The organism is Nostoc sp. (assembly GCF_036916975.1).
GTDB lineage: Bacteria > Cyanobacteriota > Cyanobacteriia > Cyanobacteriales > Nostocaceae > Nostoc.
Genome location: NZ_JBALFF010000080.1, coordinates 1 through 57,671 on the forward strand (window position 1 = coordinate 1; position 57,671 = coordinate 57,671).

A 57,671-nucleotide genomic window follows, 5' to 3' on the forward strand; every position below is an offset into this window, starting at 1 on the left:
CTCCAAACTCCAAACTCCAAACTCCAAACTCCAAACTCCAAACTCCAAACTCCAAACTCCAAACTCCAAACTCCAAACTCCAAACTCCAAACTCTACTTCGTCCCTAACCCCACAGCACCAGCATAAACGGCGCGATCGCCTAGTTCATCTTCAATTCGCAGCAAGCGATTATATTTTGCTACGCGTTCGCTGCGACACAGGGAACCTGTTTTAATTTGACCGGCACGGGTTGCTACGGCTAAATCAGCGATCGTTGTGTCTTCTGTTTCACCAGAACGATGGCTAATTACTGAACGGATACCGTTACGAGTTGCTAAATCAATTGTTTCTAAGGTTTCGGTCAGAGAACCAATTTGGTTGAGTTTAATCAAAATGGCATTAGCGGCTTTTTCCTCAATGCCTCTTTGCAAGCGAGTAGCGTTAGTCACAAACAAATCATCACCTACTAATTGCACCCGCGAACCTAATTTCTGAGTGAGCAATTGCCAACTTTGCCAATCTTCTTCGTGTAAACCATCTTCAATTGATACAATAGGGTATTGGTCAACCAATTGTCCTAAATAATCAATAAACTCAGATGGGGCGTGAGGTTTACCATCGTAAACATACTGACCATTCTTGTAAAATTCGCTAGCTGCCACATCCAACGCCAAAGCTACTTCTTCCCCTGGCTTGTAACCAGCTTTCTTAATGGCAGCAACTAGCAATTCCAAAGCCACCTGATTAGATTCTAGGTTCGGAGCAAAACCGCCTTCATCGCCTACACCAGTCAGCAAACCCTTTTCATCCAATACCTGACTGAGGGTAGCAAAAACCTCTGCACCCCAGCGCAAGGCTTCCCGAAAAGAAGTTGCGCCAATTGGGACAATCATAAACTCTTGAAAATCCACGTTATTTGATGCGTGTGCGCCACCGTTAATCACGTTCATTAACGGCACTGGGAGCAAATTCGCTAAAGGTCCACCCAAATAGCGATACAGAGGAATTGCTAAAGACTCAGCCCCAGCTTTAGCTGCTGCTAGGGAAACTCCCAAAATCGCATTAGCCCCCAAATTGGATTTGTTAGCAGAACCATCTATAGCGATCATTGTCCGGTCTAGCAGTTCTTGGTTGAGGGCATCCAAGCCTAACAATTTTGGTGCAAGTGCTTCTTTGACGTTTTGTACTGCTTTGAGTACGCCTTTGCCCCCATAACGGCTTTTATCGCCATCACGCAGTTCGTGAGCCTCAAAAGTGCCAGTAGAGGCACCACTGGGAACCTGTGCTAGTCCTACCACGCCGTTGGCTAAATGCACTTCGGCTTCAATTGTCGGTCTACCGCGTGAATCAAGAATTTCACGGGCTGCGATCGCTTCAATTGCAGTATCTAGAAATTTACTCATCTGTACTTTATCCTTTGTGTGTTACACATCCAGTCAATCTGCCTAACCCAATCGCTAGCTTATGCTGTTAAGAGACTTTATTGGCTGAGATTAAAGAAGATTTCCATTATAGAGATCGGGATCAATGCCAAAAATCGGTAAAAGAATGTTTATCCTGTCTTTTTCCTTGATGGCATTTCTACCTTCAGATTTTGAGCTAGGTAAAATATTGGCAGAGAATAACACTAAATCAATTACAGAGAAAAGGTCAATATGCAATTACTACACACAATGCTACGGGTGGGGAACCTTGAAGAATCCTTAAAGTTTTACTGTGAAGTTCTAGGAATGAAATTACTGCGCCGAAAAGATTATCCAGGAGGAGAATTTACCCTAGCTTTTGTTGGCTATGGTGAGGAAAGCGACAACTCGGTGATAGAACTAACCTACAATTGGGGGGTAGAAAAATACGAATTGGGTAATGCTTATGGTCACATTGCCCTTGGCGTTGATGATATTTACGCTACGTGTGAGGAAATCCGCAATCAGGGCGGTAAAGTCGTGCGCGAACCAGGACCGATGAAACATGGTTCGACAGTAATTGCTTTTGTAGAAGATCCAGATGGGTATAAAATTGAACTGATTCAACTGGGAACTCAAGGGTCAGCAGTCAAACAGGAATCACAAGAGCAACTTGTGAGTCAGTAATTCTTATAATTAGGAATTGTGGCATTGGCCAACATCCCGCCCAGAGCTTAAGTTCTGGGCTGATAAGTAAGTGGGCGCAAATAATCATCACTGGTTCGTAGTTGCGCTTTAGCGCTAAAGCGCAACTACGAGCCAAATACAGAGATTTTACTTTTCGTTACATAGTTTGGTTTTATCTTGTCTACCTACTTAGCTGAAGTCCACGCTTTGTGGACTGAAATTTTCCCTAACACAAATTTAGCCATTGACATCGCTTAAAATTTTATATTTAGTCCTCTTGAGAGGACTTTAGCTATAAACAAGAGGAATTTATTCCCAGGCGGGTTAACAACGAAGCGGAAGATTTATTTGATGTTAGTTAATGATAAACCTTAAAAAGGAGCGAATTAAGCCACCCAGTAAAACCTTATCAAAGACAATATAGCTGTAGGGAAATTTACACCGATGTCTTGAAAAGTTGAGCTACATAGGGGGAGATTGCTTTTTACTGCACATTGGCATCTCATGCACGTAAACCCAGACGTGCGAGACTTTTCCCTTTTTAGGCGGGTTAAGGACTTCCAAGAAATAAATTACTCAAATAAACGAACCACAGAGGCACAGAGAACACAGAGGAATAAGGAGGAGAGAGCTTTTTGCCAGTTTTTGGGTATTTTTTTATTTGGAAGTCCCTTAGGGAAACTTCTGTGCGTAAATTTTATTAGTATTACCCCCATACTGTCGTTGATGAGCAACACTAATAGCGACGCCAAATAGCCCATCGGAGATATTGCTCCAATATTACCATTTGGTAAAGTCCGTTCATAATAGTGTTTTCGTTTTAAATTAGAAAATAGGTAATGGATTAAACTATCACCAATTACCAATCCAAAATTGCCACTGGAGATACACGCGGATATACACCGATAATGTTTGGATAATTAGGGACTAGGGAAGAGTTTTCCAATATCTAGTTCCCAATCCCCAATCCCTAAACTAAAAATCAAAATTCCAAAATTATAAAGATGCAACCTACAGATCCAAATAAATTTACTGATAAAGCCTGGGAAGGAATTGTTAAATCTCAGGATATAGTCCGTGCTTATCAACAACAGCAACTAGATGTTGAACATTTAATTATTGCCCTGTTAGAAGAACCTACTAGTCTAGCAATACGTATCCTGGCTCGATCTGAGGTCGATCCAATCCGCTTGCAGCAGCAGCTAGAAGCCTTTACCCAACGTCAGCCGAAAGTTGGTAAAAGCGATCAACTTTACCTTAGCCGCAATTTAGATATTTTACTAGACCGAGCCGAGGAAGCTAGAGCCAGGATGAAAGATTCCTACATTTCGGTGGAACACATACTTTTGGCCTTTGCTGAAGACGATCGCATTGGCCGAAAGATACTCAAAGGCTTTGGTGCGGATGCAGCTAAACTAGAAGCTACTATCAAAGCCGTTCGCGGTAGCCAAAAGGTAACAGATCAAACCCCAGAATCGCGCTATGAAGCCTTACAAAAATTTGGCAGAGATTTGACAGAACAGGCAAAAGCTGGAAAACTTGACCCAGTGATTGGGCGGGATGACGAAATTCGGCGGGTAATTCAAGTATTGTCTCGTCGGAGCAAAAATAACCCTGTATTGATTGGTGAACCTGGGGTAGGTAAAACTGCGATCGCTGAAGCTTTAGCACAGCGAATGGTAAACGGTGACGTTCCCGAATCTCTAAAAAACCGCAAGTTGATCTCGTTAGATATCGGCAGTTTAATTGCTGGAGCAAAATTACGAGGTGAATTTGAAGAACGCCTAAAAGCAGTTCTCAAAGAAGTTACTGAATCTAACGGTGACATTGTTCTGTTTATTGACGAACTGCACACCGTAGTCGGCGCAGGCTCTACTCAACAAGGAGCAATGGATGCCGGAAATCTGCTCAAACCAATGCTGGCGCGGGGAGAACTGCGTTGTATTGGCGCTACTACCCTCGACGAATTCCGCAAACACATTGAGAAAGACGCTGCCCTAGAACGCCGCTTTCAGCAAGTATTTGTCGATCAGCCAAGTGTGGAAAATACTATTTCCATTCTGCGGGGGTTAAAAGAACGTTATGAAGTGCATCACAACGTTAAAATTTCTGATTCGGCTTTGGTAGCAGCAGCAACACTATCAGCACGTTATATTAGCGATCGCTTCTTACCAGATAAAGCTATTGATTTGGTGGATGAAGCAGCAGCACAGTTGAAAATGGAAATTACCTCCAAACCAGCCGAATTGGAAACCATCGATCGCCGCCTCATGCAGTTAGAAATGGAAAAGCTGTCATTAGCTGGCGAAGAAAAGGGTATCCCCCAAACTAAAGAACGTTTGCAGCGAATTGAGCAAGAAATTGCCGATTTAACCGAAAAGCAGCAAATATTTAATGAGCAATGGCAAGGTGAAAAGCAGATATTGGAGGCGATAAGCGCCTTAAAGAAAGAAGAAGATGCGCTGCGAGTGCAAATTGAACAGGCGGAACGTGCTTATGACCTAAATAAAGCTGCTCAATTGAAGTATGGCAAATTGGAGGGAGTGCAGCACGAGCGCGAAGCCAAAGAAGCCAGCCTTTTAGAAATTCAAAACCAAGGTTCCACCTTACTGCGAGAACAAGTCACTGAAGCCGATATTGCCGAAATCGTCGCCAAATGGACAGGAATCCCCGTCAATCGCCTATTGGAATCAGAACGGCAAAAATTACTACAACTAGAAAGTCATTTACATCAACGAGTCATTGGGCAAGAAGAGGCTGTAGAAGCAGTAGCAGCCGCAATTCGCCGCGCCCGTGCGGGGATGAAAGATCCCTCTCGTCCCATTGGTTCATTTTTGTTTATGGGTCCTACAGGTGTGGGTAAAACCGAACTCGCCCGTGCTTTAGCTCAGTTTCTCTTTGATTCTGATGATGCATTGGTGCGCTTAGATATGTCTGAGTATATGGAAAAACACTCAGTTTCTCGGTTAGTGGGAGCGCCTCCAGGATACGTAGGCTATGAAGAAGGTGGTCAGCTTTCCGAGGCGGTTCGCCGCCGTCCTTATTCAGTGGTGCTGTTGGATGAAGTGGAAAAGGCGCACCCCGATGTGTTCAATATTTTATTGCAGGTGTTAGATGATGGGAGAGTTACTGACTCTCAGGGGAGGACGGTAGATTTTCGTAACAGCGTTATTGTCATGACCAGTAACATAGGTAGCGAACATATCTTAGATGTATCTGGTGATGATTCTAAGTATGAAACAATGCGGAAACGGGTAATGGAAAACTTGCGATCGCATTTCCGCCCAGAATTTCTCAACCGCGTCGATGACATTATTCTCTTCCATACCCTCAGTCGCACGGAAATGCGGCATATCATCCGTATTCAACTCAAGCGGGTAGAAAATCTCCTGCGCGAGCAAAAAATCTTCTTTGAGATATCCCAATCTGCTTGCGATCATCTTGTCGAATCAGGCTACGATCCAGTTTACGGTGCCCGTCCACTCAAACGGGCAATTCAGCGAGAAGTAGAAAACCCCCTTGCTACCAAGTTATTGGAAAATACTTTTATTTCTGGAGACACGATTATCATTGATAAAAATGAAAACGGTCTGTCTTTTAGCAAAAAAGGGCTGGTGAAAACATCAATCTCGCAAAATACCGTCAAGTTGGTTGAGTCAGCACCAGAATCGTAAAAGTTAATACACCTCAATCAGCCACAAATAAAACTAGATCGCCCTATTTTTTCATTCGTCAGGTGAGAATGGGTGATCTAGTTAAGCTAAAAAACAAATAAGCTTGCATAACCCTTATTAAATATAACTCTTGTGGGGTGGGCAGGAAAGCCCGCCCAGTATAAGTTGCGGATTTAGTAGACATATATAACAAATTGCAACAGTAGTTTATACAGCATTTATGCTTGATAGTAGTGAAATCCGAATAAAATAAAGAGGCATTCCTGACCTCAAAATCATTGAGAATCGCCGAAAATTGATCTTCAGAATTATTTCTGCAACTAAAACAGGCGGATAACCATGCTAGAACAAGGTACTATCAGTATTCATACTGAGAATATTTTCCCGATCATTAAGAAATCGCTTTACTCAGATCACCAAATCTTCTTGCGGGAACTGGTATCCAACGCTGTAGACGCCATCCAAAAGCTGAAAATGGTATCCCGCGCCGGAGACTACGCTGGAGATATCGGTGAACCAGAAATTGAAATTGCCATTGACAAAGATAAGAAAACCCTATCTATCTCCGATAACGGTATCGGGATGACCGCAGATGAAGTTAAGAAATATATCAATCAGGTTGCCTTCTCTAGTGCTGAAGAATTTATTCATAAGTATGAAGGCAAATCAGATCAACCGATAATTGGCCACTTCGGTCTTGGTTTTTACTCTTCCTTCATGGTGGCGCAAAAGGTGGAGATTGATACACTGTCATACCAAGAAGGAGCGCAGGCGGTTCACTGGACTTGCGATGGTTCGCCAGCTTTCACCCTAGAAGAATCGCCCCGGACAACTCGCGGTACTACTATTACTCTCACCCTGCAAGGAGAAGAGGAAGAATTTTTAGAATCAGCACGAATTAAGAATCTTGTCAAGACCTACTGCGACTTCTTACCAGTACCAATTAAACTCGACGGTGAAGTAGTAAATAAGCAAAAAGCACCGTGGCGAGAGTCTCCGAGTAATCTGAGTCAAGAAGATTATTTAGAGTTTTACCGCTACCTGTATCCTTTTCAGGAAGAACCTTTGTTGTGGGTACATTTAAATACAGACTATCCCTTTATCATCAACGGGATTCTGTATTTTCCTAAAATGAGGCCGGATGTAGATGTTACTAAAGGGCAAATCAAGCTATTTTGCAATCAAGTTTTTGTTAGCGACAACTGCGAAGAAATTATCCCGCAATTTCTGACTCCAATGCGGGGTGTGATTGATAGTACCGATATTCCTTTAAACGTATCGCGTAGTGCATTACAAGGCGATCGCACCGTGCGGAGAATTGGTGATTACATTGCCAAAAAAGTAGGCGATCGCCTCAAAGAACTTTTCCGCGACAACCGCGAACAATACATTAGCGCCTGGAAGGATCTTGGTACTTTTGTGAAATTTGGCGTTCTCAACGACGAGAAATTCAAAAAACAAATCGAAGATATCATCGTCTTCCGCACCACCGCCAAGCTGACAGAAAAAGTTGCTGCCCCAACTCCAGTCGTTGAAGTACAATCTTCAGACGGGGATGCTTGGCAAGATGTGACTCCTTCACCCAGTTCTGACTCAGCACCCAGCGCTCCTTACACCACGCTCAAAGAGTATCTAGAACGTAACAAAGAACGCAACGAAAACCGGGTTTTCTACAGCACTGATGAAGCAACCCAAGCTACATACATAGAACTGCACAAAAATCAAGGCTTGGAAGTCCTATTTATGGACTCCTTCATCGACACCCACTTTATCAACTTCTTAGAGCGGGAATATCAGGATGTCAAGTTTACGCGGGTGGATTCTGAATTAGATAATACCCTGCTAGAACAAGACAAAGCTACGGAAATTGTTGATCCTAAGACGAATAAAACTCGCAGTGAGACGATCAAAGAGTTATTTGAGAAATCTCTCAACAAACCCAAACTCAATATCCGCACCGAAGCGTTGAAATCAGACGATCCTCATGGTACACCACCTGCGATCGTGCTTTTACCAGAGATTCTCCGGCGGATGCGGGAAATGAACGCTATGATGCAGCAGCAGTCAGCAGAGTTTCCCGAAGATCACGTTTTGCTAGTGAATACTGCTCACCCGTTGATTCAAAATCTGGCAAATATTAACCAAGGTAGTATTATTCAAGGTGACGGTCAATCGCCTACCGATCAGTTAGTCAACTTGATTTGTCAACACGTCTACGATTTAGCGCTGATGTCTCAAAAAGGATTTGACGCTGAGGGAATGAAATCCTTCGTCGAGCGATCTAATGAGGTACTTACCAAGCTGACGGAACAAGCTAGTAAGTAAGAATAGTCAGGAGTTAGGAGTTAGGAGTTAGGAGTTAGGAGTTAGGAGTTAGGAGTTGGGAGTTGGGAGTTAGGAGTTAGGAGTTAGGAGTTAAGAGTTAGGAGTTAGGAGTTAGGAGTTATTATTCTCTCCTGCCCCCTGCCCCCTGCCCCCTCATCCCCTTTCCCACTTCTGTTGTCTAAGACCTAAAATGGAAAGGCTGTATTAAAATAACAATCTGGAGATACTTGCTATGTCCCGTCGCTGTGAACTAACTGGTAAGAAGGCAAATAACGCCTTTGCTGTTTCCCACTCCCATCGCCGTACTAAACGCCTTCAGCACGTTAATCTGCAAAACAAGCGTGTTTGGTGGGAAGGCGGAAATCGCTGGGTGAAGTTAAAGCTGTCTACCAAAGCAATCAAAACCCTACAAATTAATGGGTTAGAAGCAATGGCAAAAGAAGCTGGTATTAACCTGAATCATTACTAATTGACATTCCCACGGCTCGAAGCCGTGGGATTATTGGTTCACCGAGCCGACTTGTCTTAACCTATTGCCAGATCCAAATATAGGTTGAGGTTAGCCAACTCTGTACCCCAAATTAATTACGAATTACGAATTACGAATTACGAATTACGAATTATTCAGTGATTGCTGTTCTATCTGCTTTTGTACCCAAAGACGAAAAGCCTTGAGCGTTGCATTTCTACCTGCTGTTGGACTTTGCTCCAGATATTGGGGAATGGTTTCAATTAGTTGAAATTTAGGAAAATTTAGGCTTTGCTGAGACTCTACATAATGCCCGTCTTGCAGAACATTCATTTGGAGCTTTCCTTTATCAAAACGCCAAAGCTCAGGTACTTTTAAAGCTTCATAGATATTAGGATGAGTGCGAGAAGTAATATCAATTTCTAGAGCTAAATCTGGAGGGGGATCTACTGTTAAATCTAGCCGCTTTTTGCCGCGAATCTTGGCTTCATTTTTTATATAGAAACACTGATCAGGTTCTATACCTTGAGCCATTACTTGATTTTTGAAAGTGGTAGAACCAAGACATCTAAACTCAATATCTAACTCTTCCAGAAGGGCTTTGACTAAATCACCAATAATTTCTTTATCATATTCATGTTCTGGCAGTGGTGCCATAATCTCTAGTATTCCCCTGTCATAAGCAATTCGTGCAGCACGATGCTCTCCTAAATCTTCTAGAATTGTTTCCAATTCCTGCCAGGTTACATCTTGCAGTAGCACTCTTTGTCCTGGTGGAACATGGATGCGCTTTAATTCCAACAACATCATCTTCACTCCCAGTAGCTCAAACTTAAATTTAGCTTACTCTAGTTAATGCGAGAATTGTTTGTTGCTTCATCACTAAATTGTCGGATGCTTGGATATGCACTAGTTTGTCGTCGAATCTCGCTTGCTTAATAAACCCCTTTATTGAAGTGTATGGGGCGATCGCTCCTAAAAAAGCGCAGTTTTAAAAAAAAAACCTCTGAAAACTCCAGAGGTTTTGGTTCCTGATTTAGTTTCTACTGCTTACTACAATTTGTCCTCAGTCATTTCCCGATAACGAAGGAAATTATTTGATTTGAGTAGTTACTTTGTTTTAATTCTTCGCCTGTGGCTGCGAACCAGGAATCGTTATATCTATTGGTATCACCTTTGCTGCTAACTGCGTCAGTGGCGGTTGAATGGCGGTTTGATTCCCCACGACTAAAGTCACTAGCTTTTCTGGCTTGAGGTATTCTCGTGCGACTCGTTGCACATCAGCAGCTGTGGTGGCGGCGACGGCTTTTTGATAGCGAAAAAGAAAATCAGCAGGATAGCCGTAATATTCGTATCGCATCAATCGTGATAAGGTTTGGCCAGGGTCTTGAAAGTTAAATACAAAGGAGTTGAGTGTAGACTCTTTGGCAAAAGCGAGTTCTTTTGCTGTAACTCTTTGAGTTTGGATGCGTTTGATTTCATCTTGTAAGGCTTTGACAAACTGGACGGTAGCATCCGATCGCGTTTGTCCACCAGCAATAAACATGCCAGGATAGTCGTAACGAGGACTCCACTCGCCATAAACAGAGTAAGCTAAACCTTGACGCGATCGCACTTCATTAAATAAGCGTCCACCAAATCCATTTAACACTCCATTCAATACATCCAGCGCCGGATAATCAGGATTGTCAAACCGTCCACCTAGATGTCCGAGAAGCACACTACTTTGCGTTAGTTGTGGCTGATTGACAAAAAAGACTCCCCCTGTATTGGCTGGCGAAACATTTGGTAATTTGGGTTTAGCAATACCTGGGTTGCGGTTCCAGTCGCCAAAGTTAGCTTGAATGAGCGATCGCATTTTTTTGGTGTCAAAATCCCCGACAATCCCTAAAATCATATTATTGGGGTGGAAATATTGCTGATAAAAGTTGAGCAAATCCTCACGCTCAACTTGATCTACCGTTGCATACTCTATCGTGCGAGAGTATGGACTATCTTTCCCATAGATCAATTTCTTAAATTCTCGACTAGCAATACTATCTGGATTGTCATTGCGACGCGCAATGCCACCCTTAGCCTGTGTCTTCGCCAAGTCTAGCTTTTCTTGAGCGAATAGTGGCGATCGCAACACCTCGGCAAACAGCCCAAACACCGTTTCTAAATCTTCACTCAATGCGTCAAAGCTAGCACCACCAGAAGCTTCACCAATACTGGTTTCCACAGATGCCGCGCGTTGTTCTAATATCTCGTTGAGTTCATCAGCCGAATGCTTCTTAGTTCCTCCAGTTCGCATCACCGCGCCTGTAAAACCAGCTAAACCAACTTTCTGTTGTGGTTCCAAGCGATTTCCTGTCCGTACAAACGCCGTCCCATTCACCAACGGTAACTCGTGATTCTCCATCAAATAGACAACCAAGCCGTTTTGGAGAACAAATCGCTCATACTTGGGTAACTTAATCTCAGGTAGCGCTGGCAACTGCAATTCAGTATAATACTTTGCCTCAGCCGTCGCCGCCAGAGAAAAATTACAAGTTAAAAGTAAACACGCAAATACACCAACCAAAGCATAAATAAGCCCCTTCATATTTCGGATTTTGAATTTTGTTAGCGCAGCGTAAGCCTTCGGCATGGCTTCGCTTAGAGCGAGTCCGCGTCTCTTGCGCGTCTCGTAGAGAGCGTCATTTTGAATTTTGAATTTTTTACCCTTCACCTTGTACCTCTTCATATCTCTACTTTGCGCCCTTTGCGGTTTGTTTCTCTTAAGCTTCTTTCGACAACAACTTCCCAATCGTGCGATTTTTCGGCGTAAACGTCTCTTTTGCCACCCGCACAATATCAGCCGTTGTCACCGCCGAAATATCATCCAACTGCTTAAACAAATTCCGCCAAGAGCCAGTTTTTACCTCATATTCCAACAATTGTTGAGCCATCCCCATATTTGAATCGAGGGTGCGTAACAAACTCGCCCGTGCTTGGGTTTTCACCCGTTCCAAATCAACCGTCGCTACAGGCTCAGTTTTTAATTTGTCAATTTCTTGGCGCAAAGCCACCGCCAACTCATCAACCGTATGACCAGGAGCCGTGAGAGCATAAAATAACATCAGGTTTGGGTACTTCTCTCCAGGAAAACCGCTAAAACCTTGGGCATTAAGCGCCAAACGTTGCTTTTCTACCAAAGATTTATACAACCGCGACGTGCGCCCATCACTTAATAAACTGCCAATGATTTCATAGACTGCATTATCTGGATGGGTAATTGCCGGACGATGATAACCTTCTAAATACCAGGGTTGAGAAGGTAGCTTTAAAGTAACTTCTCGTGTTTGTTGTTGTGACGGTTCCACCGGGATTTGTTCGACAGCTTTGGTTTTTGCCAGATAGCGGCCAAAATAAGTTTGCGCCAGTTTTTTCACCTCAGCCGCGTTAACATCTCCGACAATGGCAATGGTTAAATTACTTGGTACGTAGTGAGTATCAAAAAACTTTTGGACATCTTCTGGTGTCAGATTGCGGATATCTTCGTCATAACCAATCACCGGACGTCTGTAGGGATGGACTTTGTAAGCAGTATCAATAAATTTCTCCAACATCAGTCCAATGGGTGAATTTTCCACCCGCATCCGTCGCTCCTCTAAAATTACATTTTTCTCTTTATAAAACTCACGACGAATTACAGGATCGAGAAATCGTTCCGACTCTAGCGACATCCAAAGTTCTAACTTATTGGCAGGAAAGCTGTACAAATAACGGGTAGCTTCAGTTGAAGTATTGGCATTTAAACCCACACCTCCGGCTTGTTCGACAATTTGCCCCAATTCGTTTTGCTTAACAAGCTTACCTGCTTGCGCTTCCACTTGCTTAAACTCAGCTTCTAACTGAGCAACCTGATCTTTTTTACCATCGGCTTTCGCTGTTTTAATTTGTCCATCCAATCGTTCTAAGGTTTCTAATAGAGGTTTTTCTGCCTTGTAGTCTTTTGTACCAATGCGCGTTGTGCCTTTAAACGCCAAATGTTCCAGAAAGTGAGCTACACCAGTTTTGCCATCTGGCTCATCCACACCACCGACATTGGCATAAGTTAGAAAAGAAACTACAGGCGCTTGATGTCGTTCCAAGACAATGAATTTTAGACCATTGTCGAGGCGAAACTCCGTTAACTGCTTGATAACTCGATTCAGATAAGGTTGGATCGAACTTTCAACTGATGGAGTTTGAGTTTTTGTCGGTTGCAGCACTCTTTCGGGAGGGGGTGCCGTCTGAGTTTGAGCCAGAGCAATTTCTGGTAGCAATCCCCACCAGAAAACGATCAAAGCCAACAAAGCGATAAACAACCGCCGCAATATGACAGATACTTTATCTGACCAATCCAAAATCCCCAATCTAAAATTTAAAATTGACCGAATGATCTGGTTCATAAGCGCAAATTAAGATAAAGTTACACTACCTAAAAAACTAAGTACTTAGCAGAAAGACATTAATCTTGTATTAAGCTTGTTAGGCTTTTTTACTTGACGTTAGACAATAATGCTACAAATACTATTCCGCAAATCTCACCATAACTATTATGCGAGTTTTTAATTCTTCCCCACCCTCAGAGGCTCAGACGCGCACCCGGATTTTACAGGCGGCACAACGGTTGTTCGCTGCTCAGGGATTTGACGGCACAACCACCCGCGATTTAGCACAGGCGGCAAGTGTAGCAGAAGGGACTCTATTTCGTCATTTTCCTAATAAAAAGGCAATTTTGGTGGAAGTAGCGACGAGTGGATGGGTGGAGATTCTCACAGATTTGCTGACAGAATTAAGTGAAATGGGCAGTTATAAAGCCGTAGCTCAGGTGATGCGTCGCCGGATGTGGAACTTCCAAAAAAATGCCGATTTAATGCGCGTTTGTTTTATGGAAGTGCAGTTTCACCCCGACTTGCGCGATCGCATTCAATTAGAAGTGATTAGCAAAATGTCAGATGTGGGCGAAGCATTCTTTCAAACAGCGATGGATAAAGGCATTTATCGCCAAATGGACCCCAAACTGGTAGCCAAAGTTTTCTTAGGAATGTTTGCGATCGCAGGTTTTTCCAACAACACCATCATAGAACCTGACGCTTCCCCCCAACAAATGCAAGAAATGGCAGAAGGACTCGCTGATATCTTCCTTAATGGTGTTTTAGCCAAGGAGTTATAAGTTAGGAGTTAGGAGTTAGGAGTGAGGAGTGAGGAGTGAGGAGTTATAAGTGAGGAGTTATAAGTTAGGAGGGAGGAGTTAGGAGTTATGAATTATGAATTATGAGTTTTAACTCCAAACTCCAAACTCCCAACTCCTAACTCCTAACTCCCAACTCCTAACTCCCAACTCCTAACTCCCAACTCCAAACTCCAAACTCCCAACTCCTAACTCCTAACTCCCAACTCCCAACTCCCAACTCCCAACTCCCAACTCCAAACTCCAAACTCCAAACTCCAAACTCCCAACTCCCAACTCCCAACTCCTAACTCCTAACTCCTAACTCCTAACTCCTAACTCCTAACTCCTAACTCCTAACTCCTAACTTTTAACTAATGATTGCTTTCGCTTGCTGACTCCACTGTTGAACTAATTCAATCGCTGGACACAAATCTCGTCGCTGCATTGTTGCTACCTGCAAGCGCATGATTTGTTGGTGCAATCTGTGAGTGGGAGTCTGAGCTAATTGTGCTACAGAAGCAATACCTGCATGGAGCAATAAACCACAATATTGTATACCTACGCTAGGAATACGCGCCAAGTCAGCTAAAGCCATCCATTTATTTACATACTGAAGATGAATCTGTAATTTATTTGCTAAGGCTACTCTTTTCTCTAGAGTTTTCCCTTGTTTTATTAGCGCTACTGTGCTAGGAATTCCACAATTGTGCAGTTGAGATTGTTCCTCGTGGCTTAGTCCAGGTAATTGCTCAATTGGCCAGTCACGAGATGCGATCAGATTTCGACTATTTGTATTTTTAGCAGACATTTTTGAAATTAAAATATAGGCTTATTTAGATATTGTGACAGTAACAAGACGCGATCATATAGATACATTTCTAGGGGAGTGTCCTTATTCCATTGGCCAAATTCTTGATGCTGAGTTTTTACCGAATGCGATTGATTTGTAATATAGCGGTTTATGTGGTAATTAACTCGCCTCGCATCACAGTTACCGCTTGTCCGCCCAGAAAGACGCGATCGCCTCCGTCATAATATACCTTCACCACCCCACCGCGACTGGATGCCTGATAAGCTAAAAATTGATTTTTATGCAAGCGATCGCGCCAAAATGCAGCAAGACAACAATGGGCTGAACCAGTCACCGGATCTTCATTAATACCTACCTCTGGTGCAAAGAAGCGAGAGACAAAATCATAATCTGAATCAGAATTAGTCAAACTAGTAACTATAACTTTACCAATTGGTAAGGTTTTTAGTAATTGAAAATTAGGCTGCATTTGCCGCACTAAATCTTCCGATTCTAATTCCACTAAATAACCTAGTGAATTCTCCAAGACAAATCTATATGGTACACCCAAAGCAATCTTGAGTTCTGGAGGCTTGATGATTACTCGTGAGTGATTCACAGGAAAATCTAACTCAATCCAATCACCTTGCAACTTAGCAATTAGCACTCCACTTTGGGTATAAAAACGTGCAACTTCATCGGGTGATAAATGTCCCTCTGACCAAAGTACATGGGCGCTAGCTAAAGTTGCGTGACCACAAAGCGGTACTTCTACCGTGGGCGTAAACCAACGCAGGTTGAAGCCATCATCCTGTCTAACTAAAAAAGCCGTCTCAGATAAATTCATCTCCTGCGCTACATTCTGCATCCATCGTTCGTCTTGGGGAATAGGCAAAACACAGACAGCAGCAGGATTACCTGCAAAAAGTGTATTGGTAAAAGCATCAACTTGAGTAATGGTTTGTCCCATTAAAGTCACCTTGAAAATTAGACAGGATTATATTTATCAGGAGTATATAGGAATCGTAAGGGAGTTTGAAATTCTGGCTCCCCGAATCCAAAATTTGGGATTCGGGGTTGGGGGATGAGGGCAAATCCTTTTTATCATGGAAGAACTATAGGTTTCAAGATAGACGTGGTTTATATAAGATATTTATGCCATATACAGTACCTGATAAATTAGGAATACAATCTCTAAAACTGGGGTCAATGTCAAAGCAAAACGGAAACATGACCAGAAAAATTTTCAGAAGCATCTTTGCTGCTGTCAACTTGGCGCTAATTTCTGGAGGATTAATTAGTTGTGGTGTTAAAGTACCGCAGCCATCTGCTCCAGATGAGCAACAAAAACCACTCCTACAGCCTAAGCAACAGCCTAAGCAGGTAAAGCAGAATGACAAAGATAGCGATCGCAAGGATAATAAACACGATGACGATAACGACTAAATAAAGGCAAAGCTATAATCTTTACCCTTCTTTTTGAGTTTCTATTTATGCTGATCCAACAAACTTCTACTTCCCTAATCGATACTTTACGCCACCGTCGGCAACAACTAGCCAACCTGATTGATTTTCCCGTAATTCTGTGGTCAGGTAGCAACAGTCCGCGCAACTTTGCTGCAAATCCCTTTCCGTTTCGCGCTAGCAGTCATTTCCTCTATTTTGCCGGACTGCCATTATCAAATGCAGCAATTCGCCTAAAAGCGGGTAAGCTAGAACTATTCTTCGACGATCCATCACCCAGCAGCGCCCTTTGGCATGGAGAAATGCCAACGCGCGAGGAAATAGCCGAGAATATTGGGGCGGATGTGGCAAGGCCAATGGCAGAATTAGGGTCTTGGGTAGAAGATGCCGCCACACTTGCTGTACAAAATGCAGCTACTTGGACGCAACAATCGCAGCTATTAAATAGATGGATTTTACCACAAAGTCCTCCCGAAGGAATTGATTTGAAGTTAGCTAAAGCGATCGCTTCTCTCCGCCTCACTCACGATCAAGCTGCATTAACCGAGTTGCGAAAAGCTGCTGCTGTTACTGTTGAGGCGCACAAAGCTGGTATGGCAACAACACCAAAAGCCAAGCTAGAAGCAGAAGTTCGGGCAGCGATGGAAGGGGTAATTATTGCCCACAATATGACTACCTCCTATAACAGTATTGTCACCGTTCACGGTGAAGTTTTGCATAACGAACACTATCACCATCCCCTACAACCAGGTGATTTATTACTTGCCGATGTTGGCGCTGAAACTGAGATGGGTTGGGCTGGTGATGTCACTCGAACGTGGCCAGTTTCCGGTAAATTTTCATCTACCCAAAGAGATATTTATAATGTTGTGCTGGCAGCCCATGATGCTTGCATTGCCAAAATACAGCCTGGTGTAGAGTATGGGGAGATTCATCTACTAGCTGCCACAGCGATCGCTGAAGGTTTAGTAGAGTTAGGCATTTTACAAGGAAACCCTGAAGATTTAGTAGAAATGGATGCCCACGCGGTGTTTTTCCCTCATGGTATCGGTCATCTACTGGGTTTAGATGTTCATGATATGGAAGATTTGGGTGATTTAGCAGGGTATGAAGAGGGACGTTCTAGGAGCGATCGCTTTGGCTTAGGCTACCTTCGTTTAAATCGTCCTTTGCGTCTAGGAATGTTAGTCACAATTGAACCTGGTTTTTATCAAGTACCAGCAATTTTAAATGATGCGAATGTTCACTCAAAATATCAGAATGTGGTGAATTGGCAGCGTTTATCTGAATTTGCTGATGTGCGCGGAATCCGCATCGAAGATGATGTTTTAGTTACCGCAGAAGGTAGCGAAGTTTTAACAGCCGGATTACCGAATGATGCCGAGACGATAGAAAATTTAGTAGGTTGTTAAATAATTCGTAATTCGTAATTCGTAATTCGTAATTCGTAATTCGTAATTAATCTGTGCAACAGCTTACCTTATGAGAAACAAAACCATAGGATTACTACTGGGCGGAGTTATTGTCAGCTTCGGACTATTACCATTATTAGCTCAAGCACAGCAGGCGGTTTCTGATACCCAAGTTGCGGCGATGGTAGAAGCATTGCGACAAGCTGCACCGCAGACAAAAAACCCCAACGATGGATATTACAGCGAATGGCAAGTTAAACCAGAAACCCTCAAAGCAGGGCTATTTCATTCTAAAATGTGACGTTTTCAAAGTTCCTCTCCCAGACTTGGGAGAGGGATTTAGGGTGAGGGCAAAAACTACGGTTCTCAACTTAAATCGCGTTTAAATTCTTATTTTTCTGAAAAAGATTCCTAAAAACTGCCGTAAAAATAGAATGAAATAGCCCTGCCCTCAAAGGCTGGACAAAAACTTGTCTCAAACGAGAACTGACACCGACGCAGTTTGAAAATAGCCCTGCGATCGCTCGCCAAGTTGTATCATGTATCACGCGCCGTGAGTTAACCAATCAGTTTCGCGCCACCAACAATAATGAAATTGCATCTGTGCGTGGTGCAGCTTGTTGGTGGATGACTGGTAGCTATACAGGTTGTGACAAAGGCTTCACTGCTGAGTATGTACAAAAAGTTGTCCGCTTTTATCAACAACAACGTTCAAAACCAACAGCAACTCAATCATAAAAATTTTGATATTAAATTTGGCTTTTCACCCATTGGCGAAATTCTTTAACTAATTCCAAATAATCTTTTTCTCCCACCTGCTCTAAAAAATTAGAAATCTCTGTTAATGGCAGATTGGGAAATGCTAAACTCCGTTCAACAGATATATATTTCTGATTTTGTAAAATGTTAATACTAAAATCATTACCATCATATCGCCAGATTTCAGGCACACCCATATCAGCATAGACTTCAAAGCGATTTTTAGAGCTGCTAGTAATATCAATTTCCACTACCAAATCTGGTGGTCGGTCTTGCGTTAAATCTATTCTTTTTTTGCCTCTGATTACATTAATATTTTCAATGTAAAAGCATTTGTCTGGTTCTGCACCACTAAGTTGGGGAAGTTTAAAAGTAGTAGAACCAAGGCAGTCAATTCTCACTTCTAGTTCTTCTGCTAGAGTTTCGACAAATCGACCCACAATTTCTTTGTATCTTTCATGTTCAGGTGAAGGAACCATAATTTCTAAAGTACCTCGATTGTAAGTAAGCCGGAGGCGGCGACTAGTACTAAGTTCAGTGAGCAAGTTTTCATAAGTTTGCCAACTGATACCCGATAGGTGGACGATTTCTGTGGATTGAAGCAGTGTGTTGCTAGTCATAGCTATCTAAGAGTATTTGAGAAGTTTTTGGGTGCTAAGGAATAATAGTAATTTTGTAATTTTGAATTACGTTTAGCTCATTAATTTCAATCAATCTTACTTCTAACCCAGTTGCGAAAATCACTCACCAACTCTAGATAATCTTTTTCTTCAACCTGCTGTAAAAAATCAGCAATTTCTGTTAGAGGCAAATTAGTAAACGCTAAACTTTGGTCAACAGCTATATATTTGTCATCACGTAAGATATTTATACTAAAAATAGTACCATCATAACGCCAAATCTCTGGTACACCCATATCAGCATAGACTTGAAAACGATTTTTGGAACTGCTGGTAATATCAATTTCCACTACCAAATCTGGCGGCGGATCTTGTTGCAAATTAATTCTTTTTTTGCCCTTAATGAACTTGACATTTTTAATGTAAAAGCATTCATCTGGTTCTGCACCACTCAGTTCTAGAAGTTTGAAAGTAGTAGAACCAAGGGGCTGAATCTTAACTTCTAACTCTTCCGCTAGAGTTTCGACAAATCGACCCACAATTTTTTTATAACTTTCATGTTCAGGTGAAGGAACCATGATTTCTAAAGTACCTCGATTGTAAGTAAGCCGGAGGCGGCGACTAGCACTAAGTTCAGTTAGCAAGTTTTCATAGGTTTGCCAACTGATACCCGATAGGTGGATGATTTCTGTGGGTTGAAGCAGTGTGTTGCTAGTCATAGCGATATGTGATGTAGGTTCTCGCTGTACAATAGCCATTCTTAGCCTGATTGTAGTTTAAGCTCAATCTTCTATAGGACTTATGCAAACAGGCAGTAAAATCCTTGATTTTCCGTAGGGGCAATTCATGAATTGCCCTTACATTTGGTATCTGATGCGTAAGTCCTATTCTATAAAGGTAGCTATCTGGTTGCTACAGTCGCGGTGAAAAATACTAAGCTGGTAAATAGCACGTTTAAAATTTAGCGGAAATTCGCGGTCGCATTCATCGGCGGTTTAGAATTCTCCATTGGCGAACTACCTGTAATTACATTATGTTTGATGCATTATCTGACCGTTTAGAATCCGCCTGGAAAAAACTGCGGGGACAGGACAAAATTTCTCAATCCAACATTCAAGATGCATTGCGCGAAGTGCGCCGCGCCTTGTTGGAAGCAGATGTCAATCTCCAGGTAGTCAAAGATTTTATTAGCGAAGTCGAAGCCAAGGCACAGGGAGCCGAGGTGATTACCGGCGTGCGACCTGATCAACAGTTCATCAAAATTGTTCACGATGAACTAGTACAGGTGATGGGAGAAGAGAATGTTCCCATCGCATCAGCCCAGGAACAGCCTACTATTATTCTCATGGCTGGGTTGCAAGGTACTGGTAAAACCACAGCTACGGCTAAGTTAGCCTTACATCTGAGAAAATTAGATCGTAGCTGTTTGTTAGTGGCGACAGACGTATATCGCCCAGCCGCGATCGACCAGTTGGTGACCTTGGGTAAGCAAATTGACGTACCAGTATTTGAACTAGGAAGCGACGCAGATCCCGTAGAAATTGCAAGACAAGGTGTAGAACGCGCTAGGGCAGAAGGTGTAAACACAGTAATTATTGATACTGCTGGTCGTCTGCAAATTGACGAAGACATGATGGCAGAATTAGCCCGGATCAAAGCAACTGTCCAACCCCATGAAACTTTGTTGGTGGTGGACGCGATGACTGGTCAAGAGGCAGCTAATCTTACCCGCACCTTCCATGAGCAGATCGGAATTACTGGGGCGATTCTCACCAAGATGGATGGTGATAGCCGTGGCGGTGCAGCCCTTTCAGTGCGAAAGATTTCGGGAGCGCCGATTAAGTTTGTGGGCGTGGGTGAGAAAGTCGAGGCACTGCAACCGTTTTATCCCGATCGCATGGCATCCCGAATTTTGGGAATGGGCGATGTTCTCACCCTGGTAGAAAAAGCCCAGGAAGAGTTTGACTTAGCAGACGCTGAGAAAATGCAGGAGAAAATTTTGTCAGCAAAGTTTGACTTTACTGACTTTCTCAAGCAGTTGCGGATGCTAAAGAATATGGGTTCTCTGGGAGGCTTCATCAAGATGATTCCAGGGATGAACAAGCTCTCAGACGATCAGCTAAAGCAGGGAGAAACCCAGCTGAAACGCTGTGAGGCGATGATTAACTCCATGACTCGCCAAGAACGCCACGACCCCGATTTATTAGCCAGTTCTCCCAGTCGGCGACGGCGGATTGCTTCTGGCTCAGGTTATAGAGAGTCAGATGTGACTAAACTGGTGGGTGATTTCCAAAAAATGCGATCGCTCATGCAGCAAATGAGCCAAGGTGGCTTCTCTGGAATGCCGGGAATGTTCGGCGGTGGCGGCATGGGCAACGCCTTCGCAGGTGCGGGCAATCGTCCCGCAGCCCCCGGATGGCGAGGTTATGGTGGTGACGCCACAGGCACGAAAAAGAAAAAACCCAAAGATAAAAAGAAAAAAGGCTTCGGTAATCTTTAGTTATTGGGCATTGCTAATGACAAATGACTAATGACTAATGACTAATAGCACCAAATGCTAGACGAGTGCTAAAATTAGCATTTCGGCATACTTACCAATTAGGAGAATGATTCTTCAACCATGATCAAACTGCGCTTAAAGCGATTCGGTAAAAAGCGGGAAGCAAGTTACCGCATTATCGCCATTAACAACCTCGCTCGCCGCGATGGTCGTCCCCTAGAAGAGTTGGGATTCTACAACCCCAGAACCGATGAAGTGCGACTAGACGTTCCCGGCATCGTCAAGCGACTACAACAAGGCGCTCAACCCAGTGACACCGTCCGTCGCATTTTAGTAAAAGCCAATGTTTTTGAACAGGTCAGTGCCACACCTACAGCCGCATCATAATTCGGGAACAATATCCCCAACAGCTAGTCCCAACTATGTTGGGCTGGTTCGGTTTTTAGTGCAGCCGTTTTTGGAATCTCCAGAGACTTTAAGCGTCGATTGTGAAATTTCTCAAGCCCTCAACCGGGCTTGGATTCGCATCGCTTTTGAAAGCACGGATAAAGGGAAAGTGTTTGGTCGAGGGGGACGCAATATTCAGGCGATTCGTACAGTAATTGCCGCAGCCGCAGCCGCATCTGGGCAATCAGTATACCTGGATATTTACGGCAGCACTACGCCAGACCGCGAAGGTATGTCTTTTGATGAAGAGACAGAAGAGCGATCGCCACCGCCGACTAGGAGAGAACCGCGTGGAAATGATGGGCCTAAACCCATTGTTAAACCCCGCCTCCGCTAGTTTAAAACTAGAGAGCAAGTCTGAGCGGTTGTGGTTACCTCCGCTCAGAATTTTTGTAAAGATGGAAAGTGGCAAAAAGATTTTTGGATCTTTTTTTGAACTCTTCACCAGTAGGGGCGTACAGCTTTATGCCCCTACGACGATTCATTTGTTGCAAAAATTTTTCCAAAATGTAATTAATAAAAACGTAATTTCGCCAAGGGCGAGAAAATATTAAGCTTTGTCAAACACAGATCCTCACGAATTAAGAAATCCTATGGCAGGTGCCTTAACAATTCAGCTGCCCAATATTGCCAGTGCGATCGCTCTTGCAGGAGATGGAGAAGAAAATCTCAAAATGCTATCTCGGCAAACAGGAGCAACTTTAGTGCTACGCGGACAGGAATTACTGATTTCTGGTAGCGTTGGGGAAATTGATCTGGCTTCTCGATTAGTGCGATCGCTTGAAGACCTCTGGATTAAAGGCAATACTATTTCCAGTGCCGATATTTTAACAGCCCATCAAGCCATAGATAGCGATCGGCAAGGGGAACTGCAAGATTTACAGCGAAATGTCCTCGCCAAAAGTCGCCGGGGTGAAGAAATCCGTGCCAAAACCTTCCGCCAACGTCAATATATCGACGCACTCCGTAGGCGCGATCTCACTTTTGGTATTGGCCCTGCTGGTACCGGCAAGACTTATCTCGCTGTTGTTGTCGCCGTGCAAGCACTTCTTGCTAACCAGTTTGAAAAGCTAATTTTAACTCGCCCTGCCGTCGAAGCTGGTGAAAAACTTGGTTTTTTACCTGGAGACTTACAGCAGAAAGTTAATCCCTATCTTCGCCCACTTTACGATGCTATTTATGATTTCATCGACCCCGAAAAAATACCTAGCTTAATGGAACGCGGTGTAATTGAAGTCGCACCACTTGCCTATATGCGGGGACGCACCCTCAATAACGCCTTTGTAATTGTCGATGAAGCGCAAAATACTACACCCGCTCAAATGAAAATGGTTTTGACTCGTTTGGGTTTCCGTTCGCGGATGGTGATTACAGGCGACATGACACAAACTGATTTGCCACTTCACCAACAATCGGGTTTAGGAGTAGCTTTACAAATTTTAAAACCCGTTGAAGGCATTGCCTTTTGCGAATTTTCCCAAAAAGATGTAGTGCGCCATCCTTTAGTTCAGCGCATTGTCGCTGCTTATGAACAATACGAAAAATAGTCATTGGTCATTAGTCAAAAAACTAATCAATGACGAAGGACGAAGGACAAAGCGCAAAGTCGGAGCGGAGGTTTCCTCCGATCATAACTTTGTAAGAGGGGACAAATAACAAAGGATAACAATTTATGAGTACTACTTTGAAAGAATTTTTAGCAGCTTGTGAGACTTTAGGAACTTTGCGTTTAATTGTTACTAGTAGCGCTGCTGTATTAGAAGCACGGGGCAAAATTGAAAAGCTATTTTATGCAGAATTGCCTAAAGGTAAATATGCTAATATGCACACCGAAGGTTTTGAATTTCACTTGAATATGGACAAAATTACTCAAATAAAATTTGAAACAGGTGAAGCGAAGAGGGGGAATTTTACAACCTATGCTATTCGATTTTTAGATGATAAACAAGAACCTGCTTTAAGCATCTTTTTGCAATGGGGTAAACCTGGCGAATATGAACCCGGACAGGTAGAAGCTTGGCAGACTCTAAAAGATAAGTATGGTGAAGTTTGGCAACCTTTAGCAGCAGAAATTTAATACAGCTAAACTGATAGGGGTGGAGGAAATCGGATATCTGCACTGAACTGCTCCACATTAACGCTGCGATGAATCGGTAAAACATATTCTAAATTTTCGTGGGGGCGGGGAATAATATGATAAGAAATCACCTCGCCGCCGTGAACTCGCAGCACTGCCTTTAGTCCTGCTGTCATCGCCACATTCACCTCGCCTATAACCCCCCGAATTAACACAGTAATTCGTCCCAAATCAGTATTTTCATAACTAACAAGAGTGACGCGGGCAGCTTTACACATGGCATCTCCCACTTCCACTGCTGTGGGAACGCCATAAACTTCAATCATGCCTAGTGCCAATGTCATGCCATCACCATACAAAAAAATAAAACTCTATGATTACCTTGTCACTAATACCATTTATTGGTGAGGCTGCGCTAATATTATCAGTGAGTTGACTCGTCCGATTCCAAATCTAGGGCTGATAAGATGGAGCGGTACTGTGACATCTATTAACTTAGGTGTTAAGTAGGTAGGCATAATTAAATATAAGATCAAACCTCACCCTCAATCCCTCTCCAAAATATCGGAGAGGGAAGCCGGAGGCAGGGTGAGGTTTTATACTTAATTTGACAGATTAATTTTTAATCAATAAATAATAAACGTTAAATATAAAATTGCTAATGTTTTTTATAAAAGCGATTTGGAGTTTTTGCTTAATTGCTTTTTTCCTGCTATGGAGTGGAGAAGCTGAAGCCGGAGAGTTATATGAACGGTTAGCAAATTTTCCTCAATGGGAAAAATTAACTTCAGTACAACCGGCTTCGGGTGATTTGGTTTACCCTGAATGGATGGCTGGTACTTGGCAAGTTACAAGTACTTTGGTAGATTTAGCTGCACCTTTAGCACCAGATATCATAACGCCAGGATTTGAAGGTAATCGCCGGCAATTAAATCAGCCTGTGAGTTTTGTAGTAAGATTTGTCAAACAGCAACCATCTATTAATAGGTTAAAAATATTACCTCAGATAGATAAAAAATCCCCAATTTTAGTAGCAGATAGAGCGTTTAATAGCTTGAATTTGGCAAGAGCTTATTTAGGGGATGAAGCAGTGTTATTAGTCAAAGTAGATCCAGATTCACCTAATCGTCAGATTACGTTCTTGCGTAGCAGTCGCCAACTAGTTTCTATTGTGACTGCACGGGCTACAGAAACTACCCATCAGGGTAAATTCATCACTACAGAAGTGTTTCAACAACTATTCAAAGGCGGTTCACGCCCCTATTTAAACTCTGTAGAATCTACCACCGCTTATCATAAACTTGCAACAGCTAATCCGGCGATTGAAGCAGATCAAGTTACTGCTGTCTATCTTTCACCCCAAGATCCAGATTACTTTAAAGCTGGTTCTCGACCAGTTGCTCTCTATCGCTATCGCCTAGAATTTATCCCCGCACAAATGCCTACTACTCCAAAGGAGTGATTTAAATCTATAGCCCTTGACTAACCTTGTAATACTCTTGTAGTATATAAATTCCAAGTTTACGATCGCGCTCTTGGACGGTGTGCATCATGGCCAAATTTCAAGATATTGTCAATTACTTCGCTCTGACTGGAAGCTAAGTGTTTTTAGTATTGCAGCATCCGGCATTTACGAAATTATTGATTTGGTTGTCCCTTATGCGATTGGGCAGATTTTAAACGTTTTGTCTGCTCAACCATTGGATAAACCACTTCAAAGTGCGATCGCAACTTTTTCAGAGATTACGAATTACCCAGCTAATAAAACTCTAACTTTGGGTGTATTAGTAGGTTTAATTTTCGTTGTCACCGTAGTGAGAGCGCCGACACAACCTTGGTTAACCCATTGGTTTCATTGGGGTATAACCTTAAGGTTGCGTCGTCAAAAAGCCCAAATGGCTATAGAAAAAATTCTTACTCTTCCACTAGAATTTTATGATGAAAATAACCCTGGACGCATTGCCGGAAGAATAGCTAGAGGTATTTCTAACCACACTTTTACTTACCCCGAAATTGCCGGACAATTGATTCCTAAACTAATTCGTGTGTTGGGAATTTTTGTATTTATCTTGATGATTGAGTGGCGAATTGCGATTTTATATCTAATTTCCTTTGTGTTTATTCTTAGCTTTACTTTGAAATATTTAAGGCGACTGATTTGGCACGAAACTATTCTAGATAAATATGGAGAGGATACGGAAAGTCGCAATTCTGAACTAATCACCAACATCAAAACGGTAAAAGCATTTGCTACAGAAGCTAAAGAACTGAAACGGCAAAATCAACGTTTAGATCGTGAACTAATACTGGTTGAGTATCGCATCCACAAAGGTTATGTAAAACTGGCTACTTGGCAAAGGACTATAATTCAATTGTGCGTGTTTGCTATCCTGGGTTTGACTTTAGCCGCAACAGTAGACGGAAGAATTTCTCTGGGTCACTTTGTCATGACCTTAACTCTTTCTAGCATGGCTTATGCTGAATTAGAACCTATTAGCAATTTGGCAGAAGTTTTTGCGCGTCGTTATTCTCCTATGCTGCGGTTTCACGAATTTTTGCAACAGCCAACTGCATCTGATTCAGCTAGCCTTTTAGAAGAGAGCAACCAGACAGAATCACCTTATAAATTTACTGGAAAAGTTGAGTTGTCACACGTCAGTTTTGGATATGATGCCAACCGTAAAGTTTTACAAGATATTAACTTGTTGATTGAACCATACCAAACAGTGGCATTAGTGGGGCGTTCCGGTTCTGGTAAGTCTACTTTAGTGAAATTGCTGTTGCGATATTTTGAACCTCAAGAAGGGCAAATTCTGATTGATGGTCAAGATATTCGCACTTTAGATGTAGGTAAGTATAGACGAAGATTAGCGATCGTTCACCAAGAAGTAGACGTTTTCAACGGTACTATATTGGATAACCTCACCTACGGCAGACCAAATGCTACTTTGGAGCAGGTTCAAGAAGCCTGTAAAATTGCCAGAGTCGATGAAGTAGTGGAGCATTTACCCAAAGGTTATTATACCGTCGTGGGAGAACGCGGTGTCAGGTTATCTGGAGGACAAAGACAACGTTTAGGAATTGCTAGGGCGTTGTTAGTGGAACCAGACGTACTGATTTTTGATGAAGCAACCTCTAGTTTAGATTATGAGTCTGAGCGTTCAATTCAGCTAGCGATGCGATCGATTCAGGGTACTTGCACCACCATTGTTATTGCTCACCGTTTAAGTACAGTGCGAGAAGCCGATAAAATTGTAGTTCTAGAGCAAGGAAAGATTGTAGAAGTGGGTAGCCACGATGAACTTTTGCGTCACGAGGGTATTTACCGCCGCTTGCACTCCCTGCAAGAAACAGGAGAACTTCTGAGTTAGACGAGATACGGATTTTGAATTTTGGATTTTGGATTGACTCCACGAATCAATCTGCTTGATTAAATCGACCTTATTGTGTTGTCATACCATTTCTTTGTGAGGCTGCGCTAAACCCTTTTAACTTCTTTCTTTCTTTCTTTCTTTCTTTCTTTCTTTGTGTCCTTTGCGTCCTTTGCGGTTCGTTTTTCTTTCTTCTTTCTTGTACTTAAATATGGTTTAGCGAATCTTCATACAGAATCGGTATCAATAGGGTCGATTTTTTTGGGAGCATCCGAATGAGAGCTTAAATCTTTTCCCTCACCCCCAGCCCCTCTCCCTTCAGGTGGGAGAGGGGAGACATAATTCTAGTTCCCCGAATCCCATGTTTGGGATTCGGGGTTAGGGGATGAGGGCAAACACAAAGTTTTTGCACCTGACGGGATGCTCCCATTTTTTTTAATTGTTCCCAATAGTATTTGGTACAAAAATCGAAATTCTGAGCCACCAGTCATGATGTATACAATATGTGATAATAGATTTTAAGTAAAAATCATTGTCTAGTGAATTATGCCTGCTCAGTAAATCGAAGTTTTCTAATAACAAAAAACTAAGATTTACTCTTATCTGCTTCTTTTTGCGCCGCCTCACTGTATTTCTTATATAGTTGAGTACGAATCTTGGCTTCCTGATAACGGCTGTGGTTTTGTGGTACCGTCCCCATTAAATCTGAAGCCCGTTGCCACTTAGCGGCTATCTCTAACCACTGAGTTGAGACTGTGGCTGTTTTACCAGATGCAGAAGCTTGATTGGCAATTCGCACGGCTGTGGCGAATTGGTCATCAGACGAGTCAGAAAGGTTATTCTTAGCAGGACTAAGGGGTGTTTTAACTTTTCTATCGCTCGGATTTTCTGGAGTTAAAAATTTAGAAGTTTGTAATTGCATTAGGTTTATCAGGTTATTACCTAACTGGGCATAAACAACCCAACTAAGTAATAACAGTGAACATAAACCAGCCGCAGCTAATATCTTTTTTCTATGCTTATTTTTATGTTTTTCTTTGTTAATAAGTACTAAAGGACGAGAGACTTGAGTTTTAGGAAAATTTGGCTTTGCTAGTTCAGCTTGAGCTTCTGTGAAATCTGTAATTAATTGCTTTACAATATTAGGTTGAATTAACGTAATTTCTTGTGACCAAAGCAATTGGTTGTCGCGATCGCTATCTATTTCCTTTAACCAGAGTAATTGTTGTTCCCGAACAATCCGACTGTTGATATTGACTCGCCGAATATAACGCGGGGCGATGGAATCAAGAATTTGCTGGATTTGTTCTACGAGGGGAGATTGCTCAAGTTGCTCTATCTTAGCCGCCTCGCACAGAAGTTGTAAGACACCATCAGAAAAAATGGCTCTAGTTCTGACACCAGACTTGGCTAGTTTTTCGTTCAATAGCTGAATAATCGCAGCAACGCTACCTTGGTGAGCTTGCCAAACGATATCATTTATCCGGTCTACCACCTTAAATTTAGTGATAGTTCTTCCACCCTGACTGATTAACGTATTCATTAATTTAGGGACTCTTTTCTACTGACCTTGATCTTGTTTTCGATTTTACGAGTAAAAAGATGAGTTGCCAAATAAAATCATAAATATATAGCCTCACTTTTCGGTTCGGCAAGGACGCTCGATCGCACTAACTCACTTGGATGATCTCACGCCTTGATAGCGTGGGATTCTTGAAATTAAACTGCGCTTTTAGGATAACGCCCATGCTGGCGGATGCGCTACCTGTTCATAGTACATTAATGATGCCTTTTTGCGTAGGCGTAGCCCGCCATAGGCATCGCCTTTATCAGGTTTAGGTAGGAGAATGGCGTGTCAAGCCGTCAGATATTGTTCACAAACTAAACAAAATTGCTGTATCGGGAGACTTTTGTGAGGAATTATCGGTTTTTTTGCCTTTTTGTCATAATGGCAACACTAACTAGCACTGCGATCGCTACATTAGAAGATATATAAATCAAAATCATTGTTGATTTTTATCCGTTCGTAGTTCACACAAAACCATGAGTGCAAGTACCATTATTTCCGACAATCCCTTACTCCAAGGCACTGGTTTACCTGCCTTTGCAGAGATTAAACCAGAACGAGTAGTACCAGCCTTCAATCAGTTGTTGGCAGAACTCGATCAGCAACTAGCCAGCTTAGAGGCTAATTTAGAGCCTACTTGGAGTGGTTTAATAGAACCCTTAGAAAAGCTGACAGAACGGCTTACCTGGAGTTGGGGGGTGGTGAATCATTTAATGGGTGTTAAAAATAGCCCAAAACTGCGCGAAGCTCATGAAATCGTCCAGCCACTAGTTGTACAGTTTATTAACAAGCTGGGTCAAAGCAAACCTATCTATAATGCTTTTAAAGCACTCCGTGCTAGTGATAGTTGGGCAACTTTAGAATTAGCCCAACAGCGCATTGTAGAAGCCGCCATTCGAGATGCAGAACTTTCTGGTGTTGGCTTAGAAGGAGAGGCTAGAGAGCGTTTCAACGCCATCCAAATGGAGTTAGCAGAACTTTCTACCAAATTCTCTAACCATGTACTTGATGCCACTAAAGCCTTCAGCTTAACCCTAACAACACAAGCGGAAATTGACGGTTTACCACCAAGCTTAGTGAGTTTAGCAGCCCAAGCTGCTCGTGCAGCTGGCGAAACTAATGCCACACCAGAAAATGGCCCCTGGCGGATTACTTTAGACTTCCCCAGCTATGGCCCTTTCATGCAGCACAGCACCCGTCGAGATTTGCGCGAAAAGCTCTACAAAGCTCATATCACCCGCGCTTCTGCTGGCGATTTGGATAACAAGCCCTTAATTGAGCGCATTTTAAAGTTGCGCCAAGAACTCGCAGATATACTAGGCTTTAAAAGTTTTGCCCAATTGAGCCTAGCGAGTAAAATGGCTCCTAACGTTGAGGCAGTCAACGCCCTATTAGAAGAACTACGCCGCGCTAGTTATGATGCTGCTGTCAAAGACTTGGCAGAACTCAAAGCTTTTGCAGCAGCACAGAAAGCAGCAGAAGCTGAAGATTTACAACATTGGGATATCAGCTTTTGGGCAGAACGCCAACGAGAAGCAAAGTTTGCCTTTACCTCTGAAGAATTGCGTCCCTACTTTCCTCTTCCCCAAGTGTTAGACGGCTTATTTGGACTAGTCAAGCGGCTATTTGGCGTCAGTGTCACCTCTGCCGATGGTCAAGCGCCAGTATGGCATGAAGATGTCCGTTATTTCCAAATTGCTGATGAAACTGGTTCTCCCATAGCCTACTTCTACTTAGACCCTTACAGCCGTCCAGCAGAAAAACGCGGCGGTGCTTGGATGGATGTGTGCATCAATCGAGCCAAAATCACTGAAAATGGTGTCACTGCCATCCGCTTACCTGTAGCTTATTTGGTGTGTAATCAAAGTCCTCCCGTAGATGGTAAACCTAGTTTGATGACTTTTTATGAAGTAGAGACTTTGTTCCACGAGTTTGGTCATGGATTGCACCACATGCTCACCAAGGTTGACTATACCGGAGCCGCAGGCATCAATAACGTGGAGTGGGATGCAGTGGAATTACCTAGTCAGTTTATGGAAAACTGGTGTTATGAGCGACCCACTTTCTTTGGAATGGCGAAGCATTACCAAACTGGTGAAGCCCTACCGGAGCATTATTATCAAAAGCTGCTAGCGGCACGTAATTATATGAGTGGTACTGCCACGTTGCGGCAAATTCACCTGAGCAGTCTTGATTTAGAACTACACTACCGCTATCGCCCTGGTAGTAATGAAACTCCCTCAGATGTGCGTCATCGGATAGCCAAGACTACTAGCGTTTTACCGCCACTTCCAGAAGATGCAATTTTATGTGCTTTTGGACATATTTTTGAAGGTGGTTATGCAGCAGGCTATTACAGTTACAAGTGGGCTGAGGTACTAAGTGCTGATGCTTTTGCCGCTTTTGAAGAAGCTGGGCTAGAAGATGAAGAGGCTATAAAAGCTACAGGTCGCCGTTATCGAGATACGGTGCTAGCACTTGGTGGTGGTCAGCATCCAATGGAGGTGTTTAAAACTTTCCGGGGTCGTCAACCAAGTACGATCGCTTTGCTCAGGCACAATGGTTTAGTCAGTGCTGCTGTAAACTAAACTGACAATTCAGGCAAAATTCTGGTTAGGTAAAAAAGCTAACCATTAACCTAACTCTCCTAATCCCTTTCCCGATGCTCTAAGGCTACGGTGTACACACAAGTCTTGTCGCAGCCATATCTTTATAGGGATAAACCCCGTCTTTAACAAAGTTTGGGGGTTTAACTAGTTCCGTGGGTTTAAGTCCCCCGGTTCTAAAACCGGTAAGTAATGCGATTGGGGTTAAATCCCCCGAAGTTTTGTGGACGGAAACCGTCCCCACAAACTTCTCTTCATTACAAAACTTAATTACGAATTACGAATTATTTTAATTCCCCACCAAGACAGGCAGCACGTTTTGTGTCGGGGTTAAATCCCCGTTACAAAACGTAATTGCGAATGGGCGAAAAAGCGAATTGGTTTAAAGACGGGGTATTCGTTGTAAATCTCGTACTGCGTTTCTATCCCGCCTCGGAATTTATTCCGAGTCTCATAGCTGAAGTCCACTTAAGTGGACTCAACGAACAATTTAGTCCACTTAAGTGGACTTCAGCTATTAGCCTTGCACTTGAGTGCGAGGCGGGATGTCGGTGAGTGTGACAGTTTAACTCTGGCAAAAATGTGAAAGAGTTGAAACGTATGTGGACAGCACTTCTGTCTACACCGTAGCCTACAAAAAGAGAGAAATAGAAGTGAGGTTTTCCAGATGACCTGAATTGTCAGGTTAACTAAACAATTATTTTATTTCTCAATAATCAAAAAAATAGCGCCAACCTATAATTAAGGCAGCGCTATTTTTCGGATTTAATTTGGGAGCATCCCATTTTTGCCAAAAGACACAGGATTGCTACAAAAACTCTGTACAAACCTCTTTTATTTGCGTCCTTTGCGGTTCGTTATTTCATTCTTCACCTAAGTACAAATATTCTATAAAAATAAACTTGCACATTAGGGATGCTGCCTTTCATTCACAATAGTTAGATTTATTTTGTAAATTCCCCTCACTTCTTATGTGCATTGTTGCTTTTATACAGCACTGCGACGATTTAATAAGTTCCACAGGAAAACTGCAATAATTGCACCAAGAACTGCTAACCCAATACCAGGAATACTAAGAGTAGGGGCTGCTAAAGTTAACGTTCCTGTACTGAAGAATACGCCTAAGCTACCGCCAATAAAAGCACCGATGATTCCTAGTAAGATTGTTCCTAGAATTCCGCCACCTTGATGTCCGGGGTAGATAGCCTTAGCGATCGCACCAGCAATTAGACCTAAAACAATCCAAGCAAGAATATTCATTGTTATTAATTCGGTAAACGTTTTTTACTCACAAATACATATTATCAATCTTGATTTTTCGTTCCATCTACCATCAGAATTAATCATTAATAACCATAAGGAAGAGTTTAATTACAACTCTTTTTAATATGTACCACCATTAAGCTAGATAATCAATTAAAAAAAAGCTCCTAGCAGGTCTTCAACTAGGAGCTTATTTATCAAACTATTGCTTGGTAATTGCAGTATATGCGTTTTTAATTAGCTCTCTCTTCTACTAAAAGAATTAAGCTGAGTTTTTAAAGACTGTCTCTAAAGTAATGTAAAGGAAGCAAAATTAGGCGATGTATAGGACGAGCGTAAGTAGGTCGGCGAGAAAAAACTAACCTATGTAACTAAAAGTAAAATCTCTATATTTGGCTCAGGGCTATTTCATTCTAGATATAAACCGCCCAGAACTGAAGTTCTTTGACTTTTAGCTAAAGTCCGTTAAAACGGACTATAACCTTTTTTCAGTCGTCTAAAGACGACTTTCGCTATACGCCTGGTGAATTTATTCTGAGGCGGGCTAGATGAGAATGAAATAGCCCTGATATTTGGCTCGTAGTTGCGCCCTCTTGCGCTTTAGCCCAACTACAAACCAGTGATGATTATTTGCGCCGACTTACTTAGTCAATGACTCGATGGCTGAAAAATGGAAACACTCGGCGATAAAACCAATGCATACTTAGAAAAATTAGACTCACTAAAGTTAGCAACATCACCCCTAAAATCGTTCCGTATGCCTTAGTCCGCCACCAAAATCCGTTTATTTGTACTGCACCTAGTCCGACAAGCTTCCACAGGCTGCCTATTTCCATGCTTTTGGAATCATCAATGGTAATTGGTGAATATCCTGCTGTATTTTGTCGTGCAATGGTCATTTTAATTACTCCTTTAGTTTCAAAAACTCAGGTATTTAGTTTAATTTACGGTAAACCGATAAGATTAGTGTTGTTTATAATATCTCATAACATTGATATAAGAAGCAAGTTTAAGAGCCGATCGCAGTTACTATGTCACGCTTGTATTGGGGAATAGGGACTGGTGAATGGGAAAATTTGCTTGTATTAGCCCAATCCCTAATCCCTAATCCCCCATCCCTAATTCCCAGTCAAAATGCCTAATCAAATTTGGTTATCACAATTGCAAAAACATCGAGCGATCGCAGTCATCCGCGCCTCTAAAATCGAAGTGGGACGCGAAATGGCAATGGCTGTAGCATCGGGGGGAATGCAGTTAATTGAGATTACCTGGAATAGCTCGCGGGCTGGAGAATTAATTACTCGACTACGTTCAGAATTACCAGCCTGTACTATTGGCACTGGTACGCTATTCAACGTGCAACAGTTAGAAGAAGCGATCGCATCTGGGGCGCAATTTCTTTTTACACCCCACGTTAATCCCGCAATGATTCAAGCAGCACAAGAAAAAAATGTACCGATCATCCCAGGAGCTATGACTCCTACAGAAATTGTTACCGCCTGGAGCCAGGGCGCTAGTTGTGTAAAAGTGTTTCCCGTGCAAGCAGTGGGAGGGGTAGATTATATTAAAAGTTTGCAAGGGCCACTAGGTGAGATTCCCTTAATTCCGACTGGCGGCGTGACTTTAGAAAATGCCAAAGAATTTTTACAAGCCGGAGCGATCGCTGTCGGTTTGAGCGGGGAATTATTTCCCAAAAAGCTTGTCACAGAGGGGAATTGGCAAGCGATCGCATCTGGGGCAAGAAAGCTGATACAACAGTTAAGTTAACTTAGAATCAAATATCAAAAGTTCACGTCTATTAAAGTAATAGATAGGGAAACAAAACTGAAAACTGATAAGTTTCTCAAAACCCCATGATTTGAGTGTGAGTGTATCTAAAATGAAAAAACTGTATCCTGACTGGGTGCGTCACTTAAAAATACTCCTTACTGGTACAGCACTGTCCTTAAGTGTTTTTACTACTACTGGAACGAGTCAAGTTTGGGCGAATACTAAAGAGCAAGTAATTGCCCAAACAATCCAGACATTACAACAATCAGATCAGCGGTGGATTCAAATTGATCTTTCAAAGCAACGATTAATAGCTTGGGAAGGTGACAGAGTAGTTTATGGGAGTGCTATTTCCTCTGGCAAAAAAGGCACTCCCACTCTTATTGGTACTTTTAAAATTCAATCCAAGTTCAAAACTACGCGGATGCAGGGAGAAAACTACGATGTTCCCAACGTTCCTTATGTGATGTTTTATCAAGGTAGTTATGGTATTCACGGTGCTTACTGGCATAAAAGGTTTGGCACTCCAGTTAGCCACGGCTGTATAAATCTCGCACCTAAACATGCTAAATGGCTATTTGAGTGGGCATCGGTAGGGACACCAGTAGTTATCCAGAAATAGTAGGTGCAAGCAAAATTGAGTTACAGCTGCTGTATCACAAAATTAGGCTTAAGCATCCTGAACAGAAATTGCATATTGAGATAGTAAAGCATGAGCGGCTTGACGATGTTTTTCTACCAAATGAGGCGGAGAAATAACTTGGGCGCTGTGCATATACCGATAAACCCAAAGACTAAACTCATCAATAGAGCGAGGCGGCAGGGTAATTTGATAATCTACATAGTTAAGATTACCAGTAGTTTCATTTTTTGAACCAGGAATAATTTTTTGCTTGAGGTGACGTAGTTCTCCTTCTTGAATGAAAGCTGTAACTGGAGGAAAAAAACGCACTTTTAATGTCAAAAATTCTAACTGTCCTTGTAGCTCTAACTGCTGCTCTGGAGGTTGACCTAAATACAAACCCCAGCCATTTTGTAGCAGTTCATAAGCTTTGTTAAGACTATTTTTTTGTGCTTCTAAACCTCTACCTAATCCATTATTCAAGACTTGGCAGTAATTTTTAAAGCGGTTTAGCCGTCCAATTGCTAAATGTCCATTTTCGGAGTGTTCATAAAGCAGATACCAAGCAATATCATGATAAATTAACTGCAAAGGAACTACCTGTAAAAGTCCAATCCGACTATTGCCATAGAGATCACTAGCACGAGAAATTTCTATCGTCTGTCCTTGACTAATGGCTGTTTCTAGTAGTGGTAACAGGTGAAATAATGTATTACGGTTCTCTCCCTGTGCAGCCATTTCTTCTGGGTCTGTATAAACTATGGCGCGGTTGAGATGCTGTCTGACAGGGTAAAAAAACTTACCCTGTAGTTCCATGTCTAATCCCCGTAATCTTTTGCTAAGTGTTTCACAAATTCGCCTTAACTGCGGATCTCCTTGAAATTTGGCTTGGGATGCCAAAGCATTAAAGGCTACTTTTAATTCTGTCTGAGACATGGCACCAGTACCCAAATAATATCCCCAACGATACATTCGGCGTTCTAAAATGCCATAGCTGCGCAAAGTTTCTAAATCTTTTCGCAGGGTGGGTATAGCAGGATAATCTTCTGGTAATTCTATTCTAGACTTGAGAGCTAATTGTTGTAGGGATATTTGCACTTGAGTAAGTGCATCGTGTTGTTTGTCATGATTGGTGTTGATTAAATCGGGACTACCTATACCTGGATTCTTCAACAAAGTTGTAATTAGCAACATCAGGCGTTCAAAGGATAGGCGTTCTGTGTATGGGTGAGATATGGATTTTTTGGGCATGAAAAATTAGAAAATATTACTAGTGTGAGTAATAATATAGCCTACTACCTTTATCTACAACAGTTATAGCCTGATTTTGGTTGCAGAATAAATTATTTTCTTTTGCTGGCTTCTTGCTTATTTAGGGGATAAGGTAGTTAGTAATGATACGGCATATTTATCTCTGAATAAGTCATATTTTTAACTATGTATATTTCTCGTCGCGGTGCTAAATTACGTAATGCTTTGGTATCTATTTTTAATGGAAGCGTTACTCTCGTGATTTTGCTAATTGCTCCTTTGGGTTTAATGGCAGTTATTATTAATACTGTGTTAGTAACTTTCGCTACTTATGTTGTTTCTAATGTCGCAGATAGAGTAATTACAGCGCTGGAACCTGAACAGAACGCAGAGTTAACAGGTTCGTCTAGGCAAAAAAATCGTCATTTAGGGAAATCTGCTCTCCAACGATGGTGGCGGTAACAACCTAACTTTCTAAATCCCTCGATAAATTGGGAGACTTTGAGAGGTTTTTGCCCCCCTTAAAAAAAGTGGGATGCTTCCGATCAAAAGCCTGTGGGAAAATTTAAAAAGACTTGTCTGTAAGTAAGTGGGCGCAAATAATCATCACTGGCTCGTAGTTGCGCTTTAGCGCTAAAGCTTTAGTCCTCTCTTGGAGACGCTACGCGAACAAATGAGGGCTGGAGCCGCTCACTACGAACTAATTTCAAGGTTTTTTACATTAGTTAATATAGTTTTAATTATTCTCACCGACTTACTTAGGGCTATTTTATTCTATACATAAACCGCCCAGAACTAAAGTTCTAGGCTGATAGCTAAAGTCCGTTAAAACGGACTAAGCTAAACCACATCTAGTTTGCATAATTTGAAATTTTACATTTCTTGTGGGGTGGGCAACACGAGCGCCCAATATATGCAAGTTAAATGTGGAACAGCTTATAACATGAGTCTCAGTCATCAAAAGATAAATGAGTGCTATAAGAGAGGTGAATTCATTCTGAGGTGGGCTAGATGAGAATGAAATAGCCCTAACTTAGGCGCTCTAAAAGGTTATTTGAAAAGCCTAATTGATTATTCGCCTAATACTATAACAACAAATTCATAATTTATAATTCTATGCGGACTCTCTACGTTTGTGGGCAAAATTGTTATGTATGTTTGCAGCAGGAGACTTTGGTGGTTAAGCAAGGAGACACTATTTATGGTGAAGTGCAGTTACCTTTATTAGAACAAGTTCTGATTTTTGGTAAGTCGCAAGTTAGTACCCAAGCAATTCGTGCTTGTCTATGGCGAGATATTCCCATTACTTATTTATCGCGTATGGGTTTCTGCTATGGCAGAATTTTACCCATCGCTAGGGGATATCGCCAATTATCTCGCTATCAGCAGCAATTATCACCTGTAGAAAAGTTAATTTCTGCCCGTGCGATTGTACAAGCAAAGTTAAAAAATAGTCGGGTGTTGATGCGACGACAGCGAAAAAGGCTAGAATCTCAGATTATAGAAAATGTGCTACAAAGTCTTGATTATTTGGCTAACCAAGCGGCGGAGGCTGATTGTGTTGAAAGATTGATGGGGTTTGAAGGTGCTGGTGCTGCACAGTATTTTTCTGCTTTTGCTGAATGTTTGACTAATAAAGATTTTGTGTTTACTGCGCGTAGCCGTCGTCCTCCAGGAAATCCGGTAAATGCAATGTTGAGTTTTGGCTATCAGGTTCTTTGGAACCATTTATTAGCATTGATTGAAATTCAAGGACTTGATCCTTATTATGCTTGTTTGCATCAAGCACATGATGGTCATGCGGCGCTAGCTTCTGATTTAATTGAAGAATTTCGCGCCCCAATTGTAGATTCTTTGGTGTTGTGGCTAGTTAATAGTAAGGTGATGAATGCTGAAAAAGATTTTGATTATCGTGATGGTGGATGTTATTTAAATGATTCTGGACGGCGAAAGTATCTTCAAGCTTTTTTACAAAGAATGGAGGAAGAAATTCAAACCGATTCTGGGGAGAAACAACCGAAATGGGATTTGTTGACGCAGCAGGTTAAGGCATATAAGCAGTTTGTTTATAACCCTAGCTTAGTTTATCAGCCTTATCAGATTCGTTAGTTTATATGTTTTTGTACGTGGTGGCTTATGATATTCCTTGTGACAAACGCCGTAAAAAAGTATCGAATTTATTAGAAGGTTATGGTCAACGAGTTCAATATTCGGTGTTTGAATGTCGTTTGTCTACTGATAAATATAACGAACTGCGTCGTCGGCTTAAGAAAATAGTTAAGTTGGCTGAAGATAGTTTAAGATTTTATCCTCTGTCACGTCATACTTTAGAACAGGTGGAATGTTGGGGGGTGGGGCCGCCTGTTACAGAACTTCCAGGTTCGGTAATTATTTAGCTTGTTTGCGAGGGGGTCTGGAAATCGCGGAAATGCTGATTGTATCGTTAACCCCCTCGCCGCCTTATATTGTAAGGGTTTCAAGGATTTTTTTTACTGATGTTTTTGATTTGGCTGTCTCAAATTCTGACCCCCTCGCAAACCGCCTCTGGACTCTTTGCTGGATAAGGGTTTAAAATCTAGGGGTCTCCACTCGCTGGAGAAACTAATTGAATGGAAACATTAAAGCGGAAAGTATAGGATACGCCAGTTTTCAGTCTCCACTCGCTGGAGAAACTAATTGAATGGAAACAAGTAGCTAATCGGATTTATCGCGAGGTGTTTAATGTCTCCACTCGCTGGAGAAACTAATTGAATGGAAACTTGTAGGGGTCAGCTTTTGCCCAGCAGCGCTCTATCAATTGCCAAATGTAATACGTAGACAGCAAGAGCAGCAAGAGTGACATACTCCCACACAAAAAAGCCCTATAAGCAGGGCTTTTTTGTTACAGCAACTACGTATAAATAATTCAAAGAGTCAAGCAAAAAATAAAAAAATATTTATATTACTGCAAGTTGACTGACTTAAAACTTTACCAGCAGAGGATTCAGCGAAAAATTGTTGCCAGTCATCAATATTAAATTTTACTGGACGATCGCCTATACAACTTTATACAATCTAAACCGGACACTATCAAAGGAAACAAACCTGTGTCGGAAGCATATTGGCAAGCAAAAATCTGGGGATTACTTCATGACCCTGTGCTAAAAGCGCTACACAATAATAGTGGACGTGGTGAAAATAGCTTCTGGCAAGACCTAGAAGTTATGCAAGACTGGCGGGACAAGAATTCTAATCCAGAGACATCTGGACGCAAAATTTTAGAACACATCCACCAAGCTGATTATATTGCCTCAGCAAGCGATCGCGGTGCTATTGGTAGTGTAACCGCAAGTATCAATTATGCTCCGGGTAACAACCGAGAACAAGGTCTAGAAATATCTCACCTGCTATCTGGAGAAAAACGTAATTTTAAAATTAAGCAGCATTCAGAAATGCTGGCGACAAATCGGAAAAATTACTTAACCTCAATAGAACAAAAGTTACTAAAAGCCATACCACAAGAGTTGAAAACTAACCCAGAAAAAATTAAGGGTTTATTTTGGTGGCTGTGGCGTTGTTTACCAGCAGCTACTTGTAGTGAATTTCATGATGAATCTTTGATGCTGATGCCGGCTGAAACCCGCTTACCAGATAGTTCTATTTGGAGTCATGGTAGTATTACATCAGCATTGGCTGGCGCTTTAGCCGGATATGACCTAACAAGCACAGAGATTAAAAACTGGCCAGCCAACAAAACTTTATCTCATCCTTATTTAGCCAGCTTCACCTTTACGCCTGTACAAGAACTAATTAAAGCTAGCCGCAAAATGCGAGACTTTTGGGCAGGTTCTTGGTTATTGCACTATCTCTCTGCTAAAGTCTGTTGGCAACTTGCCCAAAAATACGGCCCCGACTGCTTTCTTTATCCCAGCCTCTACCAACAACCATTAATTGACTATTGGTTATTAAAAGAATTTCCTGAATTTCATAACTGGATAGAAAAACCTGAAGCTAATTCACTTTTAACGGCGGGATTTCCGAATGTATTGGTGTTAGTGCTACCAAAAGATAAAGTCCAAGCTGCGATGCAACTAGCCAAACAAACACTTTTACAAGAGTGGGCGAAAATTGGTGATTTGGTTTTTGATGAATTACAAACTCAGCGTCATTGGATGCCAGATTTGCAAGCAAACAGCAGCACTTGGAAAGGTTGGTTAGAATCTCAATGGCAATTTTATTGGACAGCTTTACCCATAGGCACTGAAGGAAAACTTCTCAAAAACGCGGCTATTCCTAAAGAACGAGAGATAGAATTTTTAGAGTGGCTAAATGCTCAAAATAAAGCTTATATAACTAACCAAAAGCAAAACCTATTTCAAGACAATGAAATAAATTTTCTCCGAGAAGCATATCAACAACGTTGGGAAAAACAAAAACGAAAATTCAGCGTTAATGTTGGTTCTTGGTGGGCATCGATTTTTGACGCTAATCGATATGCTTTAGCAGCAGTTAAAAACGCCCGTAATTGGGAACTACCTACAGCTTTTGGCCCGCGTTCTACCATTTCTGGTATTGGCCCAGTGGTGCATCCCGGTGACGATTGGATAAGTGAAGGAGAAACGAAAAAGTATTGGGAAGAGAACGCAGGTTTATTTGATGGTAGAGAACAGTTAAATGCAACTGAAACTGTTAAGCGTGTCTTAGAGAAGGTTTTGGATAAGTTGCTGGATATTAAAAATGAAGATGCGATCGCAGCTTCTTATCCAGATTTAACTGCGGGTGTGGCAGGATATCTTAAAGTGCATGAAAAAGATATTAACCATGAATTGCAATTTGAAGAAGTTTGTCAAGCAATCATCGGAAAATTCTATTGGGCTAAGGATGTCATCAAAGATATGAAACACAAATGGGGTATTCCTTGGATGGATAAGAATAATCTACCCCAAAGGTTTCATCCGCGATTACTAAATGCTGGCTGGTTAGTGGAAGATGCCGAAAGTCCAGAATTGAAAAGCTTACAAGAAAAATTAAAAATAGCAACCGATGGGGATAAAGAAATAATCCGCCGAGATGTTTCGGATATTAAAAGAACATATCGTCAGGAAATTCAAAGAATTATTGATAGATTTTATCCTAGCAATAACCCTGCTGATTGGTATGTATTAGCGGCGGGTGATGGTGATGATATGAGTAAATGGTTGCAGGGGATAAAACTAGAAAAATATCGAGATTATATTCCTTCACAGTTATCAGTATCTTTAGAAAGCTTTCAGAACTTTTTAGAAGTCAAAAAACGCATGGGGCCATCAACACATAACGCCCTCAGTCGTGCTTTGTTAGATTTTTCTAATCAATTAGTACCTTATTTAACAGAACAGCGTTATGCTGGACGCTTGATTTATGCAGGTGGAGATGATGTTTTAGCCTACACCAATCTTTGGGAATGGGATAACTGGTTATGGGATATCCGCGAATGTTTTAAAGGAGATAAAGATCCTCAAGGTGAATTTGACAACAACGGCGATTATTGGACTGCTTTAGAAACACATACAAAAATAGCGAAAAGACCATTATTTACGATGGGGAAAAATGCAAGTATTAGCTTTGGTATCGTTATTGTGCATCATTCAGTACCACTAGCGATCGCTTTAGAAAACCTCTGGGAAGCTGAAAAGAAAGCCAAAGAACACAAATCTGGTGACGGTACAGTAAAAGACGCTGTACAAGTGCGGGTGTTATATGGTAACGGTAATACCTTAAAATCTACTGCCAAATTTGATGTTTTCCATCAGTGGCAGAAATTAATTATAGACAAAGAATTAGACAGTGCGATATTTGAACAAGCCGGGAGTTTGTGGAGTCAACACCCAGCACCGAGTCAAGAGTCTATTTTACCTTGGACAAAAGCATTTTGCGATCGCCGTGACCAATTTCAAGGTGACGAACTAGCAAAAACACAGTTTCAGCAAAACTTAGCCGCATTTTTGGCTGCTGTTTGGCAAAACACCCCACAGTTAAATAGAGACTTGGAAGTGCAAAACTGGCTAAAACTCGCAGCTTTTACAATTCGTAACCGTCAAATCAAGCTGAGGGCTGGCGTGTAATGTTTTGGTATAGTTTAACTCCATTAGATGTGCTGTTATTGCGAGATGCGAAACCCTTTACACCAGGAGAAAGGGCTTGGGCGGGGAGTATATTTCCTCCTAATGGTCATGCGATCGCAGGGGCATTGCGAGGCTTATTATCAGCCAAGCAAGACTTCCGTTTAGTTGGGCCGTTTTTGTGTCGTTACACTGACACAGGCACAAAACTTTACTTACCTCGTCCGTTGGGATTTGTCAAATCAACGCCCCTAATACCTTTAGATTGGGACACTAATTCTCATTTACAACAAGCTTTGCGCGATCAACATCAACCGTCTCCTTTGGTAAAACCTGTAAATCAATCAAATGATGATGACGAAGATTCTGCTGATGGTGATATCAAATATGAATATCGTCAATATCTGCCTTATGAAGTGATTCAAGAGTATTTGCAAACTGGAGAAATAGCCCAAGAAAATTGGATTATGACAGATGGAAGTCATGAAGATCAACCTTGGACAATAGAGACGCGATCGCACAATGCAATTGAACAAGGAACAAAACAAGTTAAAGATGCCGATGGTTACTTTGTCGAAAATGCAATTCGTCTGTATCCTGAGTGGAGTTTAGCAATTGGAATAGACGAAAATATCGATACTCCAACCAGCTTACGATTAGGAGGAGAAGGACATTGGACAATTTTGCAGCGTTGTGATGAATTAGCCGAACAGTGGGCAAGTTTGCAACAACAATCACAAGCTAACTTTGCGCGTGGAGGTAAATCGATAGCTTACTTGGTGACACCAGGCGCTTTTGAACGCAAAGATAAATCTAAAGGGACACAAAAGGCAATTTGTCGTGCTTATCCTTGGGAATGGAAATTAGCCCATACTGTTAACGCTAATCAAACATCAGGATGTTTAGTCAGTGTTGCAACTGAAAAACCAGTGGCTATTAGTTGCCGTTTTCGAGAAAAAGTAGAGGCGAATAAAAGTATACCTGCGCCGCAAGTTTTTGCTGCACCTCCTGGTACTTTGTATTACCTCAATCAACCACAAATTTTATTTCAAGATAATGAACAAACCAAGGTAAACACTTGGAGAAAACTTGGTTATTCAGAATTACTGTGGATTAACTACAAATAAGAAGGTAATAATCATGATTAATTATATTTACCTGTATCTTCTAGCGCCATTACATACAGGTGGTACAACCCAAGAAGGTAATTTATTAGGAATTGCCCGTGAATCTCATACTAATTTACCTTACATTCCTTCAAGTACAATTCGTGGGAAAGTTCGGTCAACAGTTACAGATAAAGATACACAATATCAACTATTTGGCAATGACTTAAAAGATGGCAAACAATTAGAACAAGGTAATATTTGGATTGGTGATGCTTCTCTACTTTGGCTACCTGTACCTTCTTTAAGCCATAGTGTAGTTTGGATTAGTTGTCCTATGCTACTACAACGTTGGCAACGTTTACAAGGTAGTAATTTAACTATCCCTTCCGAATATAGTTGTAACTTTGCTAATGGTAAATCTGCTCTTTATCTAAAAGATGCAATTATCAAAGCTGATAAATTACAAGCCTGGGAGAAATGGGAGGAATTTATACCCAAATCATCAGCAACAAGTTCTCTAAATCGTTTATTAATTTTACCAGATAAACACTGCGCTACATTAATTCAAATGAGTTTATGGCGACAAGTAAAAATTAAACTCGATGAACACAAATCAGTAGACGGTGGTTTTCGCTATGAAGAAGCAATCCCCCCAGATACATTAATGTATTTACCTTGGGGAATCACATCTCAAGCTAATGGAACAGCGCAAAAATCATCCCAAGATTTTAATGATTTATTAGCCGCTAATGAAATCTTACAACTTGGTGGACAAGAAAGTTTAGGACGGGGATTTGTTCAGCAGTGGATGTAAATATTGAGTATTAAAGGAATTAATTAATATGACATTTGACCCCAGAACAATTGCAACACCAATTTATCAAGCTTTAAATGAATTGCGTACCCTCCCCAATCAAGATGACACTCGTTTGAAGCAACAAAAAGGACAATCGGTTGAACTTTACACTTATCTTTCTACTTGGGGAATGATGCGACTAAAAGCGGAACAAACAGCCTTAGCTGATAATATGAGAGGTAAAAAACAGGTAGTACAAAAGTTTTTTGAATGTTTGCAAGAACTATCAGGAATAGCAAATTTAGCTAATGAACAAGGTTTAGTAACTTTAAAAAATCTTGATACTGATGAATATTTAGGTTTAACAGGATTGGGACTAGCCTTAGCACAAGAGTTTAGTTTTTGGGCGACTGCTATTTATTCAGATATTCAGGGAGACTCAAATTAATGGTATTTGATAGACCTCAACCTAATCAACCTCAACCACCAGCAACCCCCAATTCAAATGTGAATAGACCCAGAAGAGTAATTACTGTTGGTGGTGGTGGTAATCATGGTGGAAATCGTGGCGGTAATAATCCTGGAAATGGCGGTAATCAGCCTCCTATACCCTCTCCGTGGTTAAACCCCAAAAATCCGCCTCAACCACACCCAGAGGCTAGTTTTGTCGAATATCTGCGGTGGATGCGATCGCCTGATGCTGAATACAAAGACCCCACCAAAGTACAAATATTGCAAATGGCCCAAGAGGGTGCAAACTACGCAAAGCGATTAGAAGTCCTCACCAAACGCACAGAATTAATCGCTAAAAATAGTTTTAAAGTTCAATGTCCCTGGAGAATTCGAGTCGGGGGACACCGAGGACCAGAGAGTATTTTATTACCCGCTTTTGATGCTTTAGGTATTCCTTATATTCCTTCTAGTACCTTGCGAGGTATCGCTAGAACCCAAGCTATTCGAGAAATAGTCACTCAACACCAAATAGATTGGAAACAAGCAGAAAAACAAATTGCACCTTGGTTTGGTTCATTGGATGCGAAAAATCAGTGCGATCGCTCAGGTAAAATAGTATTTTTAGATGCTTACCCTCTACCCAATCAAAATATATTGGCTGTAGACATGGCTAATAATATTTGGAAATGGGAAAGTAACATACCACAATATAGTCCCAATCCTAACCCATTTTTAAGCTTAGAAAAACCCATTTTTGTGATTGGCTTACGTTTAGCAAGTGGTTATCAAGATAATGAAATATTAGAAAAAGTTAAACAGTGGCTAGTTGCTGGATTACAATCTGGTTTAGGTTCTCAAGTTAATACTGGCTATGGTCAATTAAATCCCGCAGGTAAAGTTACTAATAAAAGTGAGTTCTTCCGCGTTGAATTTATATTACAAGGTCAGTTAATTCATGGACAGCAGAAGTTTAGAAATATTAATCAACCTTATAGAATAGATAACAATGGAAGGTTAAAATCAGATACAATCAATCATGCAGAAATCCGACCTGTTGCCTTTAAATCTATGCTACGTTATTGGTTTAGAACTTTTGCATTAGGAATTTTAGAATCAACCCAAGTTCAAACATGGGAAAATAAAATATTTGGAGGGATTAATCCAAGTAAAGAATATGGTTGGTTAATGCTCAGAGTTTTAGAAGGAAGAATTACTCAAAAAGAAGCTCAAAATAAAAATGATGATTATGGTGAACAACAAGGAATTTTAACACTAAATTACTCATCAGAATTACCAAAAGATAAACAAGATAATCTGCAAAAATTAGGTCAAAATCTCACTTGGTTAATGTTCCATTTAGGTGGTATTGGTCAAGGTGCAAGAAGACCTTGTTATTCTCGCCAAAATCGCCAATATGCTCCTTGGTGGCGTGGTTCTACTCTAATACCTGATAGTAAAGATTCATTTTGGAAATTGCCAAAAACTGCTAAAGAGTTCCAGAAATTATTTAAACAAAAATTAGAAGATTTTTATCAAGCATTACAAGCGTTAGGTGCGAATTTAAATTATCGCCAGCTAAGAAATTGTGGTACACCCAGAAATAACCAATGGACAGAAGCTATTGATGCTAACTGTCGAATAATTGTCTGTTCTGGAGAAGAAGATTTTGATAAACCCTATGCGTTAGCAGTCCTGCATAGTCAAGACTTGAAATTTAATGGTAATTATGACGGTAATCTTTGCGGAAAAGTAGGTAGAGAAGTGAAACCTTCCCCTATATGGATTGCAGACTTAGATAAATACCAAGTAGTAACAGTATTTGGTGCTAACGTAGACCCCCGCAAAAAATATTTAGAAACATTACAAAACTCGTTCCAAATTTTTCCGCTATGACAACAACAAATTACGTTAGCACTCTCATCATCACCGTTGGGACTCGACAAATAGGTTGGCGTTGCAAAGATGGTATAATTCGTTCTTTTGGTGCAGATGGTAATATTGGTTATCCTCCTCACGTTCCACAACTTTATCAAGAACTAGGAATAGAACGGGGTATACACCAAGAGGGAGATAAAACCTATCCTTGGAGTGGCAAAGATTTAGGACAACGCTATTATGAATACTGCAAAGAATGGCTAGATGGTGATTTCAATCAAGTTGAATTATTGTTAGATAAAACCGTCATTGAAGCAGGTATTAAACAAGGATTAAAACATATAATTCTCTGGGGAACTGACCAACCAGAAACAGTTTCGTGGGCTTTTCGTCGTCTTGATACTCTATGGATAGCCGAATTAATGGCAGGTAAAATTAAAAGTTTGTTTCCTGATATTAGAGTTGATATCCATGCACCAAAAATTAATGCTAATGATAGCGATGCTATTCGTCAAGAATTAGAACAATTAGTTTTAAAAGAAGCTGTAAATGCCTTTTACCCTATTAAAAATGAACAATTCGTACTATGGATACAAACTAAAGGTTGTACTCCTGTAATAGCATCAAATGTAGAAATTTGTGCTGCGGCTTTAGTGCGTCAATATCAAGTATTTAATGCTAGTCCTGATGAACCACCAGAATTTTTTACTAAATTAGAAAATGGGTTAGTAACTGCTAATCATTCCCAAAGTTTTAAACTAATTTCAATGGCAGAATATTTCTGGTCATTAGAACGTTTACGCATTAAGTCTGCTTGGGAAAGAGGCGATTTTTCAGAAGCACAAGTTTGGTTAGCAGTTCATCAACATCGTCATCCAGTTTTATATAAATTAGCTGGCTTTTTAGCAAGATATAGTAACTGGGAATCTAATGGTGATTTTTTCCGCAAGTTGGGAGAATGGTTAGGTTCTAATGATATCAGCGATATTGTTGATTCTGAGCAAATTCAAACTTGGAAAAGCCAACTCCAAAAAATGCAAGTAGACAAAATAATTAAACTTTGGGAATCTACAATAATTATAGAATTGAGTCTTTATCGAGAAAATTACACCGCCGCATTTATTCAGTTTATACAGCTTTTAGAACGATTACTATATGTTCAATCAGAATCACAAAATTGGATTGCTAAAGGTTGGATGTTGAATAAAAATAATGACCCATCACTAGTAGAGTTAATGCAAGGTTGGTGTCAATCTAAGAAATTTAATCAAAATAGCAAATGGTCTAAATTATTGAATGAAATTCGGCAAAACCGTAATCAAATTATTCATCAGGGTGAATCTATCACTTTGAGAAAAATTCGTTCTATCTGGGCTAATAATGATTTTCCTGTAACATTTCCAGAAACACCAGAAATCATTAACAACTTGATGATAGATGTATTCAAAGAAATTATTACACCTCCCAATTTTGATCAACTGCTGATGCGATCGCTTTATCAATGGGGGCTGAACCATCTTAAAGATGCTATTTAACGCTTGACTTAAAGATGCTGGTATCTATCATCACCAATTGTTCAGCCAGTCCTGTACTTACTCAAGTAGTTGAAAAAGTGCGTTCCTTTTTAAAAGCTAGCTAATTGAAAATAAAAATGTTGAGTTTTAGCGCTTATGACATCTTCTCAATAAGCTTATCAGTCATCTTAATTTGGTTTTTTCCTATATTACGTTTCAGTAAAAAAAGACCCGCATCATGTGCTTGTTGACCACCATCACTAAAGCAAGCATCCTCGATAATCACTGGTTCAATACCACGTTCAAAAGAATCAATTGCTGTCTTCAAAATACAGCTATCAGTTTCAACTCCACAAAGATATATTCGGCTGATTTGATTAAGAGAAATAAAGCTCGAAAAATTCTCCGTAAATGCAGAGTAATAAGGTTTATCAAAAATATTATTATTTATATATGGCTGAAGTTCATCAATAATGCTCGTTTCTGGTTCATGCATCAACCTTGACCAATTAATTAGTTTGACATAATTACTATCAGCAGTATTGATAAATCTTGTGAATTCAACTAGTTTACCAGCCGCTAAAAAATGCTCAATTAGTTTAGTTATAGTAGGAATAATATGTCTGCATTTCTCCGACATAAACCCGTTTTGCATATCTACTACAAGAAGTATTTCGCTCATTTGTGCGATAATTTATTAAAATGGTAGGTTTATTTACGCCGCGTTGTACTAGTGTAATATCAAATCTGGTAGCCATCTGAATGATTAAAAAACCGCTCCAGACGCAGAGGGCGCAGAGGGAGAGGAAAGAGCAATAATTCCTATACAAACGGATTTGATAACTAAGTGGGTCAAATTAAATATAAAACCTCACCCTCTATCCGGCTTCCCTCTCCAAAATATCGGAGAGGGATTGAGGGTGAGGTTTTTTCTTATAAGGCTAGCGATCGCTCTGTTATGGGCCGCGTAAGTAGGTAGGCAAGATAAAACCAAACTATGTAACGAAAAGTAAAATCTCTGTATTTGGCTCTTAGTTGCGCTTTAGCGCTAAAGCGCAACTACGAGCGAGTGATGATTATTTGCGCCCACTTACTTAGTTCATGGGAGCATCCCAATTTTGGCTTAAATCTTTTCCCTCTCCCCCAGCCCCTCTCCCTTCAGGTGGGAGAGGGGAGACATAATTCTAGTTCTATTTACTGGGCTTTTACTTGGTTCACTTCTAGGTATCATCCCTTCAGGTGGGAGAGGGGAGACATAATTCTAGTTCCCCCGTCTCGCGTTATATGGGAGAGGGGTTAGGGGATGAGGGCAAACACAAGGTTTTTGCACCTGACGGGATGCTCCCTAGTCCATCGCCTCCTTAATCGCCTTAATATCTCCAACAAGAGTGCTGTGGCAAATGGCTGTTGATATACAGCAGATTGCTGCCGATGTTTTTTTAATAAACGGTAAAAACTTACCTTACCAAACCACTTGCTTTTTTTTGAATTATTTTATACTTTCTTGATACTGGCTTAATAATTCTTGTTTTTAAAGGACTGGAACTTCATACTATAAAATAGACTTTACGTCTTCATTATTATTTGGAAAAACATATAAGTTTGCTTCATCATTTCTTAAATTAAAAATCCTTGTTCCTACTCATGTATTAACAGATTAAGTGATTGATATTAGAGAAGTAGTTGCTCAATCGAACTTGTCTAATATTATGAATAAAAAATGGGCTGTTAAACGACTTACAATCAATCTCACATCTAGTGAAGCAGAGAAACTGGAAAAATACTGCTCAATGACTGGCAGACCAGCAACTGATGTAATTCGGGAATTAATTCGCTCTGTGCCAACTGAAGAAACACAAAATGCCAATTAGCAATTCATCAAATGCTAAGTGAATCGCTCTTAATTGTGTTGGTATTAATGCTTATACTCCAGTTACCAACGCATTTTTAAAAAAGTTACTGCTAAGACCAAATTCAACACTAGTAATAGCTCAAAGCGATTCAGCGATAATTATGCGTATACAAAAGGCTGGCAAAGATTTTTAGCTGGCATTTAGTAAACCGTATATAAAACAAAGCCCTGGTAAAATCCAGGGCTTTTTAAATTGAAAACTCGATTCAGGTCATGTGGAAAAGCTAACGATTGACCTAACCCCCTTCCGTGTCAGGAAGGGGGAAAATTCAAAGTCTCTGACGCCATTTGACTGTTGGGCTTTGCCACAAGGGCGCAGTGGCTCCTCCTTGTAGGAGAGAGAAATAGAAGTGAAGTTTTCCAGATGACCTGAATTGTCAGCTTAAGGCAGGGTAACCCAACCTACAACGAGCATTTGTTGGGTTTCGTTCCTCAACCCAAGCGTATTGATTTAAAATAGTGTCGCAGCCATGACCACAGTTGATTTTTGAACTGAACAGGCTCTGGTGATGGTGAGTAAGTTGATGGTTTTGTTTGAGCAATATTATTCGTTGATAGTACACAAATAGTTAGTTCGCCATCTGTATAATATCCGTCACCTCCTCCGTTACGACCAACCCATGTGGCTCCTATACCTGTGACTTGATATAATTGGGCAATCTGTTTTGTCTTTTCAATACTTTTAATTACGTTATCTCTTTCTTCATCAATGTCTGCATTAATATGGTGAGTAATCTGTCCTGTGCGGTGGCTAAGTTCCACGCTTTGGTCAAATGTTGCTGAACCTAACCATAGGGGTCTACTATCAGCATTCAGGTTGTTTGATTGCCACAAGCGAATATGATGTCTAGTTTTGGCATTGTTTCCTATAGGTAGTTCAAAAGCTAAATCCTGTTTGCGTCCCCACAGATATAAATTACTTACAGGTGCAGTTGGGTAAGAATCTTTAAGGAGAACACTTTTAGCAATCCCAACACTTGAGCGTAAGGTGATCGGGTCTGCCGGATACCAACCTGCTGCCAGTAGCGTCTGCACCACTTCTGCTGTTGTACCGACAAATGCAATATTCAAAGGATCTCCAGAAATCCCTTCTGCCGTTTGCGTCATTTTTGGAGAATGTTCCAGCTTGGGGTTATGTTCGTAGTGACGCCATAGTGCTGGTAAAACCACATAACTCAGCAGTCCATATAAGCCGAATAAACCAACTAACGTTCCAAAAATATACCAAAACCAATGTCGATGTTTTGGGCGTGCGTGACTATTTGAGTTAGAGGCTTGTTGCATTTGAATCCGACGACCAAGCTATATTTCATTTTTCAATTAATCATTGCACTCTTCTCAACAATGTTTTTAAAGAACTTTGCAAGTGTTCATAGTTTTTGGCAAATATACTCTTGGAGGAGGAGCTATTCATCTTCTCAACAATGGCAAAAATTAATAATTCCTAGACTAGTCCCTAATACAAACACACACTTGACATCACATTGTAATGGTTTTGTCAATGTGAGATGCAATATTGAGTTTAGTAATCTACAGAATGAAGGCAGGGTCTACCTGCCTTTTACTAAAAATGTTCTCACAAAAAATGGTGCGGAATGGAGGTTCTAAGCTAATGAGGTAATGGAGCGATCGCTATAACTCCTGCCCAAACAGTAAGTGGTTGCCCGACCTGTTTATACAGCAAGCTTTCTAAAATCACACCATTATTGTTGGCTGTAAGAGTTTTATTCGGCTGACGCAGAGACTCATAAAAGCCGTTATACCAACCATCTTTAGAGTTAAGGTTTGCTTGGACGAAGTGAAATAACTGGCTGGTGTAAGTAGTATTATAAAGTACATGCCAGCCGATCGCCGCTTTGGCACTGAGGAATCGCAAATCGTTGTGCTGTTGTTGGGTATCTGTAATGGTTGCCCAAGGTTCTCCGTTGACAAACAAGCTGCTGTAAACAAAGTATGGGGGACGATCCAAGTTGTCTTCGGTAACAGCAGTTAATTGTTTTGTGGCTTCATAACGTGCTGCTTGAGCAGCTAAAATTCGATCGGCATAGGCTTTAGGCAAAGCTTGAAACCCAGTTTCGATGCCATCTAAAATATAGGGTTCGCTAAGAACGTAGTTATTCGCTCCAGAGTTTTTATAGTCCCGTTGGTCGTAAGGAATTCCCTGCCCGTAAAGGTCAACAAAGGCAGCATGGGATTGATAATCCAATGCTTGCTTAACATCCAACCCCCAAAGCTTTAAACCGTAGGCAGCATAGTTCTCATAGCCCAAGCGCCCTTCTTGGTTGTACTCTTCTTTGCCTTTAATAACAGCAGTACCGTACATTTGTCCATTTTTGGTCAAACGCTTGACTTGCCAATGTTTCCAAACGTCTGTGGAAAGCGATCGCAATTCTGGATACTTTGCCCCGACAATTTTCAGCCAGATTGCCATCCGCCCTAAATCAATAGCTGACCAACCAATTTCTTCGCGTTTTTCTAGTTGACCATAATTAACAGGTACGAGGGTTTTGGTATTGTAGACCTTGTTAGGTAGTTCTCCTTTGTATAAGGGGATAGATGCTAATGTCTTCAACATTTTGCTCATTTTGGCTTCAAATTCAGCCGCAGGAATGATATTGAGTTTTCTAGCACTGACCAAAGCTGCGATCGCTGCTGTCTGATCCCACATACTTACAGAGGCAAAGCCATCAACGGAATTTACCAAGCCAGTTTGATCATTCCAGTTGCGCTGGAAGTATGACCAAGCCTGACTAGCAGTTGTTGTTTCTTCTGAGGTGAGTTTTCCAACTCCAGGAGCAATGTATGGAATTACCGCAACTGTTAGTTGGTTCTTAGGAATGGGTTGACCTGGCAAAACTACAGATTTCGCATCAAGGCTGGCAACTATTTCAGCTTCTTTAGCACCAGAGAGGGGATGTTGGACTTTTTCCGGTTGTACCGAATGCCGTGAAGCAGTTTCGGAAAGTTGCTTAGACCAAACATTTAAAATTGCGATCGCTATTACAGCAGTAACTACTCCTCCTACAGAAGCTAGTATGGACAAGCTCTTAGGTGGCGGTTGAAAATCAGAACTCATGCAGATTAAAGCCTCATCTTCTAAGCAGTGTTGCTTGCGTAATTTCACCAAATACATTCTTCCCAATTTTTAAGTCCCGCTAACACTCTGCTTCTGCTTTGGGCAAGTTTTATCGTCGCTTATGTTGGCTACCTACACATTTTCATTTTTTTGGGCTTAAGCGAACCGTATTGTCCCCACCTCCCCTTAACTACTTGTGTTTAGCTAACCATCGCTGCATTCAGTAACTTTCCTTTGTCATGTCTTAACAAGCATATATTCTGGGCATCATAATCCCAAGCTCAATACATCAGCTAGTAGGCATAAAACTTTTTGGCAGCAAGTTTTTCATTTACAAGTACACTATCGACCTATGGCAGATAATTTTAGACCTTATTTCTTTGTTTCTCGATCTAGTTTCTACACCGAGTTGATTTTAGGATGCCTACAGATTCAATTGGGAGTCATCTGTAGCGTAGGTATTTGGACATTATCAGAAGCTAAGTTACAAGCTGCTCAAGCACATCAGACTTGGAAATCACCTTTAGAATTGACCGAGCGAGTCACCACAATAAATCCTGAGTTAGCAGACCGATACTCAAAACTTAGTACTTATAGAGATATCAAAGGAGGGGCTTTGGCTGTTGGCTTTGCTAAGGATGAACTGAACTTTGGTGACTTAAAATTGTCGATGCCGTCCCCCTATCGATTCAAGCCAAAACCTATTTTGATGGCGGCACCTGAAAACTTCAATCCTGATTTGCAATTACCGCCAGTCCTACCCGAACCACCCCAGAATTCTAGCCCACCAACAACTTCTACCGAATCAGGAAAGCGGAATACAGTTTTAGAAAGTATTGATACAGACTATCGCTATGACACAGATAACTTTGGCCAAACCAATTTATTCTTTGAACCAACGGTTAAGTTTCGATTGAATAATGGCAATAAAATATTTTTTAAGACAGGTTTTAACTTCTTTGAGGAACGCGGTGTTGAATCAATTACCAATTTTCCCGTACAAGTTGGATGGCAGGGAAAAATTGGGCAAGTGAGTCTGCAAACAGCAGCCGGAGTCGATGTGTTCAATCGTTTACCTACAGCTATCAATCTCAATGCTAAGGTCGAGGTTCCCATTTCGTCGCCGCAAGTTTCGTCATCCGGTCAATTGCTATCGGCAGTAATACTATCAGGTAATTTAGAACAAGGGCCTTATAAATCTAATGCCCGAACTTTAGACAATCAAATTACTGCTTGGCGATTTGGGCCTGATTTATACTGGCAGATTAACCGTAACACCAGCTTGTTTTCATCATTGCGTTTAGGCAGTTACAACGATGGTAATTCCGAGGTGCAGTCATTTAGTAGGCTAGAGCGCAAGTTTGGACAGTTTTCTCTGGCAGCTAACTTATTCAGTTGGAGTTTTGATCGCAATTTAGAACGCACAAGTGGCTATTTTTCCCCACCAGATTTCCTAGTTTACAACGCTGAGGTGGCTTGGGAAGGAAATATTGCTAATTTTTTACGCTGTCGCCTTGCTGCTAACTTAGGACGACAGCGACTTAAAGGAGAATCTGACAATGCTAATACCTATCAAACGCGCTGTACGGTAAAGGTTTCACCAAATATAGAGGCAGACCTCGGCTATAGCTTCAGTAATATCCAAAATCAAGAAACCAGTGGAAATGCCTATAGTAGTAATTCCTTGACAGGGCAGTTGCGGGTCAAATTTTAGTAGTCACTGATAAGGCTTAAGAATGAAAGTACCATTACCCGATAACGAAACACAGCGAATCGAATCTCTTTTGGAGTATAAAATCCTTGATACTCCAAAAGAAGCTGCCTTTGACGACCTTACGCGTTTAGCCTCATATATTTGTAAAACTCCCATTGCCTTAATCAGTTTAATTGATAGCGATCGCCAGTGGTTCAAGTCAAAAGTTGGTTTGGATGCGCTACAAACACCCCGAAATCTGGCATTCTGCGCCCATGCTATTATGCAACCTGAGGTTTTTGTTGTCCATGATGCAACAGTTGACGAAAGGTTTGCTGCAAACCCCCTAGTCACCTCTGACCCGAATGTTCGCTTTTATGCTGGTGTACCCCTGACGAACCCTGAAGGATATACGCTAGGAACACTTTGTGTAATTGACCATGTACCAAGAAACCTCTCTCCAGAACAAGTTGAAGCATTACGAATTCTAGGTCGCCAGGTAATCAAGCAACTAGAGATGCGGCGCACTTTAGCAAGTATGGTATTGGCGAGTGATACACGCAAACAGGCACAGAAGGCAAACAAACAATTTTTAAAAAAGATTGCTGGAGGGTTTGGGTTGGCGTCGGCAATTTTAGTCCTGATTGGCACGCTCTCGTATCATAGTACGGCAGTGTTGATTAATACAAGTAAAAATTTACTTAACACCCAAGTTACAATCAACAGTTTGCAAGAACTACTGTCTACCATAAAAGATGCTGAAACGGGACAACGCGGTTATATACTCACTAAAGAGGATGTGTATCTAAAACCATATCAAATAGCACTTGCCAAACTTGCTCCAGAAATTAAGAGGCTAAGAAAATTAGCAGCAGATGATTCTAAGCAACTGCATCAACTCAATACCCTTGAACCCCTGATTAGAGAAAAACTGGACGAACTGAAAAAGACTATCGACTTGCGCCAGAATATAGGGTTAGATGCGGCATTGGAGGTCATAAGGACAAATCAGGGAAATAATTTAATGAATGATATCCGCAATATCATTCGTGAGATGGAAAACAAAGAGAAGCAGAAGCTTGAGCAGGAGTTAAAAATCACAGAAATAAGTACTCACAATACGATTGTCAGACAGGCGATCGCTATTTGCCTAAGTTTTCTGATTTTGACTACAGTCTACTACTTTATTTATCGTGAGGGAAAAGAGCGGAAATTAACAGAGGAAACACTAAAACAAGAACGCAACTTTATCTCAGCAGTTGTTGATACAACCAGCGCTTTGGTAATAGTTCTTGACTCTAAAGGGCAAATCGTTCGCTTCAATCAAGCTTGTGAACAAACAACTGGTTACTCATTTGATGAAGTGAAAGGAAGGCATTTCTGGAACCTGTTTCTACTTCCTGAAGAGATGGAGCCGGTTAAAGCATTTTTTGAGCAGTTGGCATTTGGTGAAAGCCCTAAGGAATACGAAAACTATTGGGTAACTAAGGATGGCAGTCCGCGGCTGATTGCCTGGACAAACACTACCTTGCAAGACTATAAGGGCGACGTTGAATACATTATTGCCACAGGTATTGACATCAGCGATGTTTCCGAGGAGCTTCGTTTACGTAAACGAACCGAACAGCATCTCAAAGCAGAATATGCTACAACCCGCGTCTTAGCAGAGTCAACTTCAATCAACGAAGCTATGCCCCAAATTCTGCAAGGAATTTGCGAAAGTTTGGGATGGGATTTAAGTGAATTTTGGATAGTAGATCAGCAAATAAATCTACTGTCTTTGCTCAATACATGGTATAAATTTTCCGAGAGGATGCAAGAATTTGATATCTTAAGTCGGCAGACTACGTTTGCACCAGGAATTGGGCTGCCTGGTCGTGTCTGGGCTAGTGTTGAACCTGTTTGGATCGCTGATGTCGTTAAAGATCAGTATTTCGTCCGCTCTGAAATCGCGGCTCAAGCAGAACTGCACGGAGCTTTCGGTTTTCCAATCCGTAGTGGTAAAAAAATTCTCGGTGTCATTACCTGCTTTAGCCATGAAATCCAGCAACCTGATTTAGATTTGGCTACAGTCATGAATTCTATTGGTGAGCAAGTAGGGCAGTTTATTGAACGCAAGCAAGCAGAAGAAGAACTTCAACGCCAAAATTTGCGATCGCAACTATTTACTGAAATCACTCTCAAAATTCGTCAGTCTTTGCAAATCAAAGAAATTCTCCAAATCACTGTTACAGAGGTACAAAAAATTATCCATAGCGATCGAGTTTTGATTTATCAACCTTTGGCAGATGGCTTTGGAGCCACTATCGTTGAGGCAGTAGTTTCTGAGTGGCTGGCAATCAAAGATAAAGAGCTAGTCGATGCTTACTTTCAAACGGAATATACACAGCAATACTATCTACAACAGTATCGTCAAAAACGGAATCTGGAGCTTGCTGATTTGGATCTAGCCGAAGTCCAAAAAAACCAGATGGAATTACTGCAACAATTTGGGGTAAAGTCCAATTTGGTCATACCCATTCTTGTCAAAGAAGAACTCTGCGGTTTGCTGCTTGTCCATCAGTGCGGCAGTTCCCGCCAATGGTCTAGCTTTGAAACTCATCTTTTACGCCAAATAGCCGATCAAGTAGGTATTGCCTTAGCCCAAGCCCAAATGTTACACGCAGAAACTCAACAGCGACGAGAACTCGAAATTGCTCGTCATCAAGCTGAATTAGCTTCTAAAACCAAAAGTGCCTTTCTGGCGAACATGAGCCATGAAATCCGAACTCCAATGAATGCTGTGTTGGGCATGACAAGCTTAATGTTAGAAACTCCTTTAAACTTGGAACAACGGGATTTTATCGAAACAATTCGCATTAGTGGAGACGCTCTCTTAAGCCTAATTAACGAAATTTTGGATCTATCCAAACTTGAGGCTGGAG

General features: G+C 41.3%; 44 protein-coding genes and 3 pseudogenes (1 of these 47 running past the window's edge). 31 read left to right on the forward strand and 16 right to left on the reverse strand.

Going from position 1 to position 57,671, the window contains the following annotated elements; all coding sequences use genetic code 11:
• Positions 1 to 93: 93 nt before the first annotated feature.
• Positions 94 to 1,383: a phosphopyruvate hydratase gene (gene eno / locus V7K73_RS19630; protein ID WP_334882239.1), complete on the reverse strand. Its 1,290-nt coding sequence runs from the start codon at positions 1,381 to 1,383 to the stop codon at positions 94 to 96.
• Positions 1,384 to 1,635: 252 nt separating this feature from the next.
• On the opposite strand from eno, the gene gloA reads away from it, so the two are divergent.
• From gloA to rpmB, 4 genes are all read left to right on the forward strand, one after another.
• The gene (gene gloA, locus V7K73_RS19635) at positions 1,636 to 2,070 is read left to right on the forward strand and encodes a lactoylglutathione lyase (protein ID WP_334882240.1); all 435 of its coding nucleotides are present in this window, start codon (positions 1,636 to 1,638) and stop codon (positions 2,068 to 2,070) included.
• A 1,004-nt stretch (positions 2,071 to 3,074) separates the two neighbouring features.
• On the forward strand, positions 3,075 to 5,744 hold the full coding sequence (gene clpB / locus V7K73_RS19640) for an ATP-dependent chaperone ClpB (RefSeq protein ID WP_334882241.1): 2,670 nt from the start codon (positions 3,075 to 3,077) through the stop codon (positions 5,742 to 5,744).
• A gap of 339 nt (positions 5,745 to 6,083) precedes the next feature.
• Complete coding sequence (gene htpG, locus V7K73_RS19645) at positions 6,084 to 8,069, forward strand: molecular chaperone HtpG (RefSeq protein WP_334882242.1); 1,986 nt, start codon at positions 6,084 to 6,086, stop codon at positions 8,067 to 8,069.
• Positions 8,070 to 8,301: 232 nt separating this feature from the next.
• A complete protein-coding gene (rpmB, locus tag V7K73_RS19650) occupies positions 8,302 to 8,538 on the forward strand; it encodes a 50S ribosomal protein L28 (protein WP_334882243.1) in 237 nt (78 codons plus the stop codon).
• A 144-nt stretch (positions 8,539 to 8,682) separates the two neighbouring features.
• On the opposite strand, the gene V7K73_RS19655 is transcribed toward rpmB, so the two are convergent.
• The 3 genes from V7K73_RS19655 to V7K73_RS19665 all read right to left on the reverse strand — a co-directional run bounded on the left by V7K73_RS19655 (position 8,683) and on the right by V7K73_RS19665 (position 12,953).
• Entirely contained in the window at positions 8,683 to 9,345 is a 663-nt protein-coding gene (locus tag V7K73_RS19655) for a Uma2 family endonuclease (protein WP_334882522.1), read from the reverse strand.
• Between the two features lie 313 nt (positions 9,346 to 9,658).
• Entirely contained in the window at positions 9,659 to 11,122 is a 1,464-nt protein-coding gene (locus tag V7K73_RS19660) for a M16 family metallopeptidase (RefSeq protein WP_334882244.1), read from the reverse strand.
• A gap of 175 nt (positions 11,123 to 11,297) precedes the next feature.
• The gene (locus V7K73_RS19665; protein ID WP_334882245.1) at positions 11,298 to 12,953 is read right to left on the reverse strand and encodes a M16 family metallopeptidase; all 1,656 of its coding nucleotides are present in this window, start codon (positions 12,951 to 12,953) and stop codon (positions 11,298 to 11,300) included.
• Between the two features lie 149 nt (positions 12,954 to 13,102).
• Between V7K73_RS19665 and V7K73_RS19670 the strand changes: the two genes are divergently transcribed.
• Positions 13,103 to 13,720 carry a TetR/AcrR family transcriptional regulator gene (locus V7K73_RS19670; protein WP_334882246.1) on the forward strand — a complete coding sequence of 206 codons (618 nt, stop codon included), beginning with the start codon at positions 13,103 to 13,105 and terminating at the stop codon, positions 13,718 to 13,720.
• Between the two features lie 367 nt (positions 13,721 to 14,087).
• Here the strand turns inward: V7K73_RS19670 and V7K73_RS19675 are convergent, their stop codons facing one another.
• Both V7K73_RS19675 and V7K73_RS19680 read right to left on the reverse strand, forming a co-directional pair.
• Positions 14,088 to 14,528 (reverse strand): DUF4332 domain-containing protein, encoded by a 441-nt coding sequence (locus V7K73_RS19675; protein WP_334882247.1) that lies wholly within the window; start codon positions 14,526 to 14,528, stop codon positions 14,088 to 14,090.
• A 151-nt stretch (positions 14,529 to 14,679) separates the two neighbouring features.
• The gene (locus V7K73_RS19680) at positions 14,680 to 15,480 is read right to left on the reverse strand and encodes a PhzF family phenazine biosynthesis protein (protein WP_334882248.1); all 801 of its coding nucleotides are present in this window, start codon (positions 15,478 to 15,480) and stop codon (positions 14,680 to 14,682) included.
• A 260-nt stretch (positions 15,481 to 15,740) separates the two neighbouring features.
• On the opposite strand from V7K73_RS19680, the gene V7K73_RS19685 reads away from it, so the two are divergent.
• The 4 genes and pseudogenes from V7K73_RS19685 to V7K73_RS19700 form a co-directional block, all read left to right on the forward strand.
• On the forward strand, positions 15,741 to 15,956 hold the full coding sequence (locus tag V7K73_RS19685; protein WP_334882249.1) for a hypothetical protein: 216 nt from the start codon (positions 15,741 to 15,743) through the stop codon (positions 15,954 to 15,956).
• 47 nt (positions 15,957 to 16,003) lie between these two features.
• Positions 16,004 to 17,386: an aminopeptidase P family protein gene (locus V7K73_RS19690; RefSeq protein ID WP_334882250.1), complete on the forward strand. Its 1,383-nt coding sequence runs from the start codon at positions 16,004 to 16,006 to the stop codon at positions 17,384 to 17,386.
• A 70-nt stretch (positions 17,387 to 17,456) separates the two neighbouring features.
• A pseudogene (locus V7K73_RS19695) lies at positions 17,457 to 17,654 on the forward strand (hypothetical protein); the annotation flags it as partial.
• Between the two features lie 182 nt (positions 17,655 to 17,836).
• A pseudogene (locus V7K73_RS19700) lies at positions 17,837 to 18,124 on the forward strand (hypothetical protein); the annotation flags it as partial.
• A gap of 11 nt (positions 18,125 to 18,135) precedes the next feature.
• On the opposite strand, the gene V7K73_RS19705 reads toward V7K73_RS19700, so the two are convergent.
• Both V7K73_RS19705 and V7K73_RS19710 read right to left on the reverse strand, forming a co-directional pair.
• The gene (locus V7K73_RS19705; protein WP_334882251.1) at positions 18,136 to 18,765 is read right to left on the reverse strand and encodes a Uma2 family endonuclease; all 630 of its coding nucleotides are present in this window, start codon (positions 18,763 to 18,765) and stop codon (positions 18,136 to 18,138) included.
• 86 nt (positions 18,766 to 18,851) lie between these two features.
• On the reverse strand, positions 18,852 to 19,523 hold the full coding sequence (locus V7K73_RS19710; protein WP_334882252.1) for a Uma2 family endonuclease: 672 nt from the start codon (positions 19,521 to 19,523) through the stop codon (positions 18,852 to 18,854).
• Between the two features lie 275 nt (positions 19,524 to 19,798).
• Between V7K73_RS19710 and ffh the strand changes: the two genes are divergently transcribed.
• The 5 genes from ffh (at position 19,799) to V7K73_RS19735 (ending at position 23,789) form a co-directional block, all read left to right on the forward strand.
• Positions 19,799 to 21,265 carry a signal recognition particle protein gene (ffh, locus tag V7K73_RS19715; protein WP_334882253.1) on the forward strand — a complete coding sequence of 489 codons (1,467 nt, stop codon included), beginning with the start codon at positions 19,799 to 19,801 and terminating at the stop codon, positions 21,263 to 21,265.
• A gap of 120 nt (positions 21,266 to 21,385) precedes the next feature.
• Positions 21,386 to 21,652, forward strand: coding sequence for a 30S ribosomal protein S16 (gene rpsP, locus V7K73_RS19720; RefSeq protein ID WP_100900058.1), 267 nt, complete (start codon positions 21,386 to 21,388; stop codon positions 21,650 to 21,652).
• Positions 21,609 to 22,049, forward strand: a complete 441-nt coding sequence (locus V7K73_RS19725; protein WP_334882254.1) for a KH domain-containing protein — start codon at positions 21,609 to 21,611, stop codon at positions 22,047 to 22,049. The genes rpsP and V7K73_RS19725 overlap by 44 nt, the downstream gene beginning before the upstream one ends.
• Positions 22,050 to 22,305: 256 nt before the next feature.
• Positions 22,306 to 23,259, forward strand: a complete 954-nt coding sequence (locus V7K73_RS19730) for a PhoH family protein (protein ID WP_334882255.1) — start codon at positions 22,306 to 22,308, stop codon at positions 23,257 to 23,259.
• 125 nt (positions 23,260 to 23,384) lie between these two features.
• Entirely contained in the window at positions 23,385 to 23,789 is a 405-nt protein-coding gene (locus tag V7K73_RS19735; protein WP_334882256.1) for a ChuX/HutX family heme-like substrate-binding protein, read from the forward strand.
• 5 nt (positions 23,790 to 23,794) lie between these two features.
• Here V7K73_RS19735 and V7K73_RS19740 read toward each other — a convergent pair whose 3' ends face one another.
• Positions 23,795 to 24,133, reverse strand: a complete 339-nt coding sequence (locus V7K73_RS19740) for a carbon dioxide-concentrating mechanism protein CcmK (protein WP_334882257.1) — start codon at positions 24,131 to 24,133, stop codon at positions 23,795 to 23,797.
• A 317-nt stretch (positions 24,134 to 24,450) separates the two neighbouring features.
• Between V7K73_RS19740 and V7K73_RS19745 the strand changes: the two genes are divergently transcribed.
• On the forward strand, positions 24,451 to 25,251 hold the full coding sequence (locus tag V7K73_RS19745; RefSeq protein WP_334882258.1) for a DUF6816 family protein: 801 nt from the start codon (positions 24,451 to 24,453) through the stop codon (positions 25,249 to 25,251).
• 89 nt (positions 25,252 to 25,340) lie between these two features.
• A pseudogene (locus tag V7K73_RS19750) lies at positions 25,341 to 27,160 on the forward strand (ABC transporter ATP-binding protein).
• Between the two features lie 586 nt (positions 27,161 to 27,746).
• Here V7K73_RS19750 and V7K73_RS19755 read toward each other — a convergent pair.
• Positions 27,747 to 28,703 carry a hypothetical protein gene (locus V7K73_RS19755; protein WP_334882259.1) on the reverse strand — a complete coding sequence of 319 codons (957 nt, stop codon included), beginning with the start codon at positions 28,701 to 28,703 and terminating at the stop codon, positions 27,747 to 27,749.
• A gap of 500 nt (positions 28,704 to 29,203) precedes the next feature.
• Between V7K73_RS19755 and V7K73_RS19760 the strand changes: the two genes are divergently transcribed.
• Positions 29,204 to 31,315 (forward strand): M3 family metallopeptidase, encoded by a 2,112-nt coding sequence (locus V7K73_RS19760; RefSeq protein WP_334882260.1) that lies wholly within the window; start codon positions 29,204 to 29,206, stop codon positions 31,313 to 31,315.
• Positions 31,316 to 32,320: 1,005 nt separating this feature from the next.
• Here the strand turns inward: V7K73_RS19760 and V7K73_RS19765 are convergent.
• On the reverse strand, positions 32,321 to 32,593 hold the full coding sequence (locus V7K73_RS19765; RefSeq protein ID WP_334882261.1) for a GlsB/YeaQ/YmgE family stress response membrane protein: 273 nt from the start codon (positions 32,591 to 32,593) through the stop codon (positions 32,321 to 32,323).
• 647 nt (positions 32,594 to 33,240) lie between these two features.
• Positions 33,241 to 33,495, reverse strand: coding sequence for a hypothetical protein (locus tag V7K73_RS19770; RefSeq protein ID WP_334882262.1), 255 nt, complete (start codon positions 33,493 to 33,495; stop codon positions 33,241 to 33,243).
• A gap of 235 nt (positions 33,496 to 33,730) precedes the next feature.
• On the opposite strand from V7K73_RS19770, the gene V7K73_RS19775 reads away from it, so the two are divergent.
• Positions 33,731 to 34,363 carry a bifunctional 4-hydroxy-2-oxoglutarate aldolase/2-dehydro-3-deoxy-phosphogluconate aldolase gene (locus tag V7K73_RS19775; RefSeq protein WP_334882263.1) on the forward strand — a complete coding sequence of 211 codons (633 nt, stop codon included), beginning with the start codon at positions 33,731 to 33,733 and terminating at the stop codon, positions 34,361 to 34,363.
• Between the two features lie 112 nt (positions 34,364 to 34,475).
• Positions 34,476 to 34,988, forward strand: a complete 513-nt coding sequence (locus V7K73_RS19780) for a L,D-transpeptidase (protein ID WP_334882264.1) — start codon at positions 34,476 to 34,478, stop codon at positions 34,986 to 34,988.
• Between the two features lie 48 nt (positions 34,989 to 35,036).
• Here the strand turns inward: V7K73_RS19780 and V7K73_RS19785 are convergent, their stop codons facing one another.
• Positions 35,037 to 36,239 (reverse strand): helix-turn-helix transcriptional regulator, encoded by a 1,203-nt coding sequence (locus V7K73_RS19785; RefSeq protein WP_334882265.1) that lies wholly within the window; start codon positions 36,237 to 36,239, stop codon positions 35,037 to 35,039.
• 186 nt (positions 36,240 to 36,425) lie between these two features.
• On the opposite strand from V7K73_RS19785, the gene csx18 reads away from it, so the two are divergent.
• From csx18 to V7K73_RS19830, 9 genes are all read left to right on the forward strand, one after another.
• The gene (gene csx18 / locus V7K73_RS19790) at positions 36,426 to 36,701 is read left to right on the forward strand and encodes a CRISPR-associated protein Csx18 (RefSeq protein ID WP_334882266.1); all 276 of its coding nucleotides are present in this window, start codon (positions 36,426 to 36,428) and stop codon (positions 36,699 to 36,701) included.
• Between the two features lie 654 nt (positions 36,702 to 37,355).
• A complete protein-coding gene (cas1, locus tag V7K73_RS19795) occupies positions 37,356 to 38,348 on the forward strand; it encodes a CRISPR-associated endonuclease Cas1 (protein WP_334882267.1) in 993 nt (330 codons plus the stop codon).
• Positions 38,349 to 38,353: 5 nt separating this feature from the next.
• Positions 38,354 to 38,635: a CRISPR-associated endonuclease Cas2 gene (gene cas2, locus V7K73_RS19800; protein WP_334882268.1), complete on the forward strand. Its 282-nt coding sequence runs from the start codon at positions 38,354 to 38,356 to the stop codon at positions 38,633 to 38,635.
• Between the two features lie 690 nt (positions 38,636 to 39,325).
• Positions 39,326 to 42,322: a type III-B CRISPR-associated protein Cas10/Cmr2 gene (gene cas10 / locus V7K73_RS19805; RefSeq protein WP_334882269.1), complete on the forward strand. Its 2,997-nt coding sequence runs from the start codon at positions 39,326 to 39,328 to the stop codon at positions 42,320 to 42,322.
• A complete protein-coding gene (locus V7K73_RS19810) occupies positions 42,322 to 43,446 on the forward strand; it encodes a type III-B CRISPR module-associated Cmr3 family protein (protein ID WP_334882271.1) in 1,125 nt (374 codons plus the stop codon). The genes cas10 and V7K73_RS19810 overlap by 1 nt, the downstream gene beginning before the upstream one ends.
• Positions 43,447 to 43,459: 13 nt before the next feature.
• A complete protein-coding gene (gene cmr4 / locus V7K73_RS19815) occupies positions 43,460 to 44,242 on the forward strand; it encodes a type III-B CRISPR module RAMP protein Cmr4 (RefSeq protein ID WP_334882273.1) in 783 nt (260 codons plus the stop codon).
• 28 nt (positions 44,243 to 44,270) lie between these two features.
• A complete protein-coding gene (locus tag V7K73_RS19820; RefSeq protein WP_334882275.1) occupies positions 44,271 to 44,672 on the forward strand; it encodes a hypothetical protein in 402 nt (133 codons plus the stop codon).
• Positions 44,672 to 46,570, forward strand: coding sequence for an RAMP superfamily CRISPR-associated protein (locus V7K73_RS19825; RefSeq protein WP_334882276.1), 1,899 nt, complete (start codon positions 44,672 to 44,674; stop codon positions 46,568 to 46,570). Before V7K73_RS19820 ends, V7K73_RS19825 begins: the two co-directional genes overlap by 1 nt.
• Positions 46,567 to 48,087, forward strand: coding sequence for a hypothetical protein (locus V7K73_RS19830; RefSeq protein ID WP_334882278.1), 1,521 nt, complete (start codon positions 46,567 to 46,569; stop codon positions 48,085 to 48,087). The genes V7K73_RS19825 and V7K73_RS19830 overlap by 4 nt, the downstream gene beginning before the upstream one ends.
• Positions 48,088 to 48,220: 133 nt before the next feature.
• On the opposite strand, the gene V7K73_RS19835 is transcribed toward V7K73_RS19830, so the two are convergent.
• Positions 48,221 to 48,748, reverse strand: coding sequence for an isochorismatase family cysteine hydrolase (locus V7K73_RS19835; protein WP_334882280.1), 528 nt, complete (start codon positions 48,746 to 48,748; stop codon positions 48,221 to 48,223).
• Between the two features lie 1,027 nt (positions 48,749 to 49,775).
• Between V7K73_RS19835 and V7K73_RS19840 the strand changes: the two genes are divergently transcribed.
• Positions 49,776 to 49,937, forward strand: coding sequence for a ribbon-helix-helix protein, CopG family (locus V7K73_RS19840; RefSeq protein WP_334882282.1), 162 nt, complete (start codon positions 49,776 to 49,778; stop codon positions 49,935 to 49,937).
• Positions 49,938 to 50,410: 473 nt separating this feature from the next.
• Here V7K73_RS19840 and V7K73_RS19845 read toward each other — a convergent pair whose 3' ends face one another.
• Both V7K73_RS19845 and V7K73_RS19850 read right to left on the reverse strand, forming a co-directional pair.
• Entirely contained in the window at positions 50,411 to 51,262 is an 852-nt protein-coding gene (locus tag V7K73_RS19845) for an LssY C-terminal domain-containing protein (RefSeq protein ID WP_334882284.1), read from the reverse strand.
• A gap of 325 nt (positions 51,263 to 51,587) precedes the next feature.
• On the reverse strand, positions 51,588 to 53,054 hold the full coding sequence (locus tag V7K73_RS19850) for a DUF3131 domain-containing protein (protein ID WP_334882524.1): 1,467 nt from the start codon (positions 53,052 to 53,054) through the stop codon (positions 51,588 to 51,590).
• A 352-nt stretch (positions 53,055 to 53,406) separates the two neighbouring features.
• Between V7K73_RS19850 and V7K73_RS19855 the strand changes: the two genes are divergently transcribed.
• Both V7K73_RS19855 and V7K73_RS19860 read left to right on the forward strand, forming a co-directional pair.
• The gene (locus tag V7K73_RS19855) at positions 53,407 to 54,768 is read left to right on the forward strand and encodes a hypothetical protein (RefSeq protein WP_334882286.1); all 1,362 of its coding nucleotides are present in this window, start codon (positions 53,407 to 53,409) and stop codon (positions 54,766 to 54,768) included.
• Between the two features lie 22 nt (positions 54,769 to 54,790).
• Positions 54,791 to 57,671: the 5' portion of a response regulator gene (locus tag V7K73_RS19860; RefSeq protein WP_334882288.1), read on the forward strand. The gene runs 1,793 nt beyond the window's last position; only the first 2,881 of its 4,674 coding nucleotides appear in the window; it begins with the start codon at positions 54,791 to 54,793; its stop codon lies off the right edge, out of view.

Bases quoted from the DNA above. Each gene is read 5' to 3' on its own strand.
- eno (WP_334882239.1), bottom strand. From the start codon at position 1,383: ATGAGTAAATTTCTAGATACTGCAATTGAAGCGATCGCAGCCCGTGAA.
- gloA (WP_334882240.1), top strand. From the start codon at position 1,636: ATGCAATTACTACACACAATGCTACGGGTGGGGAACCTTGAAGAATCC.
- clpB (WP_334882241.1), top strand. From the start codon at position 3,075: ATGCAACCTACAGATCCAAATAAATTTACTGATAAAGCCTGGGAAGGA.
- htpG (WP_334882242.1), top strand. From the start codon at position 6,084: ATGCTAGAACAAGGTACTATCAGTATTCATACTGAGAATATTTTCCCG.
- rpmB (WP_334882243.1), top strand. From the start codon at position 8,302: ATGTCCCGTCGCTGTGAACTAACTGGTAAGAAGGCAAATAACGCCTTT.
- V7K73_RS19655 (WP_334882522.1), bottom strand. From the start codon at position 9,345: ATGTTGTTGGAATTAAAGCGCATCCATGTTCCACCAGGACAAAGAGTG.
- V7K73_RS19660 (WP_334882244.1), bottom strand. From the start codon at position 11,122: ATGAAGGGGCTTATTTATGCTTTGGTTGGTGTATTTGCGTGTTTACTT.
- V7K73_RS19665 (WP_334882245.1), bottom strand. From the start codon at position 12,953: ATGAACCAGATCATTCGGTCAATTTTAAATTTTAGATTGGGGATTTTG.
- V7K73_RS19670 (WP_334882246.1), top strand. From the start codon at position 13,103: ATGCGAGTTTTTAATTCTTCCCCACCCTCAGAGGCTCAGACGCGCACC.
- V7K73_RS19675 (WP_334882247.1), bottom strand. From the start codon at position 14,528: ATGTCTGCTAAAAATACAAATAGTCGAAATCTGATCGCATCTCGTGAC.
- V7K73_RS19680 (WP_334882248.1), bottom strand. From the start codon at position 15,480: ATGGGACAAACCATTACTCAAGTTGATGCTTTTACCAATACACTTTTT.
- V7K73_RS19685 (WP_334882249.1), top strand. From the start codon at position 15,741: ATGACCAGAAAAATTTTCAGAAGCATCTTTGCTGCTGTCAACTTGGCG.
- V7K73_RS19690 (WP_334882250.1), top strand. From the start codon at position 16,004: ATGCTGATCCAACAAACTTCTACTTCCCTAATCGATACTTTACGCCAC.
- V7K73_RS19705 (WP_334882251.1), bottom strand. From the start codon at position 18,765: ATGACTAGCAACACACTGCTTCAATCCACAGAAATCGTCCACCTATCG.
- V7K73_RS19710 (WP_334882252.1), bottom strand. From the start codon at position 19,523: ATGGCTATTGTACAGCGAGAACCTACATCACATATCGCTATGACTAGC.
- ffh (WP_334882253.1), top strand. From the start codon at position 19,799: ATGTTTGATGCATTATCTGACCGTTTAGAATCCGCCTGGAAAAAACTG.
- rpsP (WP_100900058.1), top strand. From the start codon at position 21,386: ATGATCAAACTGCGCTTAAAGCGATTCGGTAAAAAGCGGGAAGCAAGT.
- V7K73_RS19725 (WP_334882254.1), top strand. From the start codon at position 21,609: ATGTTTTTGAACAGGTCAGTGCCACACCTACAGCCGCATCATAATTCG.
- V7K73_RS19730 (WP_334882255.1), top strand. From the start codon at position 22,306: ATGGCAGGTGCCTTAACAATTCAGCTGCCCAATATTGCCAGTGCGATC.
- V7K73_RS19735 (WP_334882256.1), top strand. From the start codon at position 23,385: ATGAGTACTACTTTGAAAGAATTTTTAGCAGCTTGTGAGACTTTAGGA.
- V7K73_RS19740 (WP_334882257.1), bottom strand. From the start codon at position 24,133: ATGACATTGGCACTAGGCATGATTGAAGTTTATGGCGTTCCCACAGCA.
- V7K73_RS19745 (WP_334882258.1), top strand. From the start codon at position 24,451: ATGTTTTTTATAAAAGCGATTTGGAGTTTTTGCTTAATTGCTTTTTTC.
- V7K73_RS19755 (WP_334882259.1), bottom strand. From the start codon at position 28,703: ATGAATACGTTAATCAGTCAGGGTGGAAGAACTATCACTAAATTTAAG.
- V7K73_RS19760 (WP_334882260.1), top strand. From the start codon at position 29,204: ATGAGTGCAAGTACCATTATTTCCGACAATCCCTTACTCCAAGGCACT.
- V7K73_RS19765 (WP_334882261.1), bottom strand. From the start codon at position 32,593: ATGAATATTCTTGCTTGGATTGTTTTAGGTCTAATTGCTGGTGCGATC.
- V7K73_RS19770 (WP_334882262.1), bottom strand. From the start codon at position 33,495: ATGACCATTGCACGACAAAATACAGCAGGATATTCACCAATTACCATT.
- V7K73_RS19775 (WP_334882263.1), top strand. From the start codon at position 33,731: ATGCCTAATCAAATTTGGTTATCACAATTGCAAAAACATCGAGCGATC.
- V7K73_RS19780 (WP_334882264.1), top strand. From the start codon at position 34,476: ATGAAAAAACTGTATCCTGACTGGGTGCGTCACTTAAAAATACTCCTT.
- V7K73_RS19785 (WP_334882265.1), bottom strand. From the start codon at position 36,239: ATGCCCAAAAAATCCATATCTCACCCATACACAGAACGCCTATCCTTT.
- csx18 (WP_334882266.1), top strand. From the start codon at position 36,426: ATGTATATTTCTCGTCGCGGTGCTAAATTACGTAATGCTTTGGTATCT.
- cas1 (WP_334882267.1), top strand. From the start codon at position 37,356: ATGCGGACTCTCTACGTTTGTGGGCAAAATTGTTATGTATGTTTGCAG.
- cas2 (WP_334882268.1), top strand. From the start codon at position 38,354: ATGTTTTTGTACGTGGTGGCTTATGATATTCCTTGTGACAAACGCCGT.
- V7K73_RS19810 (WP_334882271.1), top strand. From the start codon at position 42,322: ATGTTTTGGTATAGTTTAACTCCATTAGATGTGCTGTTATTGCGAGAT.
- cmr4 (WP_334882273.1), top strand. From the start codon at position 43,460: ATGATTAATTATATTTACCTGTATCTTCTAGCGCCATTACATACAGGT.
- V7K73_RS19820 (WP_334882275.1), top strand. From the start codon at position 44,271: ATGACATTTGACCCCAGAACAATTGCAACACCAATTTATCAAGCTTTA.
- V7K73_RS19825 (WP_334882276.1), top strand. From the start codon at position 44,672: ATGGTATTTGATAGACCTCAACCTAATCAACCTCAACCACCAGCAACC.
- V7K73_RS19830 (WP_334882278.1), top strand. From the start codon at position 46,567: ATGACAACAACAAATTACGTTAGCACTCTCATCATCACCGTTGGGACT.
- V7K73_RS19835 (WP_334882280.1), bottom strand. From the start codon at position 48,748: ATGAGCGAAATACTTCTTGTAGTAGATATGCAAAACGGGTTTATGTCG.
- V7K73_RS19840 (WP_334882282.1), top strand. From the start codon at position 49,776: ATGAATAAAAAATGGGCTGTTAAACGACTTACAATCAATCTCACATCT.
- V7K73_RS19845 (WP_334882284.1), bottom strand. From the start codon at position 51,262: ATGCAACAAGCCTCTAACTCAAATAGTCACGCACGCCCAAAACATCGA.
- V7K73_RS19850 (WP_334882524.1), bottom strand. From the start codon at position 53,054: ATGAGTTCTGATTTTCAACCGCCACCTAAGAGCTTGTCCATACTAGCT.
- V7K73_RS19855 (WP_334882286.1), top strand. From the start codon at position 53,407: ATGGCAGATAATTTTAGACCTTATTTCTTTGTTTCTCGATCTAGTTTC.